Consider the following 55,145-nt stretch of genomic DNA (forward strand, 5'->3'; position numbering starts at 1 on the left):
GGTTCGGTCCGTCTGACTGACCAGAGTCCGCTTTCGGTCCGGGGGCGGGAGGGGATACGCAACCTCCCTGCTCAGCCGATGAGGCGTCTGCAACCCCGCGATGAAATTTTGACTAATTCCAGAAAACACGAGATTTTTGGGTTGGATCTGGTTATCGTCGGTGTCATGACGACGGACCTGAGCAATGCGGATCGGCTACGTGCAGCCGGTCTACGGGTCACGCAGCCTCGCATTGTCGTCATGGACGTTGTGCACAGTCATCCACACGTCGACACGGATACTGTTTTCACGCTGGCTCGTACAGTCCTGCCAGCGGTGTCCCGTCAGGCCATCTACGACGTTCTCGATGCGGTGACGGCTGTCGGTCTCATGCGTCGTATCCAACCGGCGGGTCATGTGGCCCGTTACGAGATGCGCGTCGGCGACAATCATCACCATGTCGTGTGTCGCAGTTGTGGTCTCATCGCCGACGCTGATTGTGCGCTCGGTGAGGCTCCGTGCCTGACGCCGTCCCATAGCCATGGTTTCGTCGTCGACGAGGCCGAGGTCACGTTCTGGGGCTTCTGTCCCGATTGCGCGACCAGATCTTGATCATCGCCAGGCGTTGATCACAGCCCGAAAATGCAGCCCACCGGAAAGGACCACGCGTGACCTCCGACGCCCGCCCACCCCACTCCGACACGAAGACCGACAGCACCAGCGAGAGCGAAAATCCGGTCATCGAGTCGCCGAAGCCCAAGAGCGGCGCTCCACTGACCAACAAGGACTGGTGGCCCAACCAGATCGACCTGTCGATCCTCCATGCGCATACGTCCAAGTCGACGCCGTTGGGTGAAAAGTTCGATTACAAGGCAGAATTCGCGAAGCTGGACGTAGACGAGTTGAAGGCCGACGTCACGGCTGTGCTCACCGATTCGAAGGATTGGTGGCCTGCGGACTACGGCAACTACGGTGGTCTGTTCATTCGATTGAGCTGGCACGCGGCCGGTACGTACCGCGTGTTCGACGGCCGCGGTGGTGGCGGTCAGGGCGCGCAGCGTTTCGCACCGCTCAACAGCTGGCCGGACAACGCCAACCTGGACAAGGCTCGCCGCTTGCTGTGGCCGGTCAAGCAGAAGCACGGCAACAAGATCTCGTGGGCCGACCTGCTGGTGTTCGCCGGCAACGTTGCGCTGGATGCCATGGGATTCAAGACGTTCGGCTTCGCGTTCGGTCGTGAGGACATCTGGGAGCCCGAGGAAGTGTTCTACGGTCCCGAGGACAGCTGGTTGGGTACCGACAAGCGGTACACCGGCGAGCGTGAGCTCGCGAAGCCGCTCGGCGCAACCACGATGGGTCTGATCTACGTCAATCCCGAAGGGCCCGAGGGCGAGCCGGATCCGGTCAAGGCCGCGCACGACATCCGCGAGACGTTCGGCCGTATGGCCATGAACGACGAGGAGACGGCTGCGCTGATCGTCGGTGGTCACAGCTTCGGCAAGACGCACGGCGCCCGTCCCGCGGACAAGATCGGACCCGAGCCCGAGGGCGCACCGATCGAGCAGCAGGGTCTCGGCTGGAAGAACGGCCACGGCACCGGCAAGGGCGAGGATCAGGTCACCAGTGGTCTCGAGGTCGTGTGGACCAAGACGCCGACCAAGTGGGGCAACGGCTACCTCGAGAACCTGTACGGCTACGAGTGGGAGCTGCAGAAGAGCCCGGCGGGCGCATGGCAGTTCGTCGCCAAGGACGGCGCGGGCGCCGGTGAGATCCCGGACCCGTTCGGCGGTCCCGGACGCGCACCGACCATGCTCGTCACCGACATCTCGCTGCGTGAGGATCCGATCTACGCCGAGATCACCCGTCGCTGGCTCGACCACCCGGAGGAGCTGTCCGACGCTTTTGCCAAGGCCTGGTACAAGCTTCTGCACCGCGACCTCGGCCCCATCTCTCGCTACCTCGGTCCGTGGGTTCCCGAGGAGCAGCTGTGGCAGGATCCGGTTCCGGCGGCGACGTCCGAGCCGATCGACGATGCCGATATCGCTTCGCTCAAGTCGAAGATCCTCGACTCGGGAGTGACGGTGCAGCAGCTCGTGTCGGTCGCGTGGTCGTCGGCAAGCACGTTCCGCCACACGGACTTCCGTGGCGGCGCCAACGGCGCACGTGTTCGGCTCGAACCGCAGAAGAGCTGGGAGGCATCCGAGCCTGCCGTGCTCGCGGAGGTGCTGCCGAAGCTCGAGCAGATCCAGCACGATTTCAACGGTGCTGACGGACATCAGGTTTCGCTCGCGGACCTGATCGTTCTGGCCGGATCCGCTGCCATCGAGAAGGCTGCCAAGGATGCCGGGCACGAGGTGACCGTTCCGTTCACGCCGGGTCGCACGGACGCCTCGCAGGAGCAGACGGACGTCGAGTCGTTCGGATACCTCGAGCCCCGCGCCGACGGTTTCCGCAACTTCTACAAGAGCGACGAGGAGACGCCGGAGGAAGTTCTGTGGCTCGATCGCGCGTACCTGCTGAACCTGACCGCGCCCGAGGCAACGGTTCTGGTCGGCGGACTGCGTGCATTGGGCGCCAACCACAATGGCAGCAAGCTCGGCGTGTTCACGGACCGTCCGGGTGCGTTGACCAACGACTTCTTCGTCAACTTGCTGGATTCGGACACCGAGTGGAGCAAGGCCGACGACGGGTCCTACGTCGGGAAGACACGCAAGACCGGTGAGCAGCGGTGGACGGCTAGTGCCATCGATCTGAACTTCGGTTCGCACTCGCAGCTGCGGGCCATCTCCGAGGTCTACGCACAGGCAGACAACGGTAAGAAGTTCGTCGACGATTTCGTCGCGGCCTGGGTCAAGGTCGCGGACAACGATCGGTTCGACGTCCGCTAGCCCCTTCCTCTAGTCCACGTCCGTGAGTGGAGGTACATCGATGTATCTCCACTCACGGAGTTTGGGTTCTTCCAACCCGGGAATTCCACGCTGTGTGAAGGCAATACGAGGACCGCAGTGCGCATCGCGGTGACCGGTGCGAGCGGAAACGTGGGCACCGCTGTTCTGCGGGCTCTTCAAAATGCGTACCCGGATGCGCAGGTCGTCGGGTTGTCTCGACGGCGCCCGCCCCAGGAGCCGCCCTTCGACGGCGTCACCTGGGTTCAGGTCGATCTTGCATCCGAGGACTCCGAGAAAACTCTGCTCGACGCCTTCAGTGGGGTCGACGCGGTGGTTCATCTCGCCATTGCATTCCAGCCCATGCGGGATCGTCGATATCTGCGGCGGGTCAATGTCGACGGCACCGCACGTGTGGCGCGGGCTTGTGAGGCTGCAGGCGTCGGGCAGCTGGTTCATCTGTCGTCCGGTGGCATCTATGCGCCGGGGGCCTACGGCGTCGAGGTCGACGAATCCTGGCCCAGGACAGGGGTCGAGGCGTCCACGTACAGCATGGACAAGGCTGCTGCCGAGGACGTCCTGGACGGTCTGTCCACTCGAATGCGTGTTGCTCGTCTTCGTCCCGGGCTGATCAGTCAGTATTCGTTCGGCAGTGCGTTGTTGCGTTATGCGCTACCGGATCTCGTACCGTCCTCCGTCGTGGACGTCGTTCCGTTCCTACCCATCGACAGATCCTTCGTCGTTCCCGCAGTGCACAGCGACGACGTCGCCGACGCGGTGGTCAAGGTACTGCAGCGTCGTGCGTCGGGTCCGTTCAATCTTGCTGCCCCGACGCCGGTTCGGGCCGAGACGGTCGCGGATGCGTTCGGTGTTCGAATCGTGCCGACCCCGAAGAGGGTGTTGTCGGCCGCCGTCCGGGTGGGTTTCACAGCTCACGTCCTGCCGATTCATCACGGTTGGGTGGAGCTGGCCTTCGCGACGCCTTTGTTGAACGCCACCCGTGCCCGCGACGAATTGGGTTGGCAAGCAAGAAAAGACGGTCCGGCAGTGTTGAGGGAGACGGTGCGCGGAATGCAGGACCGCGCGTTCGGCGACGGTCCGCCGATGCGGAAGAGGACCGTGTCGGACACGGTGCGGTCCTTCGTTCGCCGTGGATTCGTTTCCCGTGGGCGGCCGTCCTGAAGAAGCGTTCTCAGCCGTTTCTTTTCTCGGCGAGCAGGGCGAGACGTCGCAATGCCTCGGAATTGCGTGGATGCACCAACAAGTGCTGTACCGAATCGGGAACGATGCTGGCCGGCATGGACGACGCATGTTCGATCATTTCGATTGTGCAGCCCGACGCCTGAGGATGAAGACGCAGTGTGATGTGGGCTTTTCCGAATGGTAATGCGCGGGCTTCGAGCTGTAATTCACGTCCCTCGTGCATTCCGACAGCCCGAGTCTCGTCGCTCAACACTGCTGGCCAGACTCCGACGGAGTGGTGAATTTTCGATCCCTCGGCGGGCCATTTCTCGTCGACTGCGCGGATGCGGCTCGCCCCGACCACCCACGTGGCGTACGTCCACCCGTCGGCGAGCACTTCCCACACGTTGTCGCAGCTGGCGGTGGTCTCACGTGAGGTGGGCATGGGGAACATCCTTCGCTGGGTAGATGTGCCCTGTACTACCCGCCGGCGACCTGTTTCACACTTCGTCGGGCACACGCCGCCGCAGGAGCCGTGAGGCTACGACGAGCGCCCCGACCATCGCGGTGACCAGGACCCCGTCGGACACGTCGAGAGCGAGTGCGATGGCGGTGAACAGCGTCGTCGCGCCGACGATGTCGAGCACGATCTTCGTCGGTACGGCGTCGAGAAGTATCGACTCCTCGGATTGGTTGCTGTCGTCAGCGTGTGCAGCGCGGTCGAGCGTCATCGGTGAAAGTCCCTTCTTGTCCGCGACCACTGTTACCCGTTTCGGGTGGAATCAATCCTTCGCATTCGCGTACTCGCGTACCGAACGGTCGCCACGGCGGACTTCGTCAATAACGATTCGTGGCCCGATTCTGCTTTTCCATTCGCTGTTGGATAGCCTTGAAGACAAATCCCTCGATACGAAAGGCCTCGCACCGTGGCGAAGCAGGTTATCTACGAATTGATCGATGACATCGATGGCACGTCGATCGACGAGGGCCAAGGGGAATCCATCGAATTCTCGCTCGACGGTGTCGACTACGTGATCGACCTGAAGAACAAGAACGCCAACGAGTTTCGCAAGAAGATCGAATTCTACGTCGAATACGCCACACGTGTCGGTGGGCGCAAGCGCAAGGCTGCACCGGCCGGTGCAGCACAGAGCGCGCCTGCTGTGTCCGCCCCGACCACGAAGCGTGATCCGGCACAGACTCGTGCGATCCGGCAGTGGGCCGCGGACAGCGGTTACGAAATCAACGACCGCGGCCGTATTCCCGCGGAAATCGTCGAGGCGTACGAAGCCGCCAACTGACAGCTGTTCTCATGTTCGTGTGAGAATCTCGACGGCCCCTGCAATACCTGGCAGCGTCGACGCTTGCTGCTGCAGCTCGCGCGCGCGAGTTGCGTAGCGGGGGTCGTCGAGTATTTTCGCTGTCGACGCTCCGACCTTCGCCGCCGAAATGGACTGGCTGACGACCCCGATTCCCAGTCCGCTCCAGGACACACGAGCCGCGACATCTGCTTTGTCCTGTGATTTGCCAACGGCGACAACGGGAACGCCATGGCGGATCGCGAAACCGACGCCGCCGTAGCCGCCGTTGGTCACGAAACCGGACAGGTGTGGGAACACCGCGTCGTACGGTAAGTGGGTAGCGGAATATGCGTTGTTCGGCAGCGAAGGCGGTCTGCCTGGTGCGGACACGATCACGTTGATCGGCCTGTCGGCGAGAGCTTTCAGAGTCGGCGCGACCACGTGGGACAGGTCGAGTTCCACCGAGCCCTGGGTGACCAGGATCGTCGGCTTGCTCGGATCGAGATCACTCCACCAATCCGGAAGCGGACCTTCACTTCTCGATACCGGTCCGATGTAGTGGACAGGACCGTCGGTCGGGAATTCGAACCCAGGGACCGTTGTCTGGACAATGTCGTCGACGAGCGTGAGCCAGTCCAGAACGAACACGTCGAGCACGCCACCGGCTCGAGTGACGCATGCGCGGGCAACCTTCTGAAGGCTCGGGCCCATCACGAGGTGTTCGACCGCGGACGTGGCCGCGGCATTGCGCAGCCGCGTCGGTACGTTGTGGGCTGGGTGCCACCCCAGACCGCCCGGTGGGCGGCCGCGGCCAGGGATCGACAGCGGATTGGTTCCCCAGGCGACGACGCGAGGTCGCGGCGACTGTGCGCGGGAGAGCAGCGGGACCACACCGAAGAACATGGATTCTGCGACGATGACGTCCACCGGGTGACGTGCCAGGATGTCGTCGATGGCGGCGGCTTGCTCTCCGATGGGCCTGATGAACAAGTGTTCCAGGTCGTGGAGACTGCGTCGTGCACCCGAGAGCGCACGGCGTGCGGGAAACGTCTCGTCCAAGTCCTGGACGCCGAAATCGAGCGCTCCCGGTAGAGGTTCGAACGAGGCGCCGGTGCGTTCCACCGCATCGCGGTAACGAGCACCGGCGAGGATGTCGACACGATGCCCCTGGCGTATCAGTTCACTCGCGACCGGAAGCAGAGGCTCGACATGGCCGTCGAAAGGCCCGGCGCAGAGGAGAACGTCGCGGCGGCTTGCAGTAGCTTCGCTGGTTGTCATGGGCGGGAGGTGAAGGCGAGCGCTCCACCGAGGCCGCAGAGGGCGATACCTGCGGTGCCGTCGATGGCCATCCGGGCGCGCCTGCGTCGGAGAAGGCCCTGCAAATGCACGGTGATGACCACGAACAGCAGCCACCACAGTGCACCGAGGGCAATGTCCACCACCCCGAGCACGACGATCTGCAGGGTCACGCCCGCGGCCGGGTCGATGAACTGGGGCAGTACGGCAACGAAGAACAGTGCGGCTTTCGGGTTGAGGACGTTGGCGAGGAATGCCTGAGCCCAGATCCGCCCGGATCGGTCGGTGGTGTCCGGCGCGGGTCTGCCGCGTACGGCGTCGCGCAGAGATTGGACACCGAGGAACACGAGATACGCGGCCCCGAGGAGCTTGACGACGGTGAACGCCTGAGAGCTCGCGAGCAGGACAGCGGACAGCCCGAGTGCCGCCACGGTCATGTGGACCATCAGCCCGCTCTGGACGCCCAACGCGGCGCGCAGACCGTCGGCTCGTGATCGCGACGAGTGTCTGAGCACCACGAACCAGTCGGGCCCTGGAATGACGTACGCCAGCGCCGCGGCGATCGCGAAACCCCACAACATGTGTGTGTTCACGACTTCACCGTAGCGAAAATCGCCCCGTGTGGTCGACAGCCGACGCCCGTTCGGGTGTGTGTTTCGACGACATCGAACGCTCCCAGCCGGTCCGTCAGCGCAGGTACGGGCCACCGATAGGCCGTCGTCACCGCGTGATCGAACGGGCCCAGTTCGGACCCTTCGAAGAACCCGATCAGCAGGCTTCCACCTGGTTGCAGCACCCGTGCGAATTCCTCGAGCGGCGCGGCGATCTCGTCCGGTGTGTGGTGGATGAGGGAGTACCAGGCCAGGATCCCGCCGACGGGTCCCTGCAGTTTCTCGGCGACCCCGACGTCGAACCGTCGCCCTGGATATCTGCGAGACGCATGTTCGACGAATTCGGGCGTCGGATCGATCCCCCGAATATTATGGCCGAGGGACGCGAGATGGTCCGTCCAGTGGCCAGGGCCGCAGCCGACGTCGACGATGGGTCCCGACACCGACGTCGCCCACTCGGTGACCAACTGCCGATCCGACGGATGCACCGCGCCCATCGAGTCCAGCAGGTGTACGTATTCGGCGACACGATCGGAGTAGGCGGTCACCGACCAACGGTAGCCTTTCCGGCATGCGGAGCTGAGCGGTACCTAGCTCCGCGCCACTCCCATACTCAGCGTCGCTCGACGGGAATCCAGAGCTCGCCGCGTCCCGAAGTCCAGTCGGCGCTCTTCTCGGTGACGGTCAGCAGTTCCGGCCCCGGGACCACTTGGTAGGGGTTGGAAGGGAACCATTCGCTGAACGCGTCGGCCCAGAGTTGTTGCAGTGCAGACTGAAAGTTCTCCGACGCCTGCGCCTCGAACACCACCCACTTCGACGGCGCCACCCGGAGCGAGTCCCACTCCGGATGGTGCGTCGACGACGCCACCGCGAAGTAGTAGTCGAACAGGCTCCCGTCTTCTCGATCCTGCTCGAATCCGTCACTGACGAACAAGATCTCGGGTAACTCCGGAACGTCGGCGACCGCTTCGAGCGCCTGCCCGGTTCCGGTTTTCAGGCTCTGGTGGAACTCCGTCATCGCAGTGTTCTCGCCCTGATACTTCAAGGGGATTCGCGTTTTTCTACCGACGATGTGGAACTCCGGCAGGTCGACTATTCGGTATCGCATGGTGCTCCGTCCTTCGATGGTCAGGTGAAATGTCACCGCTTGCTGCGAACGAAGGACTGCACCCGGCCTGCGTGCCGCCGATGGCGTCAGGCCGTTCATCTGGCGGAACGCCCGAGTGAAGGCGTCCGACGACGAGTATCCGTACTTGGACGCGACGTCGAGAATTCCGACACCGTCGAGAATCTCCGCGGTTGCCAACGTCATTCGGCGGGCTCGGATGTAGTGCGACAGCGGCATGCCTGCCAGCGCCGAGAAGACGCGTCGGAAGTGATACTGCGAGGTGAGCGTGATCCGCGCAAGCTCCGTCGCGTCGATCTCACCCGCCAAGTTGTCCTCGATGTAACCGAGAGCATCGTTCCACCGACCGAGCATGCCGTCCTGCCTTCCTTCGTTCTGACCGAAACGATAGGAGTGCTCCCAGTGTGGATTCTCGACTTTCCGTGCCGTGAACTGTCGGTGATGCTACCAATGCCAGGCGTCACCGCCGACGTTCTCGATGGTCTGCTGCAGCACTCGAATGGTCGTCGCGAAGTCCTCCGGGCTGACCCCCTGCATCCGTTCGGTGTGTAGGTCGCGTTGGACGTCGGCGGCGTCGCGGAACTTGTCGGCGCCCGCGTCGGTGAACGTCAGCCTGGTGTCTGTTTGCGTCACCCACCCCTTGTGCGTTGCGGAGTCGATGGCGTCGACGATCGCCTGTGGGGTGTCGTTGTGGCCGATCAGCTCGATGGTCGCATCACGATTGACGCCTCCCGGGTGCAGAGAAAGTTGGTGGAGAAGCCACCATTCGGGTTGTGCCACATCGATGTCGCGGAGCGCGCCCTGGGTCCGGGTGCGGATCGCTTCACCTGCGCGGACGGTCCAGAATCCTATGGGTTGCTTTTCCGGCGGTTGCATGTCCCGTGTCGTGTTCATGTAGTCGACGGTAGAAGCTCGAGTGCACTCGAGGTCAAACGCTGCGTCAGGATGCATACTCGTGAGATGGCAGACGAGTTCACGTGGTCGCAGTTCTCGTCGATCGTGCTGATTTTCGTCGGTGTGCCGACCGTGATCGGCGGTTGTGCGGTGTGGTCAGCGCTGTGGTCGGAGAGGGCACGGTTCGCCGGGCAGACGGGTAGTGGACGAGTGGGAGTGTGGGGCACCGGTTCGATTGCGTTCGTCGGTGGGTTCGTGGCGTGCGCCGGATGGCTGAGCTGGTCGGCCGACTACAGGGGAGAGGTCCGAGGGCCCGGATTGCCCGCGCCGAACCAGTTTCCGACGTGGCAGGTAGTAGCCTGCGGTGCAACGGTTGTCGGAGTGTGTTTCGGCGCAGCACGGCTGTCCAGGTGGGCCCGTGCCGGCGGGTTGGCCGCTGCCCTGGGCACCGCAGGGGGATTCACGACTGCATTTGCGGTCAGCGCGAGCACCGATTCGACAGGGCAGGCTGGCGTGGGAGTGTTGCTGTCCCAGGTCGGCTGGCTTTCGGCGCTGGTGGTTCTGATGCTGGCTCGCGCGAAGATCCTGACGCGCAATTCACGTACGCACCACGGACCTACGCGTCGCACCGGTACCAGTGGCTGCGACGCGTAGGTCGGGTCCGCGAATCGCGCGTGGGGATTCGTAGCCCGAGTCAGCAGCTGACGTCGTCGTTCGGCATGACCCCGTCGACCAGGTAGTCGGTGATGACGTCCTGGGCGCATTGGTTCTGCCCGAGAGCGTAGACGCCATGGCCGCTGCCGTCGGCGGTGAGCAGTCGTGAGCGGTCGCCGAACATCTCGTTGATTCGTTCGCCGTTGCTGAACGGGGTGACCGGGTCGCGCTGGTGCTGTGCGACGAGGATGTTCGTCGGTCCGTCGGCCTCCACGGGCACGGGTGGTTCGGTGTGCTCGAGCTGCCAGTACGCGCAGGGCATGATGTTCGCGGCTGCGGCGCCGAACAGTGGGTTCTTCTCGCGGTCTTCTTCGATTGCCTGCTTGTAGACCTCCGGGTCGCGGGGCCATTCGACGTCGTTGCAGGTGACCGCCAGGAAGACCGACCAGGTGTTGTCGAATGCGGACGCTCCTTGTCCGACGGGTGGGCCCTCGGAGGGGAGTGTGTCCAGCGCTGTCCTCCACATCTGCGCCGTCGCGTCGTACGAGGCCGGGTTGTACAGCGCCACGAACATTCCGAGCCGGAAGCTGCGGCCGTCGAGTCCCTCGACAGGTTCGCGATCCAGCTTGTCGGCGATGGTGAAGTACGTCTGCCGTACTTCCTCCGGCGTACTGCCCAATCGGTACTGCTCGTTGCGCTCCGCTGCCCAGTTCGCGAAATCGGGGAAGGTGTCCTCCATGCCTTCGGAGTAACTACGCATACCGTCGCGGTCGAGGTGTGTGTCACCGATGTTGCTGTCCAACACTATTCGGTCGGTCTTGTCCGGGAACAACGATGCGTACGCACCCCCGAGGGCGGATCCGTAGGAGTACCCGAGGAAGTTGCCCTTCTCGTCTCCGAGTGCTTGGCGGATGCTGTCGAGGTCGCGCGCCATGTTGGCCGTCGTCACGTGCTTCATGCGGCCGTCGTCGCCCTCGGCGCAGTTCTCGGCGACGCGCCTCGCTACGGTGTTCTGTTCGTCGAATGCGCTGTCGTCGTAGGCATACGGTGGAACTGCTCCGCGGTACTGGATGTCGTCGGTGATTCCGCAGTTGATGGGCGACGAGTGTCCGACTCCGCGTGTGTCGATACCGATGAGGTCGTAACTGTCCAGTGTCTCCTGTGGTATTCCGCGTTCGACGAGGAACTTGGGTTGGTCCAGTCCGGTGCCGCCGGGGCCGCCGGGATTGAGCATGAGCGAGCCGCGTCGCTCGTCGGGATTCGTCGACGCGAGCTTGGAGATGGTGAGGTCGATCCGTTCGCCGTCCGGGTCATCGTAGTCGAGTGGTACGGGCACTGTCGCGCACTGCAATCCGGTGCTGTCGAAGTTGTCGGGGCAGGCCGACCACGTGATCGGTTCGTTGTGTGTGGTCCAGTCGTATGCGGCCGAGGCGGGAGGTGGGTGCGCGTCCGTGTCCGGGGTGGAGGACGCCGAACAACCGGCGATCACCGTTCCGGACGCCGCGAGGATCAATGCTGGGCGAATCACTTTCATGGTGTGTTTCCTTTCGGTTCAGTTGGCCGCTGCGTCGAGCAGCCAGTGGTAGCGCAGGCGAAGGCCGCGCTCGATGCTGGCGACGGCGGTGGCAAGGGTGAGCGTGATGTTCAGCCACACCGGCAAGCTGACGGGTGAGGTGAAGACTCCGAGGGAGTCGACGATGGGCGGTGCCTTCGACACCGCGTCAGCGAGCTGCAGGAGCAGTAGCACGACTCCGACGATCAGCATCGTTGCCGATACCGCCCCGATGGCGCGGCTGGCGATCGGGTGGTGGCGGTCGAGGCGTGCCCGACGCCCCTCTGCCGACGCGGGGTCCGGCACGAGCTGATGCTCGGTACCGTCGTCGGCGATGAAGTGGCAGCGTTTGAGGCCGAAGCCGCTCATCGCGACGTCGATGATGCCGTCGTCGACGGTGAACGCCGCCGGCAGTTTCGATTCTGCGAGGTGGCGCCCGTCCCGGTAGAGGTCTGCCTTGACGTCTCCCGAGCTCTGGTTCTGCCAGTGCCTGACGTCGATCGCGTACTCCGTGTTCTCGCGCTTCAGGTAGAACAGCGCGCGGCCGGGCAGTTGCCACCAGCGAAATGGCTGTAGTGCGCGTCCGTCGCCCACTCGCACCCGGCGGGTGGCCCTGCGCTGTTTCCATTCGTCGAACACTGCTCTTCCTTTCCTGGTGAAAGCACTAGCACGCTGTACTGTCGTAAGCGATGAGCCGACACTAGCACACTGTGCTAGCACGGCGTGCTAGTCGAGTGGAAAGAGGGAGACGATGGCAGAGGTGCTCGATACGCGAGCGAAGATCATCATCGCGGCGTGCGAGATGATCGGCGAGGATCAGGCGTCGACGCTGAGCGTGCGCTCGGTGGCCGCGCGCGCCGGAGTGAGCATGGGGTCGCTACGGCACCACTTCCCGACGCAGCGCGCGCTTCGTGATGCTGTTCTCGAGACCATCTACGACGTGGTGACGACGGACGACCAGGTCATTCACGACGAGACAGTGCCGGCGCGCGACCGCTTGGTGCAGTGCCTGCGTCTGATTCTGAGCCCGCTCGTCGGCGACAAGGCGCGGGAGGCGTGGTTGAACTTCATGGCATCGTTCGTGGAACCCGAACCCACCGAACGGCTTCGCGCCTCGTACGCGGCGATCACCGACGAGGGTAGGCGCAGGGTCGAACACTGGTTGGGCGTCCTGGACAAGGAGGGAGCCCGCGCCGACGGCGACCTGGGTCAGCAGGCAATGTTCCTCAACACCGTCGTCACCGGCCTGTCGCTGGATCGGGCGGTGCCCATCGACCATTCGGTTCTGCACACCGAAACCGCCACACTGTATTTCGCAGTGGACGCGGTGCTGAAGCCCGCCTCCGGCGGGTGAGTCAGCCGGGGAGAGTCCCCCCGAACCAGGTGGTCAGTGCGGCGGACAATCCGTCGTCGGTGCCCTCTCCCACCCAGGCGACGTAACCGTCCGGCCGCACGAGTATGGCTGTCGGCGCCGGAACTTCGCCCATCACGGGCAGTTCCCACGGCCCGTCACATCGCGCGCGCACTCCGTTCACCGACGGCCCGGAGAATTCGAGTAGTACCGGCGCGGCAGAGTGCAGCAATTCGAACACCCTGGTCGGCCCGGTATCGGTGACGAGGTCCAGGTCCGGCATGCGCCGCCCCAGAAGCGGATGTCCGACGCCCATCTCGTAGGTCACGTCGAGCCCGGAGATCAACGCTGCCATACGAGTTGCCCCATCGCCGACGACTATCTCGTCGAGCAGATCCTTCATTGCCTCTTGCCGCGGGTCGGCTTTCTGGAAGAGCGATTGCGCCATCGTGTATTTCAATGCTCGTGCGCCGGCGGGGTGCCGTTCGGAATGGTAGGTGTCCAGCAGTGCGTCGCTGCTGGTGCCCCGCACTACCTGAGCCAGCTTCCACCCGAGATTCACTGCGTCCTGCAGTCCGAGACCGATGCCTTGGCCTCCCGTCGGCGAATGCACGTGTGCGGCATCGCCGGCGAGCAGGATTCGACCTTTCCGGTACGACGCCGCCTGGCGCGTGGCGTCGGTGAATCGGGACAGCCAGGTGGGTGAGTGAACGCCGAAATCGGTGCCGAACACCTCCACGAGACCGCGCCGGAGATCGTCGAGCGAGGGCTCGGTGCCTCGCTGTAGCTCCTTCTCGGTCAGTACCACTCTCACCGTGCCGTCGCCCATGGCGTGCAGGCCGTGAACACCGCGTTCGTCGATCTTCCCGGCAGTGGGAAGTTCTTCGGTGACGGATACGTCGGCGATCAGGCTGCTGCGGGTGGCGTCGGGTCCGACGAAGTCGATTCCGGACTCCCGACGTACGACGCTCCGGCCGCCATCGGCGCCGACGACGTACTGCGCGTCCAGTCTCTCGCCTGAATCGAGAACGACTGCAGCGTTGTCGACGGCTGAACAGTCGACCGAGGTGACCTCGCTGGTACGTCTGATGGTCACGCCGAGTTCGAGGGCGTGTTCCAGCAGTAAACGCTCGATGTGATTCTGGAACAGCGCAAGGGTGTACGGATGGCGGGTGGGTAGCTGTCCGATGTCCAGCCGCGTACCGGCGAACGACGCCACCTGTACGGTAGTGCCCTCGTCGAGGAACCGTTGGGCTATGCCTCGCTGATCGAGTAGTTCGATTGTGCGGGAGTGTATTCCGCCGCCTCGGGAACCCACGAGGTCCTGGGACGAGCGTCGATCCAGGAGAAGGGCGTCCACCCCGGCCGATTTCAGTTCGGCGGCGAGCATCAACCCCGTCGGACCGCTGCCGACGATCACCACGTCATACACGACGACCTCGCTTTCGGGAGGGTACGAGTAGCGGGACGAGTCGAACGTACGCCACCATGCCGAGCAACTCCACCAACGTTTGCGTTACCACGACCACCGCGGCTACCGACAGAGAATCCGGCAGAGCGAGCGCCAACGGCAGCACGACGAGCGAGTTACGGGTAGCGCCGGAGAAGACGAGGGCACGCGTCGCAGGTACGTCCTGGCGAGCGATCCGTCCCGCAGCCAGACCGACGAACGCCATGACCACGAGAAACGCGATGAATACTGCTGCGGCGGAAACCAGTTCCGTTCCGCGGTCACGAACGGAATCGATCTGCGACGCGACCACCACCAGCAGCGTGGCCATCATCAACGGAACCATCGCTTTCGCTGCGGTGTCCATAATTGTCCGGCCAATTGCGTGCCGGCGTGCCACGGCCTGTGTCGCAGCCGCCGATCCGAGGGGAACGACGATGAGTAGGAAGAACGCGTGGACGAACGGCGTCACATCGATGACAGCCACGACGTCGGAGCCGACGAACATCCACAGATACAGTGGCAGAAACGCGATTTGAAGGAGCATCAAGAGCGGTGCGGCGGCGAGCAGACGCTGTGACGCGGCTCCCGCCAGTCCGCTGAACACGATGACGTAGTCGATGCACGGTGCGAGCAGCACCAGCAGAATTCCGACGAGAACGGCCTCGTTGCCGGAGACGAACCGCGTCAGAGCGAACACCACGACCGGTACTGCCACGAAATTCAGTACTACCGCAGCTCCGAGGAACCTACTGTCCTTCAACGCGTTTCCGATCGACGCGAACGGGACTGCGAGGAACGTCGCGTACAACAGCACGATCAGGACCGGGTTGATGGCGTGTTCGAACACCGGCGCCGACTGCGGTGACGCCAACCCCACCACGGCTCCCACCGTCAAAGCAGCCAGATACAGAGCGATCTGGTGCTTCTCGAGCCAGGTGTGCATATTCGTCACAGTAGTGGGCCGCGTCGTGTTCCGGTGTTCGGCTCCTACCGGTAGTCGAAACGGATGAACACTGTGTCGTTCGGCCCGTGGGTGCTCACGTGGGCTCGCACCTGATACACCTCCCAGATCAAATCCTCGGTCAGTACCGCAGCCGGGGTGCCCGCAGCGACCACTCTGCCCTGCGACAACACCACCATATGGGTGCAGAACATCGCTGCGAGGTTGAGATCGTGCAACGCAACGACGCTGGTGATGGGCAGCCGGGAAACGAGGGACAGCAATTCGAGCTGGTGATGGATGTCGAGGTGATTGGTCGGTTCGTCGAGCAGAAGCTCGCGCGGTTCCTGGGCGAGGGCGCGCGCGATCTGTGCCCTCTGCCGCTCGCCACCGGACAGTTGGTGCCACAATCGGTGCGCCTTGTCGGTCAACCCGGTGTGTTTCAACGCAGCGTCGACTGCCTTCTGGTCCGCCGACGCATTACCGCCGAACGCGCCACGGTGCGGGATGCGGCCGAGCCGAACGACGTCTGCGACGGTGATGTCGAAATCCGTGTCGGCGTGCTGACTCACCACGGCAACGGCTTTCGCGATGTCGCGTCGACGCATGCCGGCCAGTTCCGCGTCGTCGAGCGTGACGACGCCGGACGTCGGCTTGACGGCGCCGTTCATCAGTTGCAGCAGTGAGGATTTGCCGGATCCGTTGGGGCCGAGCAGTCCGACGGTATCGCCGGGCGCCGGTGTCAGGGTCACCCCGTCGACGACGAGAGCACCCCCGCGCTGCCACCGCACGTCGGACGCTGCGAGTGTCATGCGGACTTCTTCCGTCTGGCCAGGATGGCGATGAATGCAGGAACTCCCACCAGCGCCGTGCCGACGCCGACGGGCAGAGGCGTCGGCGCGAAGGCGACGCGGGAGACGGCGTCGACCCAGACCATGAACACCGCGCCCATCAGCGCGGTCACGGGGATCAGCCGGTTGTGTCGTGATCCGATGAGAAATCGTGCGGCGTGCGGCAGTACGAGGCCGACGAATCCGATGGCGCCTGCGACACTGACGAGCGTCGCGGTGATCAGCGCGGTGACGACGAGCAGTGCAGTACGTGCTGCGCGCACGTTGATTCCGAGGGAGGACGCCACCTCGTTCCCGAAGCTGAAGGCGTCGAGGACGAAGGCGTAATAGAAGCAGAGGGCGACTCCGACGGCGACCACCGCGACGCACAGGGCGACGTCGTCCCAGCGAACGCCTTCGAGTGATCCGAGTAGCCAGAACATGACGCCGCGGGTCTCGTCGGAATCGGCGAACGCGAATATCACGAGCGAGGTCAACGCCGAGAAGAGTTGTGTGCTGGCCACACCCGCGAGGATGACCCGGTCGTTGTTTCCGCCCGACAGGTGGGCGAGCAGTAGGACGAGTCCGAACGCGACGAGGGCGCCGACGAACGCTCCACCGGACAGCCCCAGTGCGGCACCACCGATTCCGAGGATGCCGACGACGACAGCACCTGTCGAGGCTCCCGAGCTGATACCGAGAACGAACGGGTCCGCCAGCGGGTTTCGCAGCAGCGACTGCATGATGACACCGCAGATGCCCAGACCACTCCCACAGGCGGCGGCGACGAGGCTGCGAGGTAGTCGCTCCTCCCACACGATCGCGTTCTTGGACACCTTCACCGGAATGTCGGTAAGACCCAGATGATTGGTGACGACATCGCGCACGTTGACCAGTGACACACTCGCAGGCCCCAGCGTCATCGCGATGGCGACCGATGCCACGAGCAGGGCGAGGCCGCCCACCAGAACGGCGGGCAGACCCAGCTTGCGACGTGCGGCAGGCGCCGTGGTGTTCAGGACTGTGGTGTTCAGGACTGTGGTGTTCAGGACTGCGGGCCCATCTCGCGCAGGCCCGCGGCGACTTTCTCGACACCGTCGACGAGCCTGATGGACGGGTTCATCTCGGCTCCGTGGAGGGAGATGTAGCGCTTGTCCTGCACGGCCTGCATGGTGTTGGTGACCGGGTCCGATTCCAGGAACGCGATCTTGTCGGCGAGGAGGTCGCCGGGGAAGCGGGCACGAAGCAGATCGCCGAGCACGAGCACGGACGGGCCGCGGTCGACCATGGTCTCCCACCCGACGGCAGGCCAGTCGTCGTCCAGGTCGGAGTAGACGTTGGTGGCGCCGACTGTCGTCGCGATCAGGTTGGCGGAGCCGAGTCCGCCGGCGACGTAGGGACTCTTGGTGTCGGCGAACCAGAACGCCATGGTCTCACCGGTTTCGGCCAGTTCGGCGGTCGCGGCGGTCATGCGATCCTGCAGTTCGGTGACCAGGGCGGCGCCGCGGTCCTGCACGTCGAAGATCTCGGCAATCTCGGTGATCTCCTGGTAGAGCGCATCGACTGTCAAGGGGTTGGTTCTGGTGTTGCCGCCGTTGATGCTGAGGCCGTTGTCGCAGTCGGTCGGCGACAGGTAGGTCTGGGCGCCGGTCTCGGCGAAGCGGGCACGCTCGGCGACGCCGCCCTCCTTGAAGTGACGGCCGAACGACGCGGTGACGAAGTCGGGGTCGGCGTCGAGCACCACCTCGTAGGTGGGTGCGTTGTCGGCGAGGCGGGGGACGTCGGAGTTCGCCGCTTCGAGGTTCTCTCGCACTGGGTCGGTCCACGACGCGGTGCCGACCATGCGTTCCTGCAGGCCGAGAGACAACAGGATCTCGGTCGAATTCTGGTCCAACGACACCACGCGCTGCGGGGGAGCATCGACGGTGACCGACTCGCCGCAGTTGTCGAGGACGAGTGGGTAGGCCGTGTCGCCGTTGCCGCCGACGGCGTCGGAATCGGTGACGGCCTCGGATTCACCGCACGCGGTGAGAAGTCCAGCGACGACGGCCATGGCGCCGACGCGCCTGAGCAATGCACTCACGATGAACACTTTCTGGGACGGCACAATGCGTGAGTGGACGCGGCATGTCTGCGCGATCCACTCGCGCAGAACGTACGAGGCGACGAACGCGGATAGGCTAACCTATGCCGATCCCCGAAGTCATATCGCGCTGGGACTATTGAACGAACGAGGGGATTGATCGTGGCGGCGGGCGTCGACGGCCGACATTCGAGATGGCGCTGGTCGTTCCTCACCGAGTTGGCGCGGGCAACCCCGACGATCCGGCTTCTCGTGCTGACCCAGATGACGTTCAACATCGGATTCTTCATGGTGCTGCCGTACCTGTCGGTGCACTTGACGTCCGATCTGGGGCTCGGTGCGGCGGTGGTGGGTGTGGTCCTCGGGATCCGCACGTTTTCGCAGCAGGGACTGTTCTTCATCGGCGGCACCCTGGCGGACCGATGGGGTATCAAGCCGATCGTTCTCGTCGGCTGCGGCATCCGGGTGCTCGGATTCCTCGGAATGGCGGTCGCAGGTTCACTGGCCGGTGTGGTCGCGGCGACGGTGGCCATCGGCTTCGCAGCCGCGTTGTTCTCCCCCGCCGTCGAGTCCGCGATCGCCATCGAGGCGGGAAGAAGTGAGCGCGACGACGGGCCCAGCCGGGTCGAGACGTTCGCGCTGCTGTCGGTGTGCAATCAAATCGGCTCGTTCACCGGCCCGCTGATCGGATCGGTACTGCTGGTCGTCGACTTCCGTGTCGCCTGCACGGTCGCTGCCGTAATTTTCGTCGGCGTCATCGGAGCACACCTGAGATGGCTGCCGAACGAACCGGGCGAGCACCGAGGCGAGTCGTGGCTCTCCGGGTGGAACGACGTGGTGCGCAACAAGACTTTCGTGTTGTTCGCGGTCGCGATGAGCAGCCAACTGGTGGCGTACAACCAGCTGTATCTGCTGCTGCCCCTGGAGGTCGAACGGGCATGGGGATCGCAGGCAGTGCTGGGGTGGTTCTTCGCGATCTCCGCGGTGTTCGTGGTGTCCTCGCAGATGGGCATCACCCGCATGGTCGGCGCACGATCACCCCGGGTCACGTTGCCGGCCGGATTGGCAGTCATGGCACTGTCGTTCGTGGTCGTGGCACTGACGACTCCCCTCGGGCTCAGCGGGTTCGTCGGCCTGCTCCCGGCGGCAGGTTTCGTTGCCCTGCTCGCACTCGGGCAGATGATCGCCATGCCGCAGGCCCGTGACATCGTCCCGCGATTGGCCGGTGAGCGCAGGCTGGGTGCCTACTACGGCTTCATGGCATCACTCGGAGGCATCGGCGTTCTGATCGGTTCGGTCGCAATCGGGGCAGTCATCGACGCGGCTCCATCGACGGGGTGGGGGTCGAGCACGCCGTGGCTCGTGGCCGCCGTCTTCCCCCTCGCCGGCGTCGTGGGTATCCGCTTGGTGCTGAGGAGCCTCCCTTGAGGGCTCGGGACCGGGCCTGAAGCTCCACTATTCGGTGCTGACGGGCAGATCCGGGAATATGAGGCCACAAATTGGAGCGTCAGGCACCCCTGGTAAGCCGGAATCCGAATCGGTACGCGATGATCCCTGCGACAGCCCCGAGCGCCGCACCCATCAGAGGGGCGAACCAGACGGCCCGTCGCAGGAACAGCCCCGATCGAACCTGGAACGAGATGTCCTGCGAGGTCTCGTAGGCGTGGCTCATCTGCACTCCCCGCAGCGGTTCGTACACACCGTTGTACTCGACCTCGGAGAGGGAGTATGCCTGCTGAACGAGCTCGAGAACCGCAGGGAGAAGACCGACAACAGCACCGGTGAGGCTCAGCAGCAGCACGAGTGAACGCACGGTGCGTATCGTAACGAGTCGTGTCGGACGAGGCGTACGGACGGGTGACCAATCCGGAGCGGTTCGCGCCGCTGGTGACTGCGGCGAAAGAATTTGCGGACGAGGTGGCGACACGGTTCGACGTCGATGTCACTCGTGTGGCCGGTGACCCGGGTTCGCAGGTGGTCGAGGCCGTTCACTTCGTACCAGCGCAGGACGATCAGGCGCCGTTGATCGTCTCGTTCACGTCGTTTCCCGGAGTGCTTCTCGATGTGGGTGCATCACAGCGAATCGCGTTGCCCGCGTGCGGGTGCGACGCGTGCGAAGAGGATGTCGAGAATCTGATCGGCCACCTGAACAGGTACCTCTCCGCTCTCGTCTCGGGGCAGTTTTACGAGCGCATCGTCGATTCGATGGTCGAGCATGTGTGGGAAGGCGGTAATTGGCGCAATTCGGGTCGTAGCCCGATTCCCGAGTTACGTGTCGCGATGCCCGAGGATGGGCGATGGAAGCGGTGGTCTCCGAAGTGACCGGTCAGAAGTCCTGCTCGAATCGGTACCAGTCTCCGCTCCAGTCGTAGAACTCGATGGCCTCGTCGTACTGTGGCCGGCCCGGCGCCGGGGGACCGTCGGGGAGGTAGCCGAATCCAATGGAGCCGCCCAGTCCGCTGTCGACGAAGACAAGGCACCCCGTCCCCAGTGGGCGGACGGCCACCACGGTGTAGACGCCGATTCGTTGACCCCCGGATGCGGAACGGCATTGCGAGACAGTCTCCGTCAGCGCGTCCTCGGATACTGCGAACGCAACGGTCCGGGGCAGCGACAACGCCACCGCGCCGACGGTGAGTAGTACGAGAACGGGTGCGACGACACTCCACCCCCGTGCCCGGTACTTGGACCAGCCGATGAGGGCGAATGCCGACCACAGCACCGCGATCACCACGAGCGGGACCACCGCGAGACCGAGGTACAGGCCGTTGGGACTGGGAGGCGTGAAGGCCCACAGAACGAGGCCACACCCGAGCGCTACCAGCACCGTGGTGACGGCGGACGCCCAGTTCCACCATGTCCGATCGGTTGCAGGCATGGTCGCCGACCCTACTTGATTCCACTCCGCGCGAAGGCCATAGGCGCTGTTGGCCTCGGGTCCACATGTAGATCGACCCGCTTCGGTGCGGTGCAGGCCCCCGCTGTGGCAGGCGGCTGAACTTCGGTCGAGAGGTTCGAGCTAGGGCCCGAACATTTCGAGGAACTGCTCGAGGGTGGGTAGCGCGGGAGGTGCTACGACTCCCGGGGACAGGTCGATGCCGCCGAGGGCGCCGAGGACGTCGTCGGTCTGGGCTGCGGCCGAGCCGTAGGTGTTGGCGGCGACCGAGAAGCCGTCGCCGATGGATGCGGAGGCGACGACGCTGGACGCGTCGTCGGCCCAGCCCCATTTGGTTCCGGTCACATCGGCGAGCTCGCCTGTGCCCCAGTCCTGCTGGGTGCCGTCGGTGGCGACGGGACTCGACGAGTTCATCCATCCCAGGATCGGGCTGGCCGGGTCGGTTCTTTTCTTCGCTTCCAGGAAGCGGACGGTATCTGCAGTGCTGGTGTAGGAACTACCCCAGAAACCTCCTCGCGAGGTCGACGGCAATCCGAACTCACCGGCGGTGGCGTCGATGGCGTTCGGGTACTTCGAGTCCAGTGCGGACGCGGCGCCGTCGTCGCTGGATTGGATCATCCGTGCTGCGAGATCGCGGTCACCGGCCGACCCGTCTCCGTGTCGTAGTGCGTAGTCCGCCAGGTACAGCTTGACCGTCGACAACCCTGGTCGGGCGTCGTTCTCGTTGGCGGTTCCCAGGCGCAGCCCGCTGGGCGAGTGCTCGAAGGAGATCGAGGTCCGAGCAGGTACGTCGGCGAAGTTCTCGGGACCGGGGAGCGCCGACGCCGGTGCCGCCGCTGCGAATGCGCAGGCGACGGCGGCGAGGGGCGCGAGGGACAGGTGTCGTAGCGACGGCATGCACGGTGGTACCCCGTTATGGAACCGGTCAATCCGGACTCAGCGAAGAGCGTCCGCGATGCGGGGAACCAGAGTGTCGATGGCGTACGGAATCGACAGCACCGAGTTGTAGGTGATCGCGCCGCGCTGGTCGAGGGTGGCGGGAATGATCGCTCCGTTGCGGCCGGCGGTGGTGTTGGCGAACGAAGCGTTCTCGGCGACGATGTCGAATGTCTCGTCGGGTCCGAGGACGAGCATGACGTCGGCGTCGAGCATGTTGACGTTCTCGGCCGAGAATTCGACGTAGAACGTGTCGCCGGTGTCGCCGTCGAGTACGGGCTGCGGCGTCGCGAACCCGAGGGAGGTGAGGAACTGTCCGCGTCCGTCTCCGGGGAGGAAGCCTGCGTACACGCCGCTGTAGGACATGACGGCGACGCCGGTCTTGCCTGCGAACTCGGGATGCGCGGCGACGGTGTCGGCGATCAGAGCGTCGGTCTCCTCGTTGAGCCGTACCCCTTCTTCCTTCATTCCCATTGCGGTGGCGATGGTTTCGGTTGCAGCAGCGCGAGGCACCGCATACGCCGCCGTACCTTCCGGCCGTGCGACGGTGGGTGCGATCTCGCTGAGCTTGTTGTACGTCGCCTCGTCGAACCCGGCGTTGAGGCCGAGAATCAGGTCGGGTGCGAGCTCGGCGATCTGCTCGAGGTTGGGTTCCGAGTCGGACTCGATGCGGGTGAGTTCGGCGTCGCCGACTTGTTCCTGCGCCCACGGGCCGAGCCCGGTTTCGTAGAACGCGAAACCACTGTTTCCGACGGGAACGTGGCCGAGGGCGAGTACGACGTCGGCATCGGAGACCCCGAGGGTGACGATGCGTTCCGGCGTCGACGGCACTTCGGTGCTTCCGAAGACATGCTCGATGGTCACGGGGAACTCGCCGGTGGGGGCGGTGGACGTCGTCTCGCTTTCCGAGTGGGAACACCCTGTCAGAACGCCTGCGAACAGCATCGCGCCGGCTATCGCTGCACCGATTTTCATCGAACTCATCAACCCGATCTGTGATTCCGCCTATTTGGTCAGGCAACCCTAACCCTTCTCGTCGAGAAGGATGAGCTCGAGGGTTCGTGTCGTAGCCATGTGGCACCGTGGTCGGTGTGACACTGTTCGGTATCGACGTCAGCAATCATCAGGGCAACTTCGATTTCGCCGCGGCCAAGGCCGAAGGGTTCGCGTTCGCGACGCACAAGATCACCGAGGGGTCCGGGTATCGCGATCCGTTCTGGCCGCGGGCCGCTGCGGAGATGGCGACGCATTTTCCCGGGCGGTGGGGCGGGTACGTGTTCTGTCGAACGAACACCGAGCCGGCGGCCGAAGCGGAGACGCTGCGCAATCACGCTGGTGGCGTTGATTTTCCGCTACAGGTGGATTACGAGGACACGACGAACGGCGGGTCGGTGGACGATCTTCTCCGGCGGTTCGACGCCTACCGCGCGGTGGGGTTCCAGCAGTTTCTTCCGGTGTATCTTCCGCGTTGGTTCTGGGAAACCCGGATGGGCAGTGCGCCTCTGGAGCGATTGCCGGTGGGGGTCTGGAACAGCGATTACGTGACCGGGCGTGACTTCGCTTCCCGGTTGTATCCCGGGGACAACTGGGCACCGGCTCGTGGTGGTGGTGGCAGTTTCGGAGGCTGGGCGGACATGGGGGGCAAGCCAGTGCAGATCCTGCAGTTCTCCGAGAGTGCCTCGGTAGCCGGTCAATTCATCGACGCCAACGCTTTTCGGGGCGACGACGCGGCGCTGGCCGAGCTGTTCAGAACACCTGCGTGAACTGGTACCAATCACCGTCGTAATGGGAGTACTCGATGTCCGGTCGTCCGGCATAGTGGGTGTACGAGTTCGGGATTCCCAGCGGGAGGTAGGCCAGGCCCACGCCGTCGACTCGGCCACCGCCCCGCACGTACAGCACGCAGCCGCCGTGCCCTGCCGCATCTGGATCGACCGGCATCGTGTGCCACACGCGGTACAGCCCCACCCGTCGTTCGGCGGTGTCGACGTCGGGGCACTCTTCGGCGGTCGCAGTCAGGGCGCCTTCGGACACGGCGAAGGCAAAGGCCGACGGTATGGACAACGACACGAGGACGGCGGTGACCAGCGCAAACACAGGCGCGATCGCCGTCAGCCGTAGCGTCCGATACTTCGCCCACCCGACCAGGCCCAGCAGCAGCCACACCGCGGCCACGGCGAGCACGGCACCCTGCGCGATGCCGAAGTACAGGTAGTTACGTTCGGGCGGTACGTACGCCCACAGCACGAGCAGGCACACGAGAGCGGCGAGTGCCGCCACCACGATCGTCAGTCCAACCCACCACGGCGCCCCCCTGGGCCTGTCGGTCATCCACGACACTGTGCCACGTCGGCGCCGAGTTCACGCGCGTTTCGGCGGGGGCACCGTGATGGAGGCGATGAGTGCGGCGTTGACGGGGTCGTCCCAGGCGCTGGGGGTGATGTTTCGCACCTGCCCATCAACCACCCCGCGGTTCAGGTCGATCCGCGTCGTCGTTCCCGCCTCGAAGTCGAGCTTCAGCATCTCGTCGGTTTCGTGTACCTGCCATTCGATTCCGTGCGGGCCGTAGGCGCGATCTGCTCGGGAGAACGTCATGTCGGGCCGATCCTCCTCTGCAACATCGATTGTTCGCCGGTGTTGCTCGTCGAGGACCCGGACCTTCGTGCTCGGCCAGGTTCGGATCACCCCGTGTCGACGGTTGTGCATCATGTGCGATCCGGACGCGTCGATCAGATAGAGGGACCCGCCGACCACGGCCGACGCGCTGGAGCCCGTCGTGGCGTACCGGTCGATGATCACGGAGTTCTCGTCGACGACAGTGCATCGGTGGACGTCGTGTTCGGACGTGATCCAACACCCGCCGGGGACGGCGTGGAGGCGTCGGGTCCAGCGGTTGTCGGTCGGTTCGATGGTGAGCGGCAACAGAAACCGGGTAGTCGAGGGAACGGCACCTGCTGCCTCGACACGCAACAGGACGGGGTCCGACGCATGCATGACCCACACGTCGCTGCCGTCGCTTGACACGGCGCCGGCGACGAAAGGCGTTGGTGGTGAGAGCATATCGAGATCGAGATCGACGAGGATCCCTGTCGTCTGCATGTGGCCGTTCTCCATGGGCTCAGGATCCCACCAAGGATCACCCGTGGGGACGGCGTCGATCTCGTCGAGGCGCTCGGTTCCGTCGACTCCGCGCCAGCCGTTGTCGATGTTCTCGACTTGCTTGTGCACGAGGTGCATTCGCTCGATTCGACCGTGCACCCGAGCGGGTCGGTCGATCGCTCGGTCGTCGAGGACCGCACTGAGCCTCCCGTCGAGCATCACCGACCCGTTCATGGGGTAATCCGCCCACCACTGCCCGCTCCAGCCGTCGCCGTAGACGAGGTGCAACCACCGGAGTTCTCCGTCCCGCCCTCGGGGACCGGCTCCGAAGGCGGGACGGGCTGTGGCCCTGCGTTTGTCGTCGAGCACCGAGCGGACGGGGCCCGCCGAGTGGTGCTCGAGGGCGACGTCGACCACGTCGCCCACCGATGCACGTGGGAACGACCCGTCTTGGATGACCCAGCCTGCGACGAATATGCGCAGAGCTTTCGGTCGTTCCGCGGACTCCACTCCTGGCTTGCTCATGTCAGTCCCGACGCACTAGGGGAACCGTGCGGCGAAGCGTCACGGGCGTCGGGTCACCGTGCGAGTAACCGTACACCCGCGGCTGCGTCAGCTACCAGCGACTGCTGTTGCGCCTCCCAGACCGTCGACGAGGGTCGGGAGGAAGAAAGGGATGGACAGCGCCGTCGGCCCGATCGCGGAACCGGCTTCCTGGCCGACGAATCCGGCGACGGCGCCCTTCGCGACGGCCGGAATCTGCCGCGACACGTCCGAGGTCAGGAACTCCTGCAACGCCTGGTCGGTGTCGACCTGGGTGAACACGATGTCCGCGTCGATCTTCGAGATGTTCTCCGCCGAGACGGTGGTGGAGAACGGCGATTCACCGTTCGAGAGGGACGTCACCGATTCGGGCGTGGTGAATCCGAGATTCTCGAGCAGCTCGACGCGAGGATCCGTCGGCAAGAGCAGGTAGTAGACGTCTGCTGCCTCGGACACGTAGGCGATGGATCGACCGTCGAATTCGGGGTGCTGATCGCCGGCGTCGGTGACCTGTCGATCGAGGTCGGCGACGAGGTCGCGGGCTGCGTCGGCGCGGCCGAGAACCTCCCCGGTGGTGGTGATGACGTCACGCCACGGCGTCGACCACAGTTCTTCCGGCGGTGCGACGACGGGGACGCCTGCCGCGGTCACAGCGTCGTATTCGGCCTGGGTGAGGCCGGAGTGCGGTGCCATCAGCACGTCCGGGTCGGTGGCGAGGAGTTGTTCGACGGGGAGTTCGTACGCCGAGTTGTCGAGTAGTACCGGGGTCGGCCCGCCGAGGTCCTCGATGGCGTCGGACACCCACGGGTACATCAGGTCGTCGCCTCCGCCGTATTCGGCCGACGGGATGGCGACAGGTACGACGCCGAGGGCGAGGACTGCGTCGGTGGTGCCGAATCCCCAGGTTGCGACGCGTTCCGGTAGTGCTTCTACTGTTGTCTCGCCGTACATGTGGTCGACGGTGACCGGGAAGGAACCCTCGGCTGCTGGTGTGGCAGCCGAGTTGTCGGCGGGGTCGGAGGCGCTGCATCCGGCCAGTGCGAGGGACGCGATTGCAGCAACGGCGACTGCGGTGATGTGTAGCTTCATGAAGATCCTGTACGTCGAACGATGCGGACCTTCAGGTTAGCCTTCGCTTACTCAAGGGAGTGGATCGGCCGGGGAACGTTTAGGCAGACTCATCGTCGGGCACCGTAGTTGTATGAGCGACACAACGAAGGTCACCGTAGAACGCACCATCGAAGCTCCCGTCGACGCGGTGTTCGATGTGCTCTCCAATCCCGAGCGGCATCAGAAGATCGACGCCTCCGGCTTCATTCGCGGCGTGGATCATGCCGATCGCATTCAGAAGGTCGGTGAGGTGTTCACGATGAACATGGCCGGCGATCACATGGGCGGCGAGTACCAGACCGACAACCACGTCACCGGTTACGCCAAGGACAAACTGCTCGCGTGGACCACCGCGCCTGCGGGCACCGAGCCTCCCGGGTGGGAGTGGTTGTGGGAGCTGGAATCTCAGGGTCCCAACGAGACGCTGGTGCGCCACACGTACGACTGGTCGAAGGTGACGGACAAGAAGCTTCTCGAGAAGGTGAAGTTCCCGCTGGTCACGGAAGATCAGTTGAACAGCACGCTGTCCTTGTTGGACGCGGAAGCGACAACCTGATCGGTCTCAGCCCGACGTAGTTCTCAGCTCGACGTAGTTCTGACTCCGCCGCGCTCACTGCCCTCGTATCGAGACGGGCGGTGGGCGCGGCGTTGTCGTGCGCGGGTCAGTTGACGCGGTCGGCGAATCCGGCGGGCAGGTCCGACGGCGCGGCGGAGATGATCGTGTCGTCGTCGGCCCCGACGTTCTCGAACAGAGTGATCTTCGCGAATTCCGGCACGACGTAGATGGGGTAGGTAGGCCCTGCGTCGCGGTAGGCGCGCATTTCGTCGAGGTGGTCGTTCTGGTAGAGAACGGTTTTGGTGCCGTCGAGCTCGATCCACTGTGGGAAGAAGATGGTGCCGTGCAGGCGTCGCTTGCCCGGCAGAACGTTGACGACGACGGAGGTTCCTGTCGGCTCGTTCCACGAGATCTTGTAGACGTCGTCGTCGAACTGCACCAGGTCGACGGCTTGATCCTTGACCCATCGTCCGCCGACCATGCCGGTGTGGATGCGGTAGTCGATGGTGGTGGCGTTCTTGACGTACATCTCGTATGGCCAATTGTTGGCGTAGGTGTAGATGAAGCGGTGTCCGACGATTCCGCTGAGATCCTGTGGGGGAATGGGATTCTGCACTGTGGTCATACTTTGATTTTGCCACAAAACTAGTATGGTCACAAAACTATCCTGTGGGAGCATGGTCACATGACGTCAGATGCGAGCGAACTCGCTCGTCGGCTCGGCCCGCTGCGACGCGCCCTGTTGCGCGCGACCCGGACCGCTGCCGACCTGCCCGACATCCCCGATGCCCAGATCGAAGTCCTCCGCGCGTTGGTCGAGGATCCGTCGTCGACGCCGGGTGGGCTGGCGACCCGTCTCGATCTGGCGCGATCGACGGTCAGCAACCTGGTGAAGGCGATGGTGACCAACGGGCTCGTCGAGCGGACCGCGGCGACGACGGATCTACGGAGTGCGCAGCTCTGCGCCTCGCCGAAGGCGGTCGAGTTGCTGGCGCGGTACGACAGGTCGAGCTCGCAAGTGCTGTCCGACGCCCTCGCGACGCTCCCCGAGCGCGATCGGCGTGCGGTGGCAGCGGCGTTACCCGCGTTGGCGGCGATCACGCAGGTGCTCCAGCGGCCGTGATCGACGGCCTAGGTGGCCTGAGGCGTCGCGCTGTTAGGCGCAGCGGAGTGATCGCCCGCGATCCTGCCGGTGCGCTTGACCGCCCAGACGATCAACGCGATGGGAACGACCCAGTTGAGCAGGAGGTTGCCCGGGTGGTTGTTGGTCATCTCGGTGGACGACGCCAGTGCACCGGCGATGACGTGGCAGACGGCCATCGCGAACACGACGCCCGCCCACATCGCGCTGATGGACTTGTTCTTCTCGTGGAATCGCGGGGTGCCCCAGTACTGCGGGTCCACCGAGTCGCGGGCGTACTGCTCGGTGAACGGCACCGTCACGACCGAGACGGCCATGACGGCGGCCAGCACGAACGTCGCGCCGCCGCGGCCGAAGTCGGCCAGGGCGTCGTTCAGGCCGCTGTTGCCGAGGAACCCGAGCAACGCGATGATCCCGAAGGTCACGATGCCGGCCGCGTCGATGATCTTGATGCCGCCGTTGCCCCTGGCCACGGACTTGGTGCGGCCGACGAACGCCAGCGCGAGCGAACTCACGCACGCCAGCAGTGCGGCGATCCCGACTGCGCTCGCGCCCATTCTCTCGGTCAGGATGGCGAACAGCGCCCAGGGCGCCAGGCCGAGGATCATCATTTTGCCGTTCATGGTGGGAGCCTTTCGACAGCACTGCGCCGGACTAGCGGAATTCGATGAGATCAGCTTCCAACGATCGGCGTGGCAGATCATCGGTGTAGGCACGCACGATTCGCTGCCACTCACCCGATATGTATGAATCGACGCGTTCCGCCGAGGTCGGCGCCGCCTCGGCGTTACCGTCGTAAGTATGAAGTTGCCGTCCACCGGGGCGCGCAGGTCGATCGTCGACGAGATCGACTCCGCGCTGGACCTGGCGATGAACGGCATCGGTCCGCGGACGCTGGTGGTCACCGCCGGGCCGGGCAGCGGCAAGTCGCATACGCTGCGTCGACTCGTGTCCGGCCGGGGCATCGAAACGCGGTGGGCGACGGCCGACGAGTTGTCCTGGCGTCAGCCCTATGCGGTGGCCGCGGCTCTCATCGGCGTCGCCGTGCCGACGACGGCTCCGGCCGGGTTCGACACCGAGCTCTATGCAGCGGTCGACTCGCTGTGCGCGGTTCGGCCGCAGCTGCTGGTCGTCGACGATGCGCACAACGCGGACGCGGGCAGCCTGGAAGTGTTGTCCCACCTCGCCGCGGCGGCGAAGGATCTGCCGTTGGTGGTGCTCGTCGCGCGGCGTCACCTGCCCACCCGTGAGCTGTTGACTCGGATGCTGGCCCGTCCGACCGTCCGCGAGTGGAATCTGCCGGCAATGGACGCCGCGGATCTCGAGGTGCTGGCCCACGAGGTACTCGGTGCGTGGCCGGATGCCGCGTTGTCGACACTTCTGGCGCGGTCGGGTGGTAACCCGATGCACGCGTTGACGATGCTGACGGAGCTGCGTGCGCAGGGCACCGTCGTCGTGAAGGACGGCAGGGCAACCGCGCCGAGCATGCTCGACGCGTCGGCGTCCAGCAGCTTGGAATCCGCCATTGCGGAACAGCTTTCGCTGCTCGACGCATCCTCACGTGATCTCGTTCGCAAGCTCGCGGTGTGGGGCGGGCCTGCCACACTGGCCGAGCTGGCCGACCTCGGAGACACGTCGGCCGCGGTGATGGTCGGGGCGGCGCAGACGGTGATCGACGCGGGCATGGTCGACGCGTCGCCGAGCGGGGAGTTGACGTTCACGCACGACGTCTATGCCGACGTGGCGTACGACGGTCTGGCGCCGCCGCTTCGGGCGATTCTGCACACGGAGGTCGCGCGTCACCACGAGGCCGCGGGCAACCGACAGATGGTGGCGCATCACCTGCTTGCGGCGGGCGGGGACGAGTCGGTTCTCGGTGCGGCGGTGAGCCGGGCTCAGGAGGAATTGCAGTACGTTCCCGCGGTCGCCGTCGACCTGTTGGGGACGGCGACGGCAACCGTGGCAGGGTCTTTCGAGCTGGACCTGGCGACGGCACTGGCGCGCAGCGGCCAGCTCGCCCGATCGGCCGAGGTTGCAACGCAGGGTCTGTCGAACGCGACCGATCCCGCCGTCGTGCCGTTGCTGTACCGAACGCTGCTGTTCACCTCGATCGCGCAAGGAAAGTCGCAGCACGCGCTCGGGTTGATCTCGTCGACGCTGCAGATGCCCGTCGACGACGCCACCCGCGCGGGTCTGCTGGACACGCAGCGGTACGTCTCGCTGTTGGAGGGCGTCACCCCGGTGCCCGGCGGGGAGCTGGGGGCCGTTCAGGGACCGGTCAGTGTGTTGGTCACCGAGGCGCTGCGACGGTTTCTCTCCGGCGCTGTCGACAGTGGGTTGAACCTTGCGCTCGAAGCGTCTCAGCAGGAAGGTGCGGTGGGCGCAGGTTTTCAGCTCAGCACGTCGGCGGATGTCTGGCCGCCGTTCATCGAGCTGTACGCGCACGGACCCGTCGCGGCGGAAGCGCTGATGGACCGCGCTCAGCAGCTGCGGACCGACCGCGGCGCGGCGTGGATGACGGCGTACCAGGACTTCACCCGCGGAGGCATCGCGATGAAGAGAGGCCGGCTCGACGACGCGGCCGCGCACATCGACGCCGGGTTGGAACGCGCGGGCTCGGCGGACATGGGGTGGACGTCGATCGCGGAGGGCACCCGCGCTCAGATCGACCTGTACCGAGGCGACGTGGAGGCGGCGCTCGCGCGGCTGGATGCGTTCGAGAGCTCGGGCCAGCCGCATCAGTTCGGACTCCCGATCTGCGGGATGACGCGGGTGTCGTTGCTCGAGTCCGGCCGCAAGTTGTTGCCTGCGGTGGCCGCGGCCCGCAGGTATTGGGGTGGGGCCAGGGCGTTGGGGATCTACGGGTGGCTTCCGTCGTTCGCCGTCGATTGCGCTCGCCTGGCTCGGCGGACCGACGACGGTGAGTTCGCCGCGGAGATCGTCGACACCCTCGCGGAGATTTCCGATCCACTGCCCGTCGCGAGCGTCGGACCGGTCGCACTCGCCCGGGCACTGTGCGCGGGTGATTCGGAGGCCGTCGTCGCGCAGGCCGTTCGGAGCGCGGAGAACGCTCGCCGGGAAGGAAACGTCATCGCCGAGGCCGCAGCCTGGGAAGAAGCAGCGTGCGAGCTCGCGGCGTCGGGAGACAAGACCACTGCACGTGAACATGCACGGACCGCGCTGCTGATCACTCAGAACATGGGCGCCACCGCGTTGTCCTCGCGAATTGCCATGCGCCTGCGCCCGCTGGGCGTGCGGTTGGATCCACGGACCGTCCGAGAGCGACCGCGGACGGGATGGGACAGCCTCACCCGGACGGAGACGACCATCGCGGACATGGTGGCGAGCGGTCGGAGCGGCCCGGAGATCGCGCAGAGCCTGTTCATCTCCCAGCGCACCGTGCAGACGCACGTCTCGCACGCACTGACCAAGCTGGGCCTGCGTACCCGAGTGGAACTCGCCGCCCTCGTCGCCGGCCGCCGGGAGTGACTGGCAGGGATATCTACGTGCTCTGACCGATGTTCCTCCACGGTGCCGAAGACCAGGATCGAAGCATCGCACCGACGAACGGGAGTCCCCTCATGACGAACGACACGCTCACCACCGACCCGCACCGGCCGGCGCCCGTCGACGTCGTCCACCACACTCACCTGAACGGTGTGTTCGCCCCGCAGCGCGAGGAGGTGGACGTCGTGGATCTGCCTGTCGTCGGCGAGATCCCGGCCGACCTGAAGGGCAGTTACCTGCGGAACGGACCCAATCCGCGTTTCGACCCGATCGGATCGTTCGTCTTCCCGCTCGACGGCGACGGGATGGTTCACCGGGTCAGCATCGCCGACGGCCGAGCGTCGTACACCAATCGATTCGTTCGGACGCCGATGGTCGAGCTCGAAGAGCAACGCGGAGAGGCGATCTGGTCCGGTGTGATGGACGGGTACACGCCGCCGGCGTCGGTCGTCGGCGATGCTCTCGCCGGCACCACCCGTCAACTGCCGGACATCAACATCGTCGATCACGCGGGCAAGCTCCTGGCGATGGCAGAAGGCGACCGGCCGTACCTGCTGGACCGCGAGAAGCTCGCGACGCTCGCGCAGGAGGACTGCGACGGTGCGATGCGGGTCGGCAGCACGGCGCACCCCAAGATCGATCCGCATACCGGTGAGATGGTGCTGTTCAACTATTCGCTGGAAGCGCCGTATCTGACGTGGTCGATCGTCGGCGCCGACGGCCGGGTGTTGTTGTCGCCGACTCCCGTCGACGGTCTCGACAAGCCGTACATGATTCACGACATGGCGCTGACGCAGAAGTACGTGGTGCTGTTCGTCAATCCGCTGGTGTTCGACCTCGCCGCTGCGATGACCGGTGGAGCGCTGCTGTCGTGGCAGCCGGAGCGGGGCACCCGCATCGCGCTGATTCCTCGCGACGGTGGTGCAATTCGGTGGATCGACACGGAGGCGTTCTGGGTGTGGCACTTCGCCAACGCCTTCGACAATCCCGACGGCACCGTCACCGTCGACTACGTCGAGCATCTCTTTCCCGGCGGACTCACGAAGCCGACGGGCGTCAACAACCCGGCGTTGACGCGTGCACTGCTGAATCCTGCCACCGGTGCGGTGAGCCGTACGCAGATCAGTGACCGGTTCGGTATCGAATTCCCGCGCGTCGACGACAGGTTGCTGACGCTCGATCACGGCCGCATCGCCACCGTCGGAAAATCCGAGGTCGACGACGGATTCCTCGAATCACTGTTCTTCCACGACGTGCACTCCGGGCGCGACGAGGTGTGGTCTCCCGGAGTGGCGATCGGCGAGCCCATCTACATTCCGGGTGAGACACACGATTACTGGGGTGCGATCGGCACCGACCCCGAGGATCTGACATCCCGCTTCTACATCCTGGACGCCGACAATCCAGCGGACGGGCCGCTGGCGACGATCGAGCTGCCCATCCGTGTTCCCGCGGGGTTGCACGGCATTTGGGTCCAATAAGGCGCGCCGTACCGTCATCGGGTAGAGGATCGAACCCATGAAGACGTTCGTACGGAAACTGACGGTGTGTGGGGCAGTGGTGATCGGTGCGGTTCTCGGTCCGGTGGCAGTCGCGTCCGCGGAGGTCACGGTGCCGTTCCAGATCGACCCGGCGCCGTACGGAAACACCAACGGCAGCTTCGATTCGCCCGAGGTCCGCTGCGTGGCGGTACTCGGCGAACAAACTGGCGTCGCCAGGATCACCAGCCCGGCCGACGGCAGGCCTGGGTGCTATCAGGTCGCCGACGTGCGCTGGCTGAACCTCTCCACCGGAGCGTCGGGTGCGGCCCGCATGTCCGACGGATTGGGCGGCGCACAACGCGAGGCAGTACTCACGACCGGGCCGGGACAGGTCGCTGTTGTCGCCGTTCCGGCCTACGCCACGACGGTTCCCGGGTTCGCCACCTTCTACGTTCCGTAGTTCGACAGTCGAGCTAGCCCGTCGACTCGTCGTCGCGTGGTGGGTGTGGCACGTTCTCGTCGTCGACGTGTGCGCCCACGGCAGTGTTCTCGTCTGCCGGGTGGTCGCGGGGGCCGTCGTTGGTGCCGTGGGATTCCACTGCGGCGTCGGCGTCGCTGGGCATCGTCATGAGGTCTCCTGGGGTTCGAAGCTCGGTCTAGCGCCGCGGACGCGGTCGAGGAGAGTGTGCCCGTTTCGGCGGAAACTACACAGGACTCGAGGGAGCTACTCAGGTGCCCGGCCGGATGCCTGTGTAGATACCGGGCACTCGAAAGCGAAGGGGCGGTTCGTCGTACTCCTCGAGGGCGTGCGCGGTCCACCCGGCGATACGGGATAAGGCGAACAGTGCCTCCGGGGTATCGGGCCGGAGACCGAAGGCGCACGTGAACGTGGCGAGCGCAAAATCGGAGTTGGGGAACGTGTCGAACCGATCGCGCATCTCGTCGATCACGATGTCCGCGGCTGCCACCACGGCGGGGTCCGCGCCGCTAGCCGGGTCGCGCAGCAGTCGGAGCAACTCCTGGGCGCGCGGGTCCCGGTCGGTGTAGATCACGTGGCCGAACCCCGGCACCCGCTCGCCGGATCGAAGGTGTTGTGCGAGTGCGGAAATCGGGTCGACGCGTGCGGACATCATGAACCGGTACGCCGGCTCGGCCGCGGATCCGTGCAGTGGTCCGTCGATGCACCCCAAGCCTGCGGCGACGACCGAGTAGAGGTGGGCGCGCGTGCTGGCCGCGACCCGCACGGCGAGCGTCGACGCCGCCAGGCTGTGATCGAGCATCAGCACGAGGGCGGATCGCAGTACGCCCAGCCCGCGAGGGTCTGATGTCTCCGATCGCACTGCAGCCCACATCGACTCCGCGACGGAGGTGTGCGGCGCCGGTCCGGTCAGAGAGGCGGCGACGGTCGCCAACAATTGGCCGGCCTCGGAGACAACCGATTTCGGACTGATGTCGACCCGCATCGGGCGGTGGGTCGCGGCGACGTCGACGGCGAGGCGGATGCGGTCGATGAACCGGCACTCCGGCGACAGTGAGGCAGCGGCATCTCGGCACTTCTGTGCCACAACGGAATCGATGCGGAAAGACCGCTCCGAGTCCAGTTGTCCCGTCCACACGAAGTGCGCTACCGACTCGAACGAGTAGGCGGTCAGGTCGACGGCGTTGCGGCCGCGGTAGTACAGGTGATCGTCGTCCAGCAGGGTGATCCGAGTTCTGATCCGTTCCACCGTCCCGATGTCGGTGCGGCGTGCGGTGTCGCGACCGGCGAGTGCTTCGACTTCCTCGACGTCGAAGACGCTGCCCCTGACGCCGGGGAGGCGACTACTGGTCAGCAACCCGCGGCTGACGTAGGCGTAGACGGTTTCGGGTTTGACCCCCAACCGGGCGGCGGCCTGGGCGGTGGTGAGGAGATCTCGGCCGTCGGGGGATGGCATGTTCGCCTCTCGGTTCGGCGTGCTGAACATTGACTCTATCAACATTGACAACGATCAATGTTAACGCGGATCGTGGTGGGTGACCAGCAGAGGAGAGATGTCATGAGCGTTCTCGACGCCCCGCGTGGGCTACACAATGTCGTCGTCACGTCCACGTCGATCGGTGACGTCCGAGGCGACGAAGGTTTCTATCACTACCGTCAGTATTCGGCGATCGACATCGCCGAGAGCCGCACTTTCGAGGATGCGTGGTTCCTGATGGTGGAGGGTCGTCTGCCGAACCTGTCCGAGCGAGCAGAGTTCAGCCGTACGGTCGCGCCGCTGCGAGTCCTGCCGGCCCAGGTGCGCGAGGCCGTGGCGTCGGTCGCCGCGACCGGTCCGGAGCAGCCGCTTCTGGCGCTGCGCACGGTTCTGTCCGGCATGCCCGGCGCTGTTCCGCTGTACGAATCCACCGAGGCCGACAAACGAGCGACGGCGTTGCGTCTGTGTGCGGTGACGCCCACCGTTCTGGCTGCGGTCCATCGCCTTCGGTCGGGTCAGGAGCCGATCGAACCGCGGGAGGATCTGACGACGGCGCAGAACTGGCTGTTCATGATCAGTGGCGACGTTCCGAGCGACGCTCATGCCAGGGCGGTCGACCGGTACCTGACGGCGACCATCGATCACGGGTTCAATGCGTCGACGTTCACGGCGCGAGTGGTCGCGTCGACGGGGTCGGACATCGCCTCCGCCGTGTGTGCGGCGATCGGCGCGTTCGCCGGTCCGCTGCACGGAGGTGCGCCGGATCGGGCGTTGGACGGGCTGGATCAGATTGCCGACCTGGCGGACGCGGATTCCTGGGCTCGCACGAAAATCACAGCGGGTGAACGCATCATGGGGTTCGGTCACCCGGTGTATCGCACCGAGGACCCCAGGTCGGTGATGCTCCGCGAAACGGCGCAGCAGCTGGGAGGCGAACTGATCGACAAGGCCGCGCAGGTGGAGAAGGTGATCGCCGCGGCGCTGGCGGATCTGAAACCGGACCGGAAGCTCTACGCGAACGTCGAGTACTACGCGGGCGTGCTGATGGAGCTGTGCGGGATACCCAGGTCCATGTTCACGCCGACCTTCGCGTGCAGTCGGATCGTGGGGTGGTGCGCCAACATCGTCGAGCAGTCCGCGGACAGTAAGATCATCCGGCCCATCGCCCGGTACGACGGTCCCGAGGCACCCCAGGCGCTTCCTGCGCTGTGACGTGTTCGGGTGTCCCGGGGCCGCCGCGCCGGCGTCGGATATATCTTGTGGTGGATGCGTATCGCGGTGGTGGAGGACAACGACGGACTCGGTGAGGCGCTGGTCGAGGCGCTGACCGAAGTCGGCCACGCGCCCGTTCGGATGCGCCGCGGAGCGGATGTACTGCTCGGCTACCACGACATGGACGTCGTGTTGCTCGACCTCGGGCTGCCGGACATGGACGGGCTCGAGGTGCTGCGCAAGCTCCGAACTCTCAGTCCGGTGCCGGTCGTGGTGCTGACGGCGAGGGACGACGAGCGTTCGGTGGTGCGCGCGCTGCGCGGCGGTGCCGACGATTACGTCGTCAAGCCCGCTCGGCTCGGTGAACTGCATGCGCGGCTGGAGGTGGCGGCGAGGCGTCGCAGTGCGGCGGCGGAGTCCTCGGCGGACCGAGTGGTGCTCGGCGATGTCGTGGTCGATCTCGTGGGCCGCGGCGTCGAAGTCGACGGCACGGACATCGGGCTGACGACCAAGGAGTTCGACCTGCTGGCTCACCTCGTGACGAGGCGGGGTGAAGCCGTGAGCCGCGAGCAGTTGATGGACGCCATCTGGGGTGATGCGTACGTGGCGATCTCGCGCACGCTCGATGTTCACATGACGGCGCTGCGGGCCAAGCTCGGGCGCCCCGGGGCGATCGTCACCATCCGCGGCTTCGGTTACCGCTGGGACACCTGACGTGCGACGCCGGGTGCTGGTCGTGTTGATGATCTACTCCATCGTCGTCGTGCTCGCGCTTGCAGTGCCTCTGGCGGTGTTGGTGGGGCGGGAACGCGTGCAGAGGTTCGGCGAGAACCGTGCTGCGGCAGCGACGTTCTTCGCGGAGTTGTCCTCGCGGGAGGACGAGTCCGGGGTTCCGAGACTACGAGAGTCCGTGCAGCGCTACCACTCTCTGTACGGCGAGGGGCTCGCCATCGTCGACCGGGGCGGTGTGGTGCGTGCGTCGGCGGGTATCGACGTCGGCCGGCCCGACGTGCAGGAGGCCGTGTCGGGAGCACTACGTAACCAACGCGGCGACGTCCCTTCGAGTTTGACGCCGTGGGCCCAGTCCGAGGTGTTGGTCGCGGCTCCCGTCGGCGGTGGAACACAGGTGGACGGTGCGGTGGTGATCGATGCGTCGACCGATGCGGCGCGTAGAGACGTGGCGGTGGCGTGGGTGGTCATCGGCGCAGGTGCGCTGCTGATCCTGGTGTCCGTGGCAGTGATCGCTGCTGCGTTGTCGCGCTGGGTGGTTCGGCCGTTGACGGCGTTGTCGTCGCGTGTGCAGTCGTTCGGAGACAAGTTCCACGCCGAGCTGCCGGCGGAGGAGACGCCGAGGCCGGAGTCGACCGAGTACGTCGGGCCGCCGGAAGTGCGTGAGCTGTCCGGTGCCTTCGACGCCATGGCCGACGACGTGGAGGCGGCCACTGCGGCTCAGCGTCGGCTGGTCGCGGACACCGCCCATGCGTTGCGTAATCCGCTGGCTGCGCTGCGTATTCGACTGGATGTGCTGGGTATGAGGGTGCCGGATTCGGCGTCCGAGGCGCACCTGAAGACGACTCTGGAGGTGGACCGGCTGAGCACCGTCGTCGAGGATCTTCTCGTCCTGGCGGCTGCCGAGACGCCGGCGAGCGCGCGACCGACAGGGTGCGACACCGGGGCGGCGATACTGGGTCGCGTCGAATTCTGGTCGACCACACTGGCCGTCGCGGGGATGTCCTTCTCGCTCGCCGTCGCCGACGATGTGCCGTGCGCAGCGTTGCCGGAGGACGACATGATCAGGATTCTCGATGCGCTGCTGAGCAACGTCACAAAGTATGCGGGCGCGGGTTCGTCTGTCGAGATCGGGTGCCGAGAGAGCGACGGCCACGTGCTCGTGTGGGTGGCGGACTCGGGAGGGGGAGTACCCACGGGTGAGTTGCCGAAGGTGGTCGACCGGTTCTATCGGGCGCCGGGGGTCGGGGGTGAGGGCACGGGGCTCGGCCTGTCGATCGTCCACGCCTTGACCGAGCGAGCAGGAGGGTCCTTGCAGGTCAGTGCGGGTGTGCCGTCGGGTCTGCGCGTCGAGCTGGCAGTACCGGCGGTCCTTTCCTAAGAGAGTGTTAGGAAATCGGAAACGGTTTTGTTCGGGGCTGTGCCTGGGGTCACAGTAGGGGCAGACGGTTGCCGTACACCTCGCGGCGACCAGCACGAGCCCCTGTGTGGAAGGACTGCCCATGGCCAACGAGGCCACCTCGACCGCTGACTCACCGCGGTCCGCACCCGTTTCGTCTCCCGCGGCGACCCGGCGCGCGGTGTTCAACACGCTCCGCGGGTCGTCGGGCAACCTCGTCGAGTGGTACGACGTGTACGTCTACACGGTGTTCGCGACGTACTTCGAGAATCAGTTCTTCGATTCGGCGGACAAGAACTCGACCGTGTACGTGTACGCGATCTTCGCCGTCACGTTCCTCATGCGTCCGGTGGGTTCGTGGTTCTTCGGCCGCTACGCCGACCGGAACGGCCGACGTGCTGCGCTGACGTTCAGCGTCTCGATGATGGCTGCGTGCTCGCTGGTCATCGCGTTGACGCCGGGACGCGAGAGCATCGGTGTGTGGGCAGCGGTCATCCTGATTCTGTGCCGTCTGGTGCAGGGCTTCGCGACGGGCGGCGAGTACGGCGCGTCGGCGACGTACATGTCCGAGGCCGCGACGCGGGAGCGTCGGGGATTCTTCTCGTCGTTCCAGTACGTCACCCTCGTCGGTGGACATGTGCTCGCGCAGGTGACGCTGCTGATCATGCAGGCGTTCCTGGACCGGGGGCAGATCGAGGAGTTCGGTTGGCGCATCGCCTTCTTCATCGGCGGTGTCGCTGCGGTGGTGGTGTTCTGGCTGCGTCGCAGCATGGACGAATCGTTGACGAAGGATCAGCTGGCGGCCGTGCGCAGCGGTGCCGACCGTGCGTCGGGCTCGATGAAGGAACTCGTGCTGAACCATTGGCGCCCGCTGCTGGTGTGCTTCATGGTCACGATCGGCGGCACCATCGCGTTCTACACGTACAGCGTCAACGCTCCGTCGATGATCAAGACGGCGTACGAAGACCGCGGCATGACCGGCACGTGGATCAATCTCTTCGGCCTGATCTTCCTGATGTTGCTGCAGCCGATCGGCGGAATGATCAGCGACAAGGTCGGTCGCAAGCCGCTGCTCGTGTTCTTCGGTATCGGCGGTGTCCTGTACACCTACGTACTCATCACGTATCTGCCGTCCGCGACGTCGGTGGTGGAGTCGCTCGCGCTGGTGTGCGTGGGTTACGTCATCCTGACCGGCTACACCTCGATCAACGCGATCGTGAAGGCGGAGCTGTTCCCGTCGCACGTGCGTGCGCTGGGCGTCGGCCTCGGGTATGCGCTGGCGAACTCGGCGTTCGGTGGCACTGCGCCGCTGATCTACCAGGCCGCGAAGAACGGTGGCCACGTCCCGTGGTTCATCCTCTACGTGACGGTGGTGATCGCGGTGTCGCTGGTGGTCTACATCTTCGTTCTGCGGAACAAGTCCGAGACGGTTCTGGACCGGGAACAGGGTCGCGCTTTCCAGTAAGCGACCTCGTCTTAGGGTGAGAACCATGGCCCAGCCCGCAGCGCTGTTCTCGAGAAGAGCAGTTCTGCGGGCTGTCGGCGTAGTTGCCGCCGGTGCAGTGGCAGGGTCATCTGTGTCGTGCTCGTCGGAGCCGTCGCCTCGCGTGCGTCTCGCGGCCGGTGAGATCGGCGGGTTCTTCTGGGAGTTCGGCGGACTGCTCGCCGACGCGGCCGCGGGTGCCGGAGCGGCCGACCTCGTCCCGCTGACGACCGAGGGCTCCGTCGACAACCTCGATGCGCTGCAGGCCGGGCGAGCCGAGTTGGCGATGACGCTCGCGGACGCGGCCTACGACTACCCCGCTCGGGATCTGACGGCGGTGGGGTGTGTGTACGAGAACTACTTCCAGGTCGCTGTGCGCGCCGATTCGGGGATCGAGTCCATCGACGACCTGCGGGGGCTGTCCGTCAGCATCGGCGCTCCTGGTTCCGGCGCGACGCTGGTGTCCCGCCGGGTGCTCGATGCGGCCGGGCTGCCCGGCGCCGTTCGCGAGGTGCAGTTGTCGATGAACGAGGCTGCAGATGCGTTGTACGCCGGCGACGTCGACGCGGTGATGTGGGCGGGTGGGTTGCCGACGCCTGCGTTCGCCGATCCTCCGACACCGGTGCGGCTACTCGATCTGGGCGGAGTGGTCGCGGGTCTGAGGAGCGAGTTCGGGACCGCGTACGAGGCGGTACCGGTGCCGGCAGGTGTGTACGGCGAGCACCCCGAGGTGACGACGGTAGGCATCCCGAATCTGCTGCTGGTCCGCCCGGATGTGCCGGACGAGACGGTCGCAGCGCTGGTGAGCGTGCTGCTGGACAGCTCGTCGGCGTTGGTTCCTCGCCAGGCGATCGGCAGTCAGTTCCTCGACGCCCGGTCGCTCGTCATGACCGGTGCGATCCCGCTCCACCCGGGCGCCGAGGCGGAGTACCGCCGCAGGCACGGGTGAAGGCGCGTTCGTCCGTGAGCCCATGAGCAAGGGCTCCCGGGGAGTCAGTGGGGTCTACAGGGTGACCTTGTGCCCGACGACGGTCGGGGTGCTGAAGTAGGGGTCGAACTGCCACATGAACTCCTCGATCGGGAAGGTCGAGTTCTGATCGAGCGGTCCGATGTCGGTGCGCGGCTCGCCGATGCGTTCGGTGCGAGCGACGGCGATGGAGGTGCATCCGGCGCCGAAAGGGGTGGTCAGGCCTCGACGGAGGCGCCGCAGATGCTGCACTGTTCGAGTTGCCGGCGGCTCCAACGCGCGACAGGGATGAAGAACACCGTGAACTGTGTGTAGGTCCGGATCCGCGACCACTGGGTGGTGTTGTTGCACCGGGGACACGTTCGGGTCTGGCCTGCGCCGAGGTGTTTTTGCTTGCTGCCGTAACCGAAGAGGAAGAACACCCGGCCAGCCTAGCGATTTTTGCTCGGACGCCGCGGTGCTTGCGCAACACCTCTGGGCTTGGCCGACTAGGCAGCGGGGCGGCGTTGTCGGTGGAAGCTGGGTATCGGTTTTCGTTCGGGGTCGATGGCGGCGGGTGGGATGACGCGGGGGTGGCCGTCGATACCGAAGTCGATGTCCCAGCCGTGATTGTGGACGAGGCGGTGGCAGTCGCCGCAGATCAGGACCAGATTGGTGAGGTCGGTCGGCCCGCCGTCCTCCCAGAAGACGATGTGGTGCACCTGGCACCACATCGCGGGGAGGCCGCATCGGACGCAGCATCTGTCGCGGACGGCCACGGCTGCGCGTTGCTCAGGAGTGGCGAGCCGGACTTCGTTCCCCATCGACAGGGGAACGTCGTTGTTGTCCAGGATGATTGGGTTGAGGTTCGCGTCGCAGGCGAGAAGGCGTGCGAGGCTGCGACTCAAGGGCCCTGTCCATTCGAGCTGGAACGGCCAGTCCGGGTCGCCCATCTTCGGCGACCTGTGTGTGGCGCCGGAAGTGTCTGTGCCACTCGTGGTGTCCGGTGATGCAGAACGGGCTCTGTCAGCGAGAAGGTCACTGAGGTTCACGGTGACGTTGACCGTCGCCGGTGGTGTTCCCGGCCCGGTGGAACGCGTGCCGCCACCGACGATGTCGAGGAGCCGCGACAACCCGTCGGCCTGACGCCTGGATGCATTGCGGGGATCACGGGTGCCGTCGGGTTGAGGTTGTGGCCGCGAGAGCGGGGACAGTGCTGACCGGAGCTTCTCGCCGAGAACCTTGTCCACGTCCCCCTTGAAGCCCAGGCGTCCGTTGGCCAGGAGGAACAGCTCGAGCTTGTTGAGCGTAGTGTTCTCCGATACCGGTTGTGGCGGAGGGTTGTTCAACACATCGGTGTCAGGGTCGGGATCATCCCCAGCATCGTCGTCGGGCAGGGGCTGTCCTTGCTCTTCTGCTTCGCGTTCTTTCTGTTTGCGTGCTTCTTGTCGTCTGAGTGCGCTGTCGTATCGGGCGCGGGCGTCGTCGATGACTGCGTGCACCAAGACCTGAGCGCGCTGCTTGACCTGGTGGGCGGTGCCGTCCATGGCGGTCGCGAGTAGGTCTGCGACGGCTGCGGCCAGGCTTTCCTCGGAGAGCGTGGAGTCCGCGCCGCTGATGTTGGTGTAGCCGTCGTGGATTTCCTTGACGTGGTCGACGAAGATGTCGCTGGTGGCGAGGGCCTCGGTCACCGAAGGCCATCGGCTGAGCCAGTTGGCAGTGACGAACTGCCGGGTCGAGTTGGCGAGGGTGACACGGGTGCCCGAGGCGATGTAATGCTGTGGCGTCGAATGCCCTGTCTTCAGGTTCAGGCCACGCCGGGCGAATTCGTCGAGCAGAACGTATTTACGTGCGGCAGTCTGATTCTGGGCGTGGGTGAGCTCGGTGATGGCGGCGATGACGTCTCTGTCCGAGAGTTCCGCTGCGGTGCTCGAGTCCCCCAACTTCTGCATGGGGGGAAAGGTACCGCGACCCACCGACAGGTTTTGGATTCGGCCGTCAGGCCGGCTGTTTCGCCCCTCGCCACGCGCGTGAGGACAGAAGTCTCATGCCGTTGAGAGCGACCAGCACGGTGGAGCTCTCGTGCCCGGCGACACCGATGGGCAGGGGCAGGGTTCCGATCAGGTCCCAGGCCACGAGCACGACGATGAACGTGCCGGCGATGACTAGGTTGGCGACGACGATGCGGTGGGCTCGACGCGACAGTTCGATCACCTTGGCGAGCGCGGCGACGTCGTCGCGCACCAGGACGGCGTCGGCGGTGTCGAGTGCGAGGTCGGAACCTTTGCGGCCCATGGCAACCCCGGTGTCGGCGGCCGCGAGGGCAGGTGCGTCGTTGATGCCGTCGCCGAGGACGAGGACCAGCTGTTCGCGTGCTTGCAGTCCACGCACGGCGTCGACCTTGCCCTCCGGCAGCAATCCGGCTCGCACGTCGGAGATTCCGGCGCGGCGGGCGATGTCCTGCGCCGATCCAAGGTTGTCGCCGGTGATCAGCACCGACGGGGCGCCCGTCAGACGCTCCAGCTCGGACACGGCGCCGTCCACCCCGGGGCGGATGGTGTCGACCAGAGCGATGATTCCGGCGGGAACGTCGTCGACGGTGACGACGGCGGCGGTCGTTCCGTGCGTTCGGATGTCCGGCGGGAACGAAGACGTGTGAGAGGCATCGGGTTTGGACACCCTGATGTGCCGTCCGTCGACCTGTGCGCGTACGCCGACGCCCGGTGTCGATTCGAAATCCGATGCCGGAGGTAGCGTAAGCCCGCGGTTACGGGCGTGGTCGACTATTGCGACTCCTACCGGGTGCTCGCTTCCCACTTCGGCGGACGCGGCCCATCGCAGGACGTCGGTGTGATCGAATCCGCCCAGTGCGTCGACCCGTTCGACGCGAGGTGTTCCCTCGGTGAGGGTTCCGGTCTTGTCGAAGGCGACGACGTCGGTCAGGCGCAGCTGTTCCATCACGACGGCCGACTTGACGAGGACTCCGTTGCGGCCGGCGGTTGCCATCGCGGCGAGCAGGGGCGGCATGGTCGCGAGGACGACCGCGCACGGCGACGCCACGATCATGAAGGTCATCGCGCGCAGCAACGCCGACTGCAGGTCGCTGCCGAGCAGTAGTGGAATCGTGAACACCGCTGCCGTGGCGGCCACGACACCGGTCGAGTAGTACTGCTCCACCTTCTCGATGAACAGCTGCTTCTTCGCTTTGGTCTCGGATGCGCGCTCGACCATCGTGACGATTCGCGCGATGACGGTGTCCGACGGGTCGACGTCGACTCGGACTCGCAGCACGCCCGTGCCGTTGATGGTCCCGGCGAACACGTCGTCGCCGACGGTCTTGAAGGCCGGGACGGATTCGCCGGTGATCGAGGACTGGTCGATGTCGGATCCACCGTCGACGACGGTTCCGTCACCGGGGAGGCGCTCGCCGGGGCGGACGACGACGATGTCTCCGACGGTCAGGTCCGTCGCGTCGATTCGGTGTTCGGTGCCGCCGGCGTCGAGCCGGACCGCGGTGTCGGGCGTCAGGCCCAACAGGCTTCGGACGGAGTCCGCGGTTCGCTCGGTGAGGACCGCCTCCAGCGCGCCGGACGTCGCGAAGATGACGATGAGCAGTGCCCCGTCGAACACCTGCCCTATCGACGCAGCCCCGATGGCGGCGACGATCATCAGCAGGTCGACGTCGAGTGTCTTGTTGCGAAGCGCGCGTAGACCTTCGAGCGCCGATTCCCAGCCGCCGACGGCGTAGCACGCCAGGTACAGCGCCCAGTAGAGCCACGTCGGCCCACCGGTGATCTGCACGAGCAGCCCTGCCGCGAACAGTGCGGTGGCGGCGAATGCCCACCGGACTTCGGCGACTGTGAGCAATCGGATGCGGGTGGCGGTCCCGGTCCGAGGGCTGTCGATCGACGGAGACGGGGCGGTCCCGATGGAAGTCATGACGTCACGCTACCTCATCACATGAAGACCTATACATGTGAACATAAACTATGATCGTCGAATGGGACATGGAGTCGAGGGACGCACCACTCCTCCGGCGCAGCTCGATGCGGAGTCTGCCGCGACGGTGGCAGCGACGCTTCAGGCGTTGGCGACGCCGAGTCGGCTACGCATTCTCACCCAGCTCCGGCAGGGGCCCAGCGGCGTCAACGACCTCGCCGACGCCGTCGAGATGGAGCAGTCCGCTGTCTCCCATCAACTCCGACTGCTCCGAGCGATGGGGTTGGTGACCGGCGCACGATCCGGCCGCAGCGTCATCTATCGCTTGTACGACAATCACGTCGCCATGCTGCTCGACGAGGCGGTTTATCACATCGAGCATCTCGGCATGTCCGTGCCGGACATCGACTCCGACGCGGACTCAGCGACCGGATCCTGACCCGAGTCCGACGCTGACGGGTCCTGGCGTGCCGCAGCATCCGCCCACTACCGAGGCGTCGGCTTCGGGATCGTCGAACAACCCTGCTCCGCCGCAGACGCCGGTATCCGGTAAACGTAGTTCGACGGTGCGAGCGCTCTCGGGGTCGCCGGACAGTTCGGCGGCGATGCTGCGGACCTGTTCGTAGCCGGTCATCGCCAGGAACGTCGGTGCCCGGCCGTAGCTCTTCATGCCGACCAGGTACAGCCCGGGCTCGGGTTGGGTGAGCTCGTCCACGCCGTGCGGGTAGACGGTGCCGCAGGAGTGGACGTTGGGATCGATCAACGGCGCCAACGACCGTGGTGCCTGCAGTGTCGGGTCGAGGTCCAGACGAACTTCGGACAGCCAGGTCAGGTCGGGTCGGAACCCCGTCAGCGCGACGACGTGGTCGACGCCGTCGATCCGGCGTCCGTTGTCGCCGAGGAGTGTCAGTGTGCCGTCGCCCTGCAGGATCGTCTCTGTCCGGAAACCGGAGACGACCTGCAGGAGGCCGTCGTCGATGGCTTTCTTCGCGCGGAGGCCGAGCGCACCGCGTGCGGCGAGCTCGTCGGATTCGCCTCCGCCGAAGACCGATTCGGTGACCGCGCGCCGCACGGCCCACGTCAGCGTCGTGCCGGGGTTGGCCGCGGCCAGGTCGGCGAACGCGATGATCGCGGTCAGAGCGGAATGGCCACTTCCGGCGATGACGACGTGCGTGCCGGCGAAGCGTCTGCGTATCGACTCGTCCGAGAGGTCGGGGACTCGATACGAAATGCGATCGGCGGCAGCATGTTCCCCGACGGCGGGGAGTCCCTCGGACCCGAGCGGATTCGGGCTTCCCCATGTTCCCGATGCGTCGATGACTGCGCTGGCGAGGATGCGTTCCTCGGTGCCGTCGGTTCTTCCGATGTGAACGGTGAGAGGTTCGGTGTCACGACCGGCGTCGACGACACGGTCCCGCCCGCGGCGGGCGACGCCCACGACCTCGGAGTCGAAACGCACCGAATCGCCGAGAGCTGCGGCCAGCGGTGCGAGGTACTTCTCGACCCACTCGCGCCCCGTTGCGTACGCGCTACCGTCCGGTGCGCGCCATCCAGTGGGTTCGAGGAGGCGTCCGGCGGCCGGGTCGACGATTTCCGACCACGGCGAGAACAATCTCACGTGATTCCATTGCGCAACAGCAGAACCGGCCGAGTATCCACGTTCGAGGACCAGGACGGGAGTGCCGGCTTCGGTGAGGTGGGCTGCGGCGGCAAGGCCGATGGGTCCTGCTCCGATGACGACTACTGGGTGAGCGGACATGACGGTGACGTCCTTTCGTCGAGGCCTAACGGAGTATGCGTCGGGCGAGATCGTCGACGCGGGTGGCGATGTCGTCGCGCACGAGTCTCATGCGTTCGATACCGTCGATTCCGCGTTCCGACGGCTCGTCCGTGTCCCAGTTCTCGAACGTCGGTCCTTCCACGGCGTCGACTTTCGCTTCGGTGCCGAGAGTGACGACGTAGTCCATCCGGGCGAGGAGTTCGGGGTCGATGGGCTTGGGGCGTTCGCCGGTGAGGTCGACGCCTACTTCCAGCAACGATTGCGCAGACAGAGGATTGACAGTACTTCCGGGCGCAGTTCCGCCGGAGTGGATCTCGACGGAATCGCCGACGGCTTTGCGCATCAGTCCGGCAGCCATCTGCGACTTGCCGCCGTTCTTCACGCATACGAACAGCACGCTCGTCATGGGTACGTCCTTTCGAGTGTGAACCGCTTGCGTAGAGCCAGGGATACGTACACCAGTCCGACGAGGACCGGTACTTCGATGAGTGGTCCGACCACTCCGGCGAGTGCTTGCCCGGATGTGGCGCCGTAGGTGGCGATCGCGACGGCGATGGCGAGCTCGAAGTTGTTGCCCGCAGCGGTGAATGCGAGTGTGGTGGTGCGTTGGTACCCCAGGCCCATCGCGGCGCCGAGGGCGTAGCCGCCGCCCCACATCACCGCGAAGTAGACCAACAGCGGAAGTGCGATGCGTACGACGTCGAGAGGCTGTGACGTGATCCGATCACCCTGCAGCGCAAAGAGAACGACGATGGTGAACAGCAAGCCGTACAGCGCCCACGGCCCGATCCTGGGAATGAACGTCGACTCGTACCACTCCCTGCCCTTGGCGCGTTCGCCGAAGTAGCGCGATGCAAAGCCTGCGACCAACGGGATGCCGAGGAAGATCAGCACCGACTTCGCGATCTGCCACGGTGACGCCTCGATGGTGGTCTGCTCGAGACCGAGCCATCCGGGAAGGACCGACAGGTAGAACCACCCGAGAACGGCGAACATGATCACCTGGAACACCGAGTTGATCGCGACCAACACGGCGGCGGCTTCACGGTCTCCGCACGCGAGGTCGTTCCAGATGATGACCATGGCGATGCAGCGGGCGAGGCCGACGATGATGAGTCCGGTTCGGTACTCCGGCAGATCGGGCAGGAATATCCACGCCAGAGCGAACATCAGTGCCGGACCCAGGATCCAGTTCAGCACGAGCGAACCGACGAGAAGCTTCCGGTCGCCGGTGACGGTGTCGAGTCGGTCGTAGCGCACCTTCGCCAGCACCGGATACATCATGATCAGCAAGCCGACTGCGATGGGCAGCGAGACGCCGTCGATCGACACGGCCGCCAGAGCGTCGTTCAATCCGGGTATCGACCGTCCCAACAGCAGGCCGACGACCATGGCCACGCCGATCCAGACCGGGAGGAACCGGTCCAGCGTCGAGAGCTTCCCGACGACGGTCGTGGTGCTCACGAGGTCACCGACGTCGTTGTGCCGAGGACGGTCGACAGTTCTTCCAGTGCAGTCGGAACGACCCAGTAGTACACCCAGGTTCCGCGTCGCTCGCAGTCGAGCAGTCCGCACTCCCGCAACACTTTCAAGTGGTGGGAAATCGTAGGTTGCGACAGGTCGAAGTGTGGCGAGATGTCGCAGACGCATGCCTCGCCGCCGTCGTGGCTGGCGACCAGGCTGAGCAAGCGCAACCGCACCGGGTCACCCAAGGCTTTGAACATGCGAGCCAGGTCTACCGATCGATCGACCGTCAGCGGCTCGCGAACCAGTGGCGAGCAGCATTCTCCTGCGGAGACGGCTTCGATCGGCAGGGTCTGATTCGACATTCGTCTATATTGACTCTTGTCGAATCAGGCGTCAAGGCCCGCGCAAAACCTAGGCCAATGCGAGGAAGAGTTTTTCCAGTTCGGCTTCGGTCATCGGCTCTCTGTTGTCGGCGGTCTCACCGGTCATGCATTCGCGAAGACCCGTTGCGACGATCTTGAAGCCTGCCTTGTCGAGCGCGCGGGATACGGCGGCAAGTTGGGTGACGACATCTTTGCAGTCGCGCCCGTTCTCGATCATGCCGATCACGCCGGCGAGTTGTCCGTGGGCGCGGCGCAGGCGGTTCAGTACCAGTGCGATGCTGTCTTCGTCGCCGATCATGGTGAGGCTCCTCGTTGTGCGGTGTAGCGAAGTGCGTCCCAGGTTACCCCCGGGGGCATGCCCCCAGTGCATCGATGGCTGCCTGCAACTTGGTGGTGGCTTCGGCGGCGACGTCGGCGAGCCCGGGTTCGCCGGTGGCCTGAACCATGATGTCCGGGTTCATTGCCTCGACGATCACCGATCCTGGCGTTGCGGTGTCGGCGCGGACGACCACGTTGCACGGCAGGAGCAAACCGATCTGTGGCATGACTCCGACGGCGCGGTGCGCGAGTGTCGGATTGCACGCACCGAGGATCAGGTACTGCTCCATGTCTTCGCCGAGCTTGGCTTTCAAGGTGGCTTGCATGTCGATTTCGGTCAGTACGCCGAATCCTTGGTCGGACAATGCTGCCTTGACTGATTGGACGACGGTGCCGAAGTCGGTGTCGGCCAACGTGGTGGACAGTGCGATGCTCATGGCTGAGATTCCTTTCGAGTACGTGTTCAGTGCGAGAAGTGGATCGACGGCAGGACACTGCGGAGCCACGAGGGAGACCACCAGGCGGCGTGGCCGCTCAGCCGCAACAGGACCGGGAGCAGGATCAGCCTGATCAAGAACGCGTCCAGCAGAACCGCGACCCCGAGGATGATGCCCATCTCCTTCGGTGGGAGTGGATCGGAGAGCGCGAAGGTGAAGAATACTGCGACCATGACCGCGGCGGCGGCGAATATGACACGTCCGGAGTGAGCGAGACCGTCGACCTGGGCCTTCTTCGGGTCGCCGGAACGTTCGTAATGCTCCTTGGCGGTAGCGAGCAGGAACACGGTGTAGTCCATGGCGATCGCGAAAATCATCGCGAAGAAGAACACAGGTCCCCAGCCGTCGAGAAAGCCCTGCGGCGTGAAACCGAGTAGCGACGCGCCGTGCCCGTCCTGGAATATCGACTTCGCGACGCCGAATGCCGCAGCGGTCGAGAGAAGGCTGACTCCGGTGCCGAGGATCGCGATCAGTGGTGCCTGCAAAGCAACGAGCAGCAGGAGGAAGCCGAGCACGAGGATGATCCCGATGACGAGCGGGAGGTAAGTGTTCAGGGCCTGTTGTAGGTCCAGGTTCTCCGCCGGTGCGCCGCCGACGAGCGCGGAGTCCGGCAGCTGTGCGCGGAGGTCGCCGAGGATCGTGCCCATGGCAGCGTCGGAGGGGTCCACGTCGGGAAGAGCTTGGAGTAGTGCGTAATCGGAGTCGTCCGCTGCGAGCTGAGGTGGAGTGACCATCGAGATCCCGTCCACCTCGCTCGCCGTGGTCGCCGTCGTGGCTGCGTCGGTGGTCGGGACGACGATCTGCAGTGCACCGGGTGCGCCGTTGCCGAACTGCGCTTGCACCAGTTCGTACCCTTGCCTGACCGGTGCGTCTTCGGGGACGACAGCGATCGACGGCATCGCGACCATCAGTCCCAGCACCGGCAGTGCGAGGGCAACAAGGATGCCGACGGAGACGAGTGCGAAGGGCCAGGGGTGTTTGTGGAGCAGTTCGCCCCATGCAGCGAATTTCGGGGAGCGATGGTGTTGACGCTTGGCAAACGGCAACGAGGCGGAGTTGGCCTTGGTGCCGAGCGCGCCCAGTGTGGCGGGCAGCAGTGTCATGGTCGCGACCAGGACGAAGCCGACGGCGAGCATGATTCCCACGGCCATGGTGCGGACGGCCGGCGCGGGAACGAGCAACACTGCCGAGAGGCTGACCAGCACGGTCAGTCCGGAGAGGACCACTGCTTTGCCTGCGGTGTCCATGGTCTCGGCGACCGCGGCGCGTGGGTCGCCCGCACGTAGAGCGTCGCGGAAACGGGCGACGATGAACAGGGCGTAGTCGATACCGAGTGCGAGCGCGAACATCATCGCGAAGTTCATCGCCCACACCGAAATGGGCGTCACCTCGTTGAGGAGCACCAATCCGCCTGCGGAGGCGACGAGACCGGCGACGGTGAGCAGCAGTGGCAAACCTGCGGCGACGAGCGAGCCGAAGGCGAGCACCATGATCGCCAATGTGACCGGCCACGAGAACAATTCGGCTTGAATCATCGCATCGTGGTTGGCTTTGTTGAAGTCCGACCAGAGCGCTGAGGATCCGGTGGGGTAGACCTCGATACCGTCCCGGGACAGTGCAGTGAGCTGCATTTTGACGTCGTCGACGGCTTTCACCATATCGTCGGTGCTCGCGTTGGCGCCGGCGATGAGTATCGCGGTGTGCCCGTCGGGGCTGATGGTCATCCCCGGCTGTGGGGCGATGACGTCGCCGAAGCGGGTGTCGCCGTCGAACACAGCCGCAACGTCGGTGAGTGTCTGCTGCACCGCGGGGTCATCGATGGCTGCGGTGTCGGAGTGAACGACGACCTGGACCGCGGCGGAGGAGTTTCCGCCGAAATGGTGCTGGGCGAGTTCGCGGACCTGAACCGACTCGGACCCGTTGGCCTGCCAACCGGCACCTGCGAGCGACGAAAAGACGGACGGCGCTACAGAACCCAGTGCGACGAGCGCGATGAGCCAGATCCCGAACACCCATCGGCGGCGTGTAACCATGACGCTTCCGAGGCGACCGAGCGCACCGAGGGTGCGGGCTCGATCAGGGGCGACGCGGCTGGGCGCCGGCGCGGTGTCGAACTCGGCCATGATTTCTCCTGATACGGGTGGGGGTATACACATGGGCCCACTTGTCTCTCGGGTGGGTGAGCCGCGAGGGTTGGGGCGACATGCTCTGCCGATGCTCACTGTGGCACATACCTAGGGGGGTATGCAAGTACCCCGGGGGGTATCTAAGTCTTCGGGTCGGTCGACCCCCGTCATGCGACGAGGAATCGGTCAGTTCCTGCCGTTTCCAGAGTTGCCGTTGCCGTTGCTGTTTCCGTTGCTGGAGTTCCCGTTGTTGCCGTTGTTGCCGTTCCCATTTCCGTTGTTGCCGTTACCGTTGCCGTTCTGCGCGGGAGGAACGACGGGTGCCTGAGGTTGGGGAGCGGGTGCGGGTGTGACTGCGGCCGGTGGCGTGGTGATCGGCAGTTCCGGAGGAATGGTGGTCGGGGGCGGCGTCGGCTCGGTGGATGTCGCAGGGGATGTCACAGGGGATGTCTGCACGGCGTCGGGGACAGGGGTGTCGTCGCTACCGAAGCTCGACCATCCGACGGCAACGGCAACGGCAACGGCAACGGCAACAGCAAGTGCGGTCATTGCGGCAGCGATCGGTATCCAGAGCTTGCGTCGTCGGGTGGTCACTGGCTGGACCGCCATCTGATCGGTGGTCACCGAGGCCGTCAGGAACTGCGGGTCCAGTGCGGCGGTGGCCCCAGCTGCGGGTCCGGTGCGGGTGAGGTCCTGCAGTCGCGACCTGAGTTGGGCGGCGTCGGGACGGTTCTGGGGGTCGCGTGCCGTCATGGCGGTGAGCAGCGCCGCCCACTCGGGTCCGACAGCGTCGGGAACCACCGGGTCGCGGTGCAAGCGTGCGATCGCGGCGGCGACGGCGCTGCCTTCGAACGCCATGCGTCCGGTGAGGCATTCGATGAGGACGAGGCCCAGGCTGTAGATGTCGGTTGCCGGTCCGGCGGCGGTGCCGGTTGCCTGTTCGGGGCTCATGTAATGCCCGGTTCCGACGGTGGTGCCGTGGTCGGTCAGGCGGATGCCGTCGACGATGCGAGCGATTCCGAAGTCGGTGAGTTTGGTGAACAGGTTGTCGTCCGGGCCGTCGGGACTTGCGATCAGGATGTTGGCTGGCTTGATATCGCGGTGTACGACGCCGCGGCTGTGGATATAGGTCAGCGCAGAGGCCAACTCGGCGCCGATTCGGGCTACGACCTGCGGCGGCAGTGCGCGGCCGTAGCGGAATGCGGACAGGGTGGGGCCGTCGACGAGTTCCATCACCAGGTACGGAACGACCACGCCGCCGGGATCTGCTGCCTCGCCCGCGTCGTACAGCGCGACGAGGTTCGGGTGGGTGAGCGAGGCCAGTGTGCGCTTCTCGGCGTCGATGCGTCCCGACGTGTCCTGCGGCCCGGCGTGGGCGAAGATCTTCACTGCCACCGATCGGCCCAGCACGTCGTCGACGGCCGTGACCACCTCGGCCATGCCGCCGCGGCCGAGAACCTCGCCGAGTCGATACCGCCCGGCGAACAGGAACTGCTCGTCCGATGGACGGTGCCGATCCGATCCAACCATCGATGTGTCCGTCCGATCCGAGTGTGCGATTACGTCGAACCATATCGTCGTGTCTTCGCCCCGCACCCGGTGCCCAGGCGACGCGCAGGGCATGATGAAGGCCGGGTGGGGTGGATTTCGTCGGGTTTCAGCAAGGAGGACGGGCACGTGCGCCACCACGACACGGCTGCGGCCTCACCGCTCACGGTCGACATCGATTCGGTGTATCAGCCGATCGTTGCCCTCGACAGCAACTGCATCGTCGGGTTCGAGGCCCTCACCCGGGCAGGCCCCGGTAGTCCCTGGCCGACGACGCCAGGTTTGCTGTCGGCAGCGGAATCGCACGACGTGATTGCCGACTTCGATTGGCGATGCCGATTGACGGCTCTGCGCGGAGCTCTCGACGCAGGTCTGCCGGATGGGTTGATGCTGTTCGTGAATGCCGAGCCCGTCGCGCTCGAGAGTTCGCCGCCTCGTCAGTCGTCGACGCTGCTCGCTCAGGCCCGTGGGATGTCGATCGTCATCGAGATCACCGAGCGGAACCTCCTCCGAGATCCTGCGCGTCTGCTGCGAGCCGTCGAACACGCGAGGCACCTGGGTTGGCGCGTGGCCGTCGACGACGTCGGTGCGGACTCGTCGAGCCTGGCGCTGCTGCCGTTCCTCCGACCGGACGTGATCAAGCTCGACATGGGGCTCGTGCAGAGCCGGCCTACGGCGCACACCGCAGCTGTCGTGTCGGCGGTCGCAGCGGAAGCCGATCGGACCGGTGCGCGGATCGTCGCGGAGGGCATCGAAACCGAGCAACACCTGCGGACGGCACTGAACATGGGCGCCAGCTGGGGTCAGGGTTATCTGTTCGGCCCGCCCGCGCCGCTTCCGGCGTTCGGCGGTGGGGCGAGGAGTGTGGATCCGGAAGCGCGCGACGTCGCGGTGACCGTCCGCGCCCCGGCGGCAGTGACCCCGTACGGAGTGGTCAGTGCGGCAACGCGGTCGCGGCGTGCGGACGAAGCTCTCGTCGGCGCACTCGGATCGGGATTGCTGCTCAGCGATGACTGCGGGACCGTCGACGATCGTCCTTGTGACGACCGGATCGTCGCTCTCTCTCAACCGAATCCACGCCGCCGAAGTGAACGACGTTGCGGCGAACAGTGCGTTGACGGTTGTCTTCGGCACACGAGATCCGGAGTCGGTTCGTCCCGATACCGGCGATGCCCGTCATCGCTTTCGCGAGGTAACCGTCGGACCCGATGAGCCACTTGCCGAAGAACATTCGATCGTGGTGGTTTCGCCCGTGTTGACCGTCGCGCTCGTTGCCCTTCCCGTCGGCGCGGCACCCGACGGTACTTGCATGTACGACTACCGACTGACCTACGACCGCGATGTGGTCCTCGACGCCGCCACCACCCTGCTCCAGCGGACCGGTTCTTAGGCACGGAGTCGCACGTACCGCGTCAGATGGGCAAATACCTCAGCAGCTCGGCGAGGATCGGGCGGTGGCCTCCGAGCAGTTTGGCTTCGGCTTCGTCGGAGGTGAACCATTCGTGCCTGTCGATTTCCGGGAACGTCTCGATGTTTCCCGATCCCTTCGGCCATTCCATTTCGAAGGTGTTGCTCTGTGCGCCGGCCGCGTCGAGGTCGCCGTCGACGCCGAAGGCCGTCACGATTTTTCCACTGGGCTGCTTGACGGGTGTGAGCCGTATCGGGTCTGTGCCCGCCGGCACCGGTGAGCCGGTTTCTTCGAGGAATTCGCGCTGAGCTGCGGCCCAGGGATCTTCGTCGTCCTCGTACTCACCCTTGATGATCGACCACGCGCCTTCGTCCTTCTTCGCCCAGAACGGCCCTCCCGGGTGGCCGATGAGGACTTCGACCTCACCGTTCACCGTTCTGTACAAAATGATTCCAGCGCTCAGCTTGGCCATGGTGTCCTTCTCCTCGGGTGAGTCGATGTCTCCATCCTGCATGGGTGGATTCTCGAGTCCTGGTAATGCCCGGCTGC

General features: G+C 65.3%; 60 protein-coding genes. 22 read left to right on the forward strand and 38 right to left on the reverse strand.

The features are described from left to right. Positions 1-165: 165 nt before the first annotated feature. The 3 genes from ACFULT_RS03845 to ACFULT_RS03855 all read left to right on the forward strand — a co-directional run bounded on the left by ACFULT_RS03845 (position 166) and on the right by ACFULT_RS03855 (position 4,046). Positions 166-591 (forward strand): Fur family transcriptional regulator, encoded by a 426-nt coding sequence (locus ACFULT_RS03845; protein WP_080733053.1) that lies wholly within the window; start codon positions 166-168, stop codon positions 589-591. A gap of 56 nt (positions 592-647) precedes the next feature. After that, positions 648-2,867 (forward strand): catalase/peroxidase HPI, encoded by a 2,220-nt coding sequence (katG, locus tag ACFULT_RS03850; RefSeq protein ID WP_378480653.1) that lies wholly within the window; start codon positions 648-650, stop codon positions 2,865-2,867. 117 nt (positions 2,868-2,984) lie between these two features. Continuing rightward, the gene (locus tag ACFULT_RS03855; RefSeq protein ID WP_378480654.1) at positions 2,985-4,046 is read left to right on the forward strand and encodes an NAD-dependent epimerase/dehydratase family protein; all 1,062 of its coding nucleotides are present in this window, start codon (positions 2,985-2,987) and stop codon (positions 4,044-4,046) included. Positions 4,047-4,056: 10 nt separating this feature from the next. On the opposite strand, the gene ACFULT_RS03860 is transcribed toward ACFULT_RS03855, so the two are convergent. Further along, positions 4,057-4,491, reverse strand: a complete 435-nt coding sequence (locus ACFULT_RS03860) for an SRPBCC family protein (protein ID WP_378480655.1) — start codon at positions 4,489-4,491, stop codon at positions 4,057-4,059. A gap of 55 nt (positions 4,492-4,546) precedes the next feature. After that, on the reverse strand, positions 4,547-4,777 hold the full coding sequence (locus tag ACFULT_RS03865) for a hypothetical protein (protein WP_378480656.1): 231 nt from the start codon (positions 4,775-4,777) through the stop codon (positions 4,547-4,549). Between the two features lie 195 nt (positions 4,778-4,972). Here ACFULT_RS03865 and ACFULT_RS03870 point away from each other — a divergent pair, with 195 nt between their 5' ends. Further along, entirely contained in the window at positions 4,973-5,347 is a 375-nt protein-coding gene (locus tag ACFULT_RS03870; protein WP_037111878.1) for an Lsr2 family protein, read from the forward strand. Positions 5,348-5,356: 9 nt separating this feature from the next. Here ACFULT_RS03870 and ACFULT_RS03875 read toward each other — a convergent pair whose 3' ends face one another. From ACFULT_RS03875 to ACFULT_RS03895, 5 genes are all read right to left on the reverse strand, one after another. Continuing rightward, positions 5,357-6,625, reverse strand: coding sequence for a glycosyltransferase (locus tag ACFULT_RS03875; RefSeq protein WP_378480657.1), 1,269 nt, complete (start codon positions 6,623-6,625; stop codon positions 5,357-5,359). Continuing rightward, positions 6,622-7,236 (reverse strand): LysE family translocator, encoded by a 615-nt coding sequence (locus tag ACFULT_RS03880; RefSeq protein WP_378480658.1) that lies wholly within the window; start codon positions 7,234-7,236, stop codon positions 6,622-6,624. The genes ACFULT_RS03875 and ACFULT_RS03880 overlap by 4 nt, the downstream gene beginning before the upstream one ends. Further along, a complete protein-coding gene (locus ACFULT_RS03885) occupies positions 7,233-7,802 on the reverse strand; it encodes a class I SAM-dependent methyltransferase (protein WP_378480659.1) in 570 nt (189 codons plus the stop codon). Before ACFULT_RS03885 ends, ACFULT_RS03880 begins: the two co-directional genes overlap by 4 nt. 65 nt (positions 7,803-7,867) lie before the next feature. Next, positions 7,868-8,734: a helix-turn-helix domain-containing protein gene (locus ACFULT_RS03890; RefSeq protein ID WP_378480660.1), complete on the reverse strand. Its 867-nt coding sequence runs from the start codon at positions 8,732-8,734 to the stop codon at positions 7,868-7,870. A gap of 90 nt (positions 8,735-8,824) precedes the next feature. Beyond that, entirely contained in the window at positions 8,825-9,274 is a 450-nt protein-coding gene (locus tag ACFULT_RS03895; protein ID WP_378480661.1) for a MarR family winged helix-turn-helix transcriptional regulator, read from the reverse strand. 66 nt (positions 9,275-9,340) lie between these two features. Between ACFULT_RS03895 and ACFULT_RS03900 the strand changes: the two genes are divergently transcribed. After that, complete coding sequence (locus ACFULT_RS03900) at positions 9,341-9,928, forward strand: hypothetical protein (RefSeq protein WP_378480662.1); 588 nt, start codon at positions 9,341-9,343, stop codon at positions 9,926-9,928. Between the two features lie 40 nt (positions 9,929-9,968). Here the strand turns inward: ACFULT_RS03900 and ACFULT_RS03905 are convergent, their stop codons facing one another. Both ACFULT_RS03905 and ACFULT_RS03910 read right to left on the reverse strand, forming a co-directional pair. Beyond that, positions 9,969-11,462, reverse strand: coding sequence for an alpha/beta hydrolase (locus tag ACFULT_RS03905; protein ID WP_378480663.1), 1,494 nt, complete (start codon positions 11,460-11,462; stop codon positions 9,969-9,971). A gap of 18 nt (positions 11,463-11,480) precedes the next feature. Further along, positions 11,481-12,119 (reverse strand): hypothetical protein, encoded by a 639-nt coding sequence (locus ACFULT_RS03910; protein ID WP_378480664.1) that lies wholly within the window; start codon positions 12,117-12,119, stop codon positions 11,481-11,483. 112 nt (positions 12,120-12,231) lie between these two features. Between ACFULT_RS03910 and ACFULT_RS03915 the strand changes: the two genes are divergently transcribed. Continuing rightward, a complete protein-coding gene (locus tag ACFULT_RS03915; RefSeq protein WP_378480665.1) occupies positions 12,232-12,834 on the forward strand; it encodes a TetR/AcrR family transcriptional regulator in 603 nt (200 codons plus the stop codon). A 1-nt stretch (position 12,835) separates the two neighbouring features. Here the strand turns inward: ACFULT_RS03915 and ACFULT_RS03920 are convergent, their stop codons facing one another. The 5 genes from ACFULT_RS03920 to ACFULT_RS03940 all read right to left on the reverse strand — a co-directional run bounded on the left by ACFULT_RS03920 (position 12,836) and on the right by ACFULT_RS03940 (position 18,161). Beyond that, a complete protein-coding gene (locus tag ACFULT_RS03920) occupies positions 12,836-14,263 on the reverse strand; it encodes an FAD-dependent monooxygenase (RefSeq protein WP_378480666.1) in 1,428 nt (475 codons plus the stop codon). After that, positions 14,256-15,227, reverse strand: coding sequence for an arsenic resistance protein (locus ACFULT_RS03925; RefSeq protein ID WP_378480667.1), 972 nt, complete (start codon positions 15,225-15,227; stop codon positions 14,256-14,258). Before ACFULT_RS03925 ends, ACFULT_RS03920 begins: the two co-directional genes overlap by 8 nt. Positions 15,228-15,271: 44 nt before the next feature. Then, the gene (locus tag ACFULT_RS03930) at positions 15,272-16,036 is read right to left on the reverse strand and encodes an ABC transporter ATP-binding protein (RefSeq protein WP_019665682.1); all 765 of its coding nucleotides are present in this window, start codon (positions 16,034-16,036) and stop codon (positions 15,272-15,274) included. After that, positions 16,033-16,998, reverse strand: coding sequence for an iron ABC transporter permease (locus ACFULT_RS03935; protein WP_094720082.1), 966 nt, complete (start codon positions 16,996-16,998; stop codon positions 16,033-16,035). Before ACFULT_RS03935 ends, ACFULT_RS03930 begins: the two co-directional genes overlap by 4 nt. 101 nt (positions 16,999-17,099) lie before the next feature. Then, positions 17,100-18,161: an ABC transporter substrate-binding protein gene (locus ACFULT_RS03940; protein WP_378480668.1), complete on the reverse strand. Its 1,062-nt coding sequence runs from the start codon at positions 18,159-18,161 to the stop codon at positions 17,100-17,102. 138 nt (positions 18,162-18,299) lie between these two features. Here ACFULT_RS03940 and ACFULT_RS03945 point away from each other — a divergent pair, with 138 nt between their 5' ends. Next, positions 18,300-19,565: an MDR family MFS transporter gene (locus tag ACFULT_RS03945; RefSeq protein WP_378480669.1), complete on the forward strand. Its 1,266-nt coding sequence runs from the start codon at positions 18,300-18,302 to the stop codon at positions 19,563-19,565. Positions 19,566-19,644: 79 nt separating this feature from the next. Here ACFULT_RS03945 and ACFULT_RS03950 read toward each other — a convergent pair whose 3' ends face one another. Beyond that, positions 19,645-19,950 (reverse strand): hypothetical protein, encoded by a 306-nt coding sequence (locus tag ACFULT_RS03950; protein WP_378480670.1) that lies wholly within the window; start codon positions 19,948-19,950, stop codon positions 19,645-19,647. 20 nt (positions 19,951-19,970) lie between these two features. Between ACFULT_RS03950 and ACFULT_RS03955 the strand changes: the two genes are divergently transcribed. Next, entirely contained in the window at positions 19,971-20,459 is a 489-nt protein-coding gene (locus ACFULT_RS03955) for a DUF6226 family protein (RefSeq protein WP_378480671.1), read from the forward strand. 4 nt (positions 20,460-20,463) lie between these two features. On the opposite strand, the gene ACFULT_RS03960 is transcribed toward ACFULT_RS03955, so the two are convergent. The 3 genes from ACFULT_RS03960 to ACFULT_RS03970 form a co-directional block, all read right to left on the reverse strand. After that, the gene (locus tag ACFULT_RS03960) at positions 20,464-21,015 is read right to left on the reverse strand and encodes a hypothetical protein (RefSeq protein WP_378480672.1); all 552 of its coding nucleotides are present in this window, start codon (positions 21,013-21,015) and stop codon (positions 20,464-20,466) included. A gap of 141 nt (positions 21,016-21,156) precedes the next feature. Next, a complete protein-coding gene (locus ACFULT_RS03965) occupies positions 21,157-21,930 on the reverse strand; it encodes a hypothetical protein (RefSeq protein WP_037111851.1) in 774 nt (257 codons plus the stop codon). Positions 21,931-21,969: 39 nt separating this feature from the next. Beyond that, a complete protein-coding gene (locus ACFULT_RS03970) occupies positions 21,970-22,953 on the reverse strand; it encodes an ABC transporter substrate-binding protein (protein ID WP_378480673.1) in 984 nt (327 codons plus the stop codon). 107 nt (positions 22,954-23,060) lie between these two features. Here ACFULT_RS03970 and ACFULT_RS03975 point away from each other — a divergent pair, with 107 nt between their 5' ends. After that, positions 23,061-23,732, forward strand: a complete 672-nt coding sequence (locus ACFULT_RS03975) for a glycoside hydrolase family 25 protein (RefSeq protein ID WP_378480674.1) — start codon at positions 23,061-23,063, stop codon at positions 23,730-23,732. On the opposite strand, the gene ACFULT_RS03980 is transcribed toward ACFULT_RS03975, so the two are convergent. The 3 genes from ACFULT_RS03980 to ACFULT_RS03990 form a co-directional block, all read right to left on the reverse strand. Next, positions 23,716-24,300 carry a hypothetical protein gene (locus ACFULT_RS03980; protein ID WP_378480675.1) on the reverse strand — a complete coding sequence of 195 codons (585 nt, stop codon included), beginning with the start codon at positions 24,298-24,300 and terminating at the stop codon, positions 23,716-23,718. The two genes, ACFULT_RS03975 and ACFULT_RS03980, sit on opposite strands and share 17 nt — an antisense overlap. A 30-nt stretch (positions 24,301-24,330) precedes the next feature. Next, positions 24,331-25,593 carry a hypothetical protein gene (locus ACFULT_RS03985; RefSeq protein ID WP_378480676.1) on the reverse strand — a complete coding sequence of 421 codons (1,263 nt, stop codon included), beginning with the start codon at positions 25,591-25,593 and terminating at the stop codon, positions 24,331-24,333. An 87-nt stretch (positions 25,594-25,680) separates the two neighbouring features. Further along, a complete protein-coding gene (locus ACFULT_RS03990) occupies positions 25,681-26,700 on the reverse strand; it encodes an ABC transporter substrate-binding protein (protein WP_378480677.1) in 1,020 nt (339 codons plus the stop codon). A 112-nt stretch (positions 26,701-26,812) separates the two neighbouring features. Here ACFULT_RS03990 and ACFULT_RS03995 point away from each other — a divergent pair, with 112 nt between their 5' ends. Beyond that, positions 26,813-27,277, forward strand: a complete 465-nt coding sequence (locus ACFULT_RS03995) for an SRPBCC domain-containing protein (protein WP_020110572.1) — start codon at positions 26,813-26,815, stop codon at positions 27,275-27,277. Between the two features lie 106 nt (positions 27,278-27,383). Here the strand turns inward: ACFULT_RS03995 and ACFULT_RS04000 are convergent, their stop codons facing one another. Continuing rightward, complete coding sequence (locus ACFULT_RS04000) at positions 27,384-27,902, reverse strand: phenolic acid decarboxylase (protein WP_378480678.1); 519 nt, start codon at positions 27,900-27,902, stop codon at positions 27,384-27,386. Positions 27,903-27,962: 60 nt separating this feature from the next. Here ACFULT_RS04000 and ACFULT_RS04005 point away from each other — a divergent pair, with 60 nt between their 5' ends. Continuing rightward, positions 27,963-28,400 (forward strand): MarR family winged helix-turn-helix transcriptional regulator, encoded by a 438-nt coding sequence (locus ACFULT_RS04005; protein WP_094719838.1) that lies wholly within the window; start codon positions 27,963-27,965, stop codon positions 28,398-28,400. Between the two features lie 8 nt (positions 28,401-28,408). On the opposite strand, the gene ACFULT_RS04010 is transcribed toward ACFULT_RS04005, so the two are convergent. Further along, positions 28,409-29,041: a hypothetical protein gene (locus tag ACFULT_RS04010; RefSeq protein WP_037111843.1), complete on the reverse strand. Its 633-nt coding sequence runs from the start codon at positions 29,039-29,041 to the stop codon at positions 28,409-28,411. A 178-nt stretch (positions 29,042-29,219) separates the two neighbouring features. Here ACFULT_RS04010 and ACFULT_RS04015 point away from each other — a divergent pair, with 178 nt between their 5' ends. The 3 genes from ACFULT_RS04015 to ACFULT_RS04025 all read left to right on the forward strand — a co-directional run bounded on the left by ACFULT_RS04015 (position 29,220) and on the right by ACFULT_RS04025 (position 33,866). Beyond that, positions 29,220-31,907: a LuxR C-terminal-related transcriptional regulator gene (locus tag ACFULT_RS04015; RefSeq protein ID WP_378480679.1), complete on the forward strand. Its 2,688-nt coding sequence runs from the start codon at positions 29,220-29,222 to the stop codon at positions 31,905-31,907. A gap of 92 nt (positions 31,908-31,999) precedes the next feature. Beyond that, positions 32,000-33,406 carry a carotenoid oxygenase family protein gene (locus ACFULT_RS04020; RefSeq protein ID WP_378480680.1) on the forward strand — a complete coding sequence of 469 codons (1,407 nt, stop codon included), beginning with the start codon at positions 32,000-32,002 and terminating at the stop codon, positions 33,404-33,406. Between the two features lie 37 nt (positions 33,407-33,443). Next, a complete protein-coding gene (locus ACFULT_RS04025; RefSeq protein ID WP_378480681.1) occupies positions 33,444-33,866 on the forward strand; it encodes a hypothetical protein in 423 nt (140 codons plus the stop codon). A gap of 13 nt (positions 33,867-33,879) precedes the next feature. Here ACFULT_RS04025 and ACFULT_RS04030 read toward each other — a convergent pair whose 3' ends face one another. Further along, complete coding sequence (locus tag ACFULT_RS04030) at positions 33,880-34,035, reverse strand: hypothetical protein (protein WP_167336912.1); 156 nt, start codon at positions 34,033-34,035, stop codon at positions 33,880-33,882. A gap of 99 nt (positions 34,036-34,134) precedes the next feature. Beyond that, the gene (locus ACFULT_RS04035; protein ID WP_378480682.1) at positions 34,135-35,340 is read right to left on the reverse strand and encodes a citrate/2-methylcitrate synthase; all 1,206 of its coding nucleotides are present in this window, start codon (positions 35,338-35,340) and stop codon (positions 34,135-34,137) included. Positions 35,341-35,442: 102 nt separating this feature from the next. Here ACFULT_RS04035 and ACFULT_RS04040 point away from each other — a divergent pair, with 102 nt between their 5' ends. From ACFULT_RS04040 to ACFULT_RS04060, 5 genes are all read left to right on the forward strand, one after another. Beyond that, positions 35,443-36,573, forward strand: coding sequence for a citrate/2-methylcitrate synthase (locus tag ACFULT_RS04040; protein ID WP_378480683.1), 1,131 nt, complete (start codon positions 35,443-35,445; stop codon positions 36,571-36,573). Between the two features lie 54 nt (positions 36,574-36,627). Then, positions 36,628-37,287, forward strand: coding sequence for a response regulator transcription factor (locus ACFULT_RS04045; protein WP_037111834.1), 660 nt, complete (start codon positions 36,628-36,630; stop codon positions 37,285-37,287). A gap of 13 nt (positions 37,288-37,300) precedes the next feature. Beyond that, positions 37,301-38,683 carry an ATP-binding protein gene (locus ACFULT_RS04050; protein ID WP_378480907.1) on the forward strand — a complete coding sequence of 461 codons (1,383 nt, stop codon included), beginning with the start codon at positions 37,301-37,303 and terminating at the stop codon, positions 38,681-38,683. A gap of 121 nt (positions 38,684-38,804) precedes the next feature. Then, positions 38,805-40,166: an MFS transporter gene (locus ACFULT_RS04055; RefSeq protein ID WP_094719832.1), complete on the forward strand. Its 1,362-nt coding sequence runs from the start codon at positions 38,805-38,807 to the stop codon at positions 40,164-40,166. 25 nt (positions 40,167-40,191) lie between these two features. Beyond that, positions 40,192-41,133 (forward strand): TAXI family TRAP transporter solute-binding subunit, encoded by a 942-nt coding sequence (locus ACFULT_RS04060; protein WP_378480684.1) that lies wholly within the window; start codon positions 40,192-40,194, stop codon positions 41,131-41,133. Between the two features lie 54 nt (positions 41,134-41,187). Here the strand turns inward: ACFULT_RS04060 and ACFULT_RS04065 are convergent, their stop codons facing one another. The 4 genes from ACFULT_RS04065 to ACFULT_RS04080 form a co-directional block, all read right to left on the reverse strand. Further along, positions 41,188-41,403, reverse strand: a complete 216-nt coding sequence (locus ACFULT_RS04065) for a hypothetical protein (RefSeq protein ID WP_378480685.1) — start codon at positions 41,401-41,403, stop codon at positions 41,188-41,190. Then, complete coding sequence (locus tag ACFULT_RS04070) at positions 41,370-41,573, reverse strand: zinc-ribbon domain-containing protein (protein WP_037111830.1); 204 nt, start codon at positions 41,571-41,573, stop codon at positions 41,370-41,372. The genes ACFULT_RS04065 and ACFULT_RS04070 overlap by 34 nt, the downstream gene beginning before the upstream one ends. A gap of 66 nt (positions 41,574-41,639) precedes the next feature. Continuing rightward, positions 41,640-43,082 carry a DUF222 domain-containing protein gene (locus tag ACFULT_RS04075; RefSeq protein ID WP_378480686.1) on the reverse strand — a complete coding sequence of 481 codons (1,443 nt, stop codon included), beginning with the start codon at positions 43,080-43,082 and terminating at the stop codon, positions 41,640-41,642. Between the two features lie 46 nt (positions 43,083-43,128). Beyond that, on the reverse strand, positions 43,129-45,069 hold the full coding sequence (locus ACFULT_RS04080) for a heavy metal translocating P-type ATPase (RefSeq protein ID WP_378480687.1): 1,941 nt from the start codon (positions 45,067-45,069) through the stop codon (positions 43,129-43,131). 61 nt (positions 45,070-45,130) lie between these two features. On the opposite strand from ACFULT_RS04080, the gene ACFULT_RS04085 reads away from it, so the two are divergent. Beyond that, positions 45,131-45,508, forward strand: a complete 378-nt coding sequence (locus ACFULT_RS04085; protein WP_094654937.1) for a metalloregulator ArsR/SmtB family transcription factor — start codon at positions 45,131-45,133, stop codon at positions 45,506-45,508. On the opposite strand, the gene ACFULT_RS04090 is transcribed toward ACFULT_RS04085, so the two are convergent. From ACFULT_RS04090 to ACFULT_RS04125, 8 genes are all read right to left on the reverse strand, one after another. Continuing rightward, on the reverse strand, positions 45,491-46,828 hold the full coding sequence (locus tag ACFULT_RS04090) for an FAD-dependent oxidoreductase (protein ID WP_378480688.1): 1,338 nt from the start codon (positions 46,826-46,828) through the stop codon (positions 45,491-45,493). The genes ACFULT_RS04085 and ACFULT_RS04090 overlap by 18 nt on opposite strands. Positions 46,829-46,853: 25 nt before the next feature. Beyond that, complete coding sequence (locus ACFULT_RS04095) at positions 46,854-47,255, reverse strand: low molecular weight phosphatase family protein (protein ID WP_037111821.1); 402 nt, start codon at positions 47,253-47,255, stop codon at positions 46,854-46,856. After that, the gene (arsB, locus tag ACFULT_RS04100) at positions 47,252-48,313 is read right to left on the reverse strand and encodes an ACR3 family arsenite efflux transporter (RefSeq protein ID WP_037111819.1); all 1,062 of its coding nucleotides are present in this window, start codon (positions 48,311-48,313) and stop codon (positions 47,252-47,254) included. The genes ACFULT_RS04095 and arsB overlap by 4 nt, the downstream gene beginning before the upstream one ends. Continuing rightward, positions 48,310-48,678: a helix-turn-helix transcriptional regulator gene (locus tag ACFULT_RS04105; RefSeq protein ID WP_037139676.1), complete on the reverse strand. Its 369-nt coding sequence runs from the start codon at positions 48,676-48,678 to the stop codon at positions 48,310-48,312. The genes arsB and ACFULT_RS04105 overlap by 4 nt, the downstream gene beginning before the upstream one ends. Before the next feature lie 49 nt (positions 48,679-48,727). Continuing rightward, positions 48,728-48,997, reverse strand: coding sequence for a metal-sensitive transcriptional regulator (locus ACFULT_RS04110; RefSeq protein ID WP_019665717.1), 270 nt, complete (start codon positions 48,995-48,997; stop codon positions 48,728-48,730). 43 nt (positions 48,998-49,040) lie between these two features. Next, entirely contained in the window at positions 49,041-49,454 is a 414-nt protein-coding gene (locus ACFULT_RS04115) for a DUF302 domain-containing protein (RefSeq protein WP_020110588.1), read from the reverse strand. Positions 49,455-49,480: 26 nt separating this feature from the next. After that, positions 49,481-51,547, reverse strand: a complete 2,067-nt coding sequence (locus ACFULT_RS04120) for an MMPL family transporter (protein ID WP_378480908.1) — start codon at positions 51,545-51,547, stop codon at positions 49,481-49,483. Between the two features lie 279 nt (positions 51,548-51,826). Next, the gene (locus ACFULT_RS04125) at positions 51,827-53,170 is read right to left on the reverse strand and encodes a serine/threonine-protein kinase (RefSeq protein ID WP_378480689.1); all 1,344 of its coding nucleotides are present in this window, start codon (positions 53,168-53,170) and stop codon (positions 51,827-51,829) included. A gap of 147 nt (positions 53,171-53,317) precedes the next feature. Here ACFULT_RS04125 and ACFULT_RS04130 point away from each other — a divergent pair, with 147 nt between their 5' ends. Beyond that, positions 53,318-54,400, forward strand: coding sequence for an EAL domain-containing protein (locus tag ACFULT_RS04130; protein ID WP_378480690.1), 1,083 nt, complete (start codon positions 53,318-53,320; stop codon positions 54,398-54,400). 25 nt (positions 54,401-54,425) lie between these two features. Continuing rightward, a complete protein-coding gene (locus ACFULT_RS04135; protein ID WP_378480691.1) occupies positions 54,426-54,578 on the forward strand; it encodes a hypothetical protein in 153 nt (50 codons plus the stop codon). Between the two features lie 22 nt (positions 54,579-54,600). On the opposite strand, the gene ACFULT_RS04140 is transcribed toward ACFULT_RS04135, so the two are convergent. Further along, positions 54,601-55,068 (reverse strand): NUDIX domain-containing protein, encoded by a 468-nt coding sequence (locus tag ACFULT_RS04140; RefSeq protein WP_378480909.1) that lies wholly within the window; start codon positions 55,066-55,068, stop codon positions 54,601-54,603. Positions 55,069-55,145 lie beyond the last annotated feature (77 nt).

This window comes from Rhodococcus sp. NPDC057297 (assembly GCF_042667435.1).
Classification (GTDB): Bacteria; Actinomycetota; Actinomycetes; order Mycobacteriales; family Mycobacteriaceae; genus Rhodococcoides.

Bases quoted from the DNA above. Each gene is read 5' to 3' on its own strand.
- ACFULT_RS03845 (WP_080733053.1), top strand. From the start codon at position 166: ATGACGACGGACCTGAGCAATGCGGATCGGCTACGTGCAGCCGGTCTA.
- ACFULT_RS03860 (WP_378480655.1), bottom strand. From the start codon at position 4,491: ATGCCCACCTCACGTGAGACCACCGCCAGCTGCGACAACGTGTGGGAA.
- ACFULT_RS03865 (WP_378480656.1), bottom strand. From the start codon at position 4,777: ATGACGCTCGACCGCGCTGCACACGCTGACGACAGCAACCAATCCGAG.
- ACFULT_RS03875 (WP_378480657.1), bottom strand. From the start codon at position 6,625: ATGACAACCAGCGAAGCTACTGCAAGCCGCCGCGACGTTCTCCTCTGC.
- ACFULT_RS03890 (WP_378480660.1), bottom strand. From the start codon at position 8,734: ATGCTCGGTCGGTGGAACGATGCTCTCGGTTACATCGAGGACAACTTG.
- ACFULT_RS03895 (WP_378480661.1), bottom strand. From the start codon at position 9,274: ATGAACACGACACGGGACATGCAACCGCCGGAAAAGCAACCCATAGGA.
- ACFULT_RS03900 (WP_378480662.1), top strand. From the start codon at position 9,341: ATGGCAGACGAGTTCACGTGGTCGCAGTTCTCGTCGATCGTGCTGATT.
- ACFULT_RS03905 (WP_378480663.1), bottom strand. From the start codon at position 11,462: ATGAAAGTGATTCGCCCAGCATTGATCCTCGCGGCGTCCGGAACGGTG.
- ACFULT_RS03915 (WP_378480665.1), top strand. From the start codon at position 12,232: ATGGCAGAGGTGCTCGATACGCGAGCGAAGATCATCATCGCGGCGTGC.
- ACFULT_RS03925 (WP_378480667.1), bottom strand. From the start codon at position 15,227: ATGCACACCTGGCTCGAGAAGCACCAGATCGCTCTGTATCTGGCTGCT.
- ACFULT_RS03930 (WP_019665682.1), bottom strand. From the start codon at position 16,036: ATGACACTCGCAGCGTCCGACGTGCGGTGGCAGCGCGGGGGTGCTCTC.
- ACFULT_RS03960 (WP_378480672.1), bottom strand. From the start codon at position 21,015: ATGCCTGCAACCGATCGGACATGGTGGAACTGGGCGTCCGCCGTCACC.
- ACFULT_RS03965 (WP_037111851.1), bottom strand. From the start codon at position 21,930: ATGCCGTCGCTACGACACCTGTCCCTCGCGCCCCTCGCCGCCGTCGCC.
- ACFULT_RS03970 (WP_378480673.1), bottom strand. From the start codon at position 22,953: ATGAGTTCGATGAAAATCGGTGCAGCGATAGCCGGCGCGATGCTGTTC.
- ACFULT_RS03980 (WP_378480675.1), bottom strand. From the start codon at position 24,300: ATGACCGACAGGCCCAGGGGGGCGCCGTGGTGGGTTGGACTGACGATC.
- ACFULT_RS03985 (WP_378480676.1), bottom strand. From the start codon at position 25,593: ATGAGCAAGCCAGGAGTGGAGTCCGCGGAACGACCGAAAGCTCTGCGC.
- ACFULT_RS03990 (WP_378480677.1), bottom strand. From the start codon at position 26,700: ATGAAGCTACACATCACCGCAGTCGCCGTTGCTGCAATCGCGTCCCTC.
- ACFULT_RS03995 (WP_020110572.1), top strand. From the start codon at position 26,813: ATGAGCGACACAACGAAGGTCACCGTAGAACGCACCATCGAAGCTCCC.
- ACFULT_RS04000 (WP_378480678.1), bottom strand. From the start codon at position 27,902: ATGACCACAGTGCAGAATCCCATTCCCCCACAGGATCTCAGCGGAATC.
- ACFULT_RS04005 (WP_094719838.1), top strand. From the start codon at position 27,963: ATGACGTCAGATGCGAGCGAACTCGCTCGTCGGCTCGGCCCGCTGCGA.
- ACFULT_RS04010 (WP_037111843.1), bottom strand. From the start codon at position 29,041: ATGAACGGCAAAATGATGATCCTCGGCCTGGCGCCCTGGGCGCTGTTC.
- ACFULT_RS04015 (WP_378480679.1), top strand. From the start codon at position 29,220: ATGAAGTTGCCGTCCACCGGGGCGCGCAGGTCGATCGTCGACGAGATC.
- ACFULT_RS04020 (WP_378480680.1), top strand. From the start codon at position 32,000: ATGACGAACGACACGCTCACCACCGACCCGCACCGGCCGGCGCCCGTC.
- ACFULT_RS04025 (WP_378480681.1), top strand. From the start codon at position 33,444: ATGAAGACGTTCGTACGGAAACTGACGGTGTGTGGGGCAGTGGTGATC.
- ACFULT_RS04030 (WP_167336912.1), bottom strand. From the start codon at position 34,035: ATGACGATGCCCAGCGACGCCGACGCCGCAGTGGAATCCCACGGCACC.
- ACFULT_RS04035 (WP_378480682.1), bottom strand. From the start codon at position 35,340: ATGCCATCCCCCGACGGCCGAGATCTCCTCACCACCGCCCAGGCCGCC.
- ACFULT_RS04040 (WP_378480683.1), top strand. From the start codon at position 35,443: ATGAGCGTTCTCGACGCCCCGCGTGGGCTACACAATGTCGTCGTCACG.
- ACFULT_RS04045 (WP_037111834.1), top strand. From the start codon at position 36,628: ATGCGTATCGCGGTGGTGGAGGACAACGACGGACTCGGTGAGGCGCTG.
- ACFULT_RS04055 (WP_094719832.1), top strand. From the start codon at position 38,805: ATGGCCAACGAGGCCACCTCGACCGCTGACTCACCGCGGTCCGCACCC.
- ACFULT_RS04060 (WP_378480684.1), top strand. From the start codon at position 40,192: ATGGCCCAGCCCGCAGCGCTGTTCTCGAGAAGAGCAGTTCTGCGGGCT.
- ACFULT_RS04075 (WP_378480686.1), bottom strand. From the start codon at position 43,082: ATGCAGAAGTTGGGGGACTCGAGCACCGCAGCGGAACTCTCGGACAGA.
- ACFULT_RS04080 (WP_378480687.1), bottom strand. From the start codon at position 45,069: ATGACTTCCATCGGGACCGCCCCGTCTCCGTCGATCGACAGCCCTCGG.
- ACFULT_RS04085 (WP_094654937.1), top strand. From the start codon at position 45,131: ATGGGACATGGAGTCGAGGGACGCACCACTCCTCCGGCGCAGCTCGAT.
- ACFULT_RS04090 (WP_378480688.1), bottom strand. From the start codon at position 46,828: ATGTCCGCTCACCCAGTAGTCGTCATCGGAGCAGGACCCATCGGCCTT.
- ACFULT_RS04095 (WP_037111821.1), bottom strand. From the start codon at position 47,255: ATGACGAGCGTGCTGTTCGTATGCGTGAAGAACGGCGGCAAGTCGCAG.
- ACFULT_RS04105 (WP_037139676.1), bottom strand. From the start codon at position 48,678: ATGTCGAATCAGACCCTGCCGATCGAAGCCGTCTCCGCAGGAGAATGC.
- ACFULT_RS04110 (WP_019665717.1), bottom strand. From the start codon at position 48,997: ATGATCGGCGACGAAGACAGCATCGCACTGGTACTGAACCGCCTGCGC.
- ACFULT_RS04115 (WP_020110588.1), bottom strand. From the start codon at position 49,454: ATGAGCATCGCACTGTCCACCACGTTGGCCGACACCGACTTCGGCACC.
- ACFULT_RS04120 (WP_378480908.1), bottom strand. From the start codon at position 51,547: ATGGTTACACGCCGCCGATGGGTGTTCGGGATCTGGCTCATCGCGCTC.
- ACFULT_RS04125 (WP_378480689.1), bottom strand. From the start codon at position 53,170: ATGGTTGGATCGGATCGGCACCGTCCATCGGACGAGCAGTTCCTGTTC.
- ACFULT_RS04140 (WP_378480909.1), bottom strand. From the start codon at position 55,068: ATGGCCAAGCTGAGCGCTGGAATCATTTTGTACAGAACGGTGAACGGT.